The sequence below is a fragment of the Anabaena sp. UHCC 0253 genome, assembly GCF_009712085.1.
Classification (GTDB): domain Bacteria; phylum Cyanobacteriota; class Cyanobacteriia; order Cyanobacteriales; family Nostocaceae; genus Dolichospermum.
Map to the genome: position 1 here is coordinate 100225 of NZ_VILD01000006.1, position 43665 is coordinate 143889.

General features: G+C 36.8%; 35 protein-coding genes and 5 pseudogenes. 17 read left to right on the forward strand and 23 right to left on the reverse strand.

From position 1 onward, the window contains the following. Positions 1-76: 76 nt before the first annotated feature. The 4 genes and pseudogenes from FJR38_RS17155 to cobA form a co-directional block, all read right to left on the reverse strand. Positions 77-733, reverse strand: a complete 657-nt coding sequence (locus tag FJR38_RS17155) for an OmpA family protein (protein WP_168538379.1) — start codon at positions 731-733, stop codon at positions 77-79. A 44-nt stretch (positions 734-777) separates the two neighbouring features. Then, positions 778-2763, reverse strand: coding sequence for a hypothetical protein (locus FJR38_RS17160; protein WP_168538381.1), 1986 nt, complete (start codon positions 2761-2763; stop codon positions 778-780). Positions 2764-3219: 456 nt separating this feature from the next. Next, positions 3220-3810, reverse strand: coding sequence for a dephospho-CoA kinase (coaE, locus tag FJR38_RS17165; RefSeq protein WP_168538383.1), 591 nt, complete (start codon positions 3808-3810; stop codon positions 3220-3222). A 51-nt stretch (positions 3811-3861) separates the two neighbouring features. Continuing rightward, positions 3862-5438 (reverse strand): annotated as a pseudogene (gene cobA / locus FJR38_RS29360) (uroporphyrinogen-III C-methyltransferase). Positions 5439-5530: 92 nt separating this feature from the next. On the opposite strand from cobA, the gene FJR38_RS17180 reads away from it, so the two are divergent. The 3 genes from FJR38_RS17180 to FJR38_RS17190 all read left to right on the forward strand — a co-directional run bounded on the left by FJR38_RS17180 (position 5531) and on the right by FJR38_RS17190 (position 8428). Beyond that, complete coding sequence (locus FJR38_RS17180; protein WP_168538389.1) at positions 5531-5866, forward strand: XisI protein; 336 nt, start codon at positions 5531-5533, stop codon at positions 5864-5866. Between the two features lie 68 nt (positions 5867-5934). Next, positions 5935-7635: a bifunctional serine/threonine-protein kinase/formylglycine-generating enzyme family protein gene (locus FJR38_RS17185; RefSeq protein WP_168538393.1), complete on the forward strand. Its 1701-nt coding sequence runs from the start codon at positions 5935-5937 to the stop codon at positions 7633-7635. Positions 7636-8119: 484 nt separating this feature from the next. Further along, on the forward strand, positions 8120-8428 hold the full coding sequence (locus tag FJR38_RS17190) for a helix-turn-helix transcriptional regulator (protein WP_168491330.1): 309 nt from the start codon (positions 8120-8122) through the stop codon (positions 8426-8428). A gap of 209 nt (positions 8429-8637) precedes the next feature. Here FJR38_RS17190 and FJR38_RS17195 read toward each other — a convergent pair whose 3' ends face one another. Beyond that, positions 8638-9081 (reverse strand): hypothetical protein, encoded by a 444-nt coding sequence (locus tag FJR38_RS17195; RefSeq protein WP_254449493.1) that lies wholly within the window; start codon positions 9079-9081, stop codon positions 8638-8640. A gap of 196 nt (positions 9082-9277) precedes the next feature. Between FJR38_RS17195 and FJR38_RS17200 the strand changes: the two genes are divergently transcribed. Together FJR38_RS17200 and FJR38_RS29365 are read left to right on the forward strand one after the other, a co-directional pair. After that, on the forward strand, positions 9278-9784 hold the full coding sequence (locus FJR38_RS17200; RefSeq protein ID WP_168538395.1) for a DUF1993 family protein: 507 nt from the start codon (positions 9278-9280) through the stop codon (positions 9782-9784). 628 nt (positions 9785-10412) lie between these two features. Beyond that, the gene (locus FJR38_RS29365; protein WP_217360035.1) at positions 10413-10931 is read left to right on the forward strand and encodes a DUF2267 domain-containing protein; all 519 of its coding nucleotides are present in this window, start codon (positions 10413-10415) and stop codon (positions 10929-10931) included. 39 nt (positions 10932-10970) lie between these two features. On the opposite strand, the gene FJR38_RS17210 is transcribed toward FJR38_RS29365, so the two are convergent. The 4 genes and pseudogenes from FJR38_RS17210 to FJR38_RS17225 form a co-directional block, all read right to left on the reverse strand. After that, positions 10971-11828 carry an SDR family NAD(P)-dependent oxidoreductase gene (locus tag FJR38_RS17210; RefSeq protein WP_168538399.1) on the reverse strand — a complete coding sequence of 286 codons (858 nt, stop codon included), beginning with the start codon at positions 11826-11828 and terminating at the stop codon, positions 10971-10973. A 578-nt stretch (positions 11829-12406) separates the two neighbouring features. Next, positions 12407-12877: a tetratricopeptide repeat protein gene (locus FJR38_RS17215; protein WP_168538400.1), complete on the reverse strand. Its 471-nt coding sequence runs from the start codon at positions 12875-12877 to the stop codon at positions 12407-12409. A gap of 4 nt (positions 12878-12881) precedes the next feature. After that, positions 12882-13824 (reverse strand): annotated as a pseudogene (locus FJR38_RS17220) (homogentisate phytyltransferase). Positions 13825-14164: 340 nt separating this feature from the next. Next, positions 14165-15007 (reverse strand): methyltransferase domain-containing protein, encoded by an 843-nt coding sequence (locus tag FJR38_RS17225; protein WP_168538402.1) that lies wholly within the window; start codon positions 15005-15007, stop codon positions 14165-14167. Between the two features lie 205 nt (positions 15008-15212). Between FJR38_RS17225 and FJR38_RS17230 the strand changes: the two genes are divergently transcribed. Continuing rightward, the gene (locus FJR38_RS17230) at positions 15213-16547 is read left to right on the forward strand and encodes a TrkH family potassium uptake protein (protein WP_168538404.1); all 1335 of its coding nucleotides are present in this window, start codon (positions 15213-15215) and stop codon (positions 16545-16547) included. A gap of 36 nt (positions 16548-16583) precedes the next feature. Continuing rightward, positions 16584-17279 (forward strand): TrkA family potassium uptake protein, encoded by a 696-nt coding sequence (locus FJR38_RS17235; protein ID WP_168491340.1) that lies wholly within the window; start codon positions 16584-16586, stop codon positions 17277-17279. Between the two features lie 47 nt (positions 17280-17326). On the opposite strand, the gene FJR38_RS17240 is transcribed toward FJR38_RS17235, so the two are convergent. Together FJR38_RS17240 and queA are read right to left on the reverse strand one after the other, a co-directional pair. Further along, on the reverse strand, positions 17327-18439 hold the full coding sequence (locus FJR38_RS17240) for a tetratricopeptide repeat protein (protein WP_168491341.1): 1113 nt from the start codon (positions 18437-18439) through the stop codon (positions 17327-17329). Positions 18440-18524: 85 nt separating this feature from the next. Continuing rightward, positions 18525-19643 carry a tRNA preQ1(34) S-adenosylmethionine ribosyltransferase-isomerase QueA gene (gene queA, locus FJR38_RS17245; RefSeq protein WP_168538406.1) on the reverse strand — a complete coding sequence of 373 codons (1119 nt, stop codon included), beginning with the start codon at positions 19641-19643 and terminating at the stop codon, positions 18525-18527. 294 nt (positions 19644-19937) lie between these two features. Here queA and FJR38_RS17250 point away from each other — a divergent pair, with 294 nt between their 5' ends. Further along, the gene (locus FJR38_RS17250; RefSeq protein ID WP_168538666.1) at positions 19938-20327 is read left to right on the forward strand and encodes a hypothetical protein; all 390 of its coding nucleotides are present in this window, start codon (positions 19938-19940) and stop codon (positions 20325-20327) included. 91 nt (positions 20328-20418) lie between these two features. On the opposite strand, the gene FJR38_RS17255 is transcribed toward FJR38_RS17250, so the two are convergent. Beyond that, positions 20419-20874: a YraN family protein gene (locus FJR38_RS17255; protein ID WP_168538408.1), complete on the reverse strand. Its 456-nt coding sequence runs from the start codon at positions 20872-20874 to the stop codon at positions 20419-20421. A 14-nt stretch (positions 20875-20888) separates the two neighbouring features. Here FJR38_RS17255 and FJR38_RS17260 point away from each other — a divergent pair, with 14 nt between their 5' ends. The 4 genes from FJR38_RS17260 to FJR38_RS17275 all read left to right on the forward strand — a co-directional run bounded on the left by FJR38_RS17260 (position 20889) and on the right by FJR38_RS17275 (position 25661). Then, the gene (locus FJR38_RS17260; RefSeq protein WP_168538410.1) at positions 20889-21392 is read left to right on the forward strand and encodes a pentapeptide repeat-containing protein; all 504 of its coding nucleotides are present in this window, start codon (positions 20889-20891) and stop codon (positions 21390-21392) included. 85 nt (positions 21393-21477) lie between these two features. Next, positions 21478-22878: an adenylate/guanylate cyclase domain-containing protein gene (locus FJR38_RS17265; RefSeq protein ID WP_168538412.1), complete on the forward strand. Its 1401-nt coding sequence runs from the start codon at positions 21478-21480 to the stop codon at positions 22876-22878. Between the two features lie 191 nt (positions 22879-23069). Continuing rightward, a complete protein-coding gene (locus tag FJR38_RS17270; protein WP_168538414.1) occupies positions 23070-23960 on the forward strand; it encodes a DUF4922 domain-containing protein in 891 nt (296 codons plus the stop codon). 342 nt (positions 23961-24302) lie between these two features. Further along, positions 24303-25661 carry a cysteine desulfurase-like protein gene (locus tag FJR38_RS17275; protein ID WP_174764037.1) on the forward strand — a complete coding sequence of 453 codons (1359 nt, stop codon included), beginning with the start codon at positions 24303-24305 and terminating at the stop codon, positions 25659-25661. A gap of 105 nt (positions 25662-25766) precedes the next feature. On the opposite strand, the gene FJR38_RS17280 is transcribed toward FJR38_RS17275, so the two are convergent. Continuing rightward, positions 25767-28040, reverse strand: a complete 2274-nt coding sequence (locus FJR38_RS17280) for a bifunctional (p)ppGpp synthetase/guanosine-3',5'-bis(diphosphate) 3'-pyrophosphohydrolase (RefSeq protein ID WP_168538416.1) — start codon at positions 28038-28040, stop codon at positions 25767-25769. Between the two features lie 292 nt (positions 28041-28332). Here FJR38_RS17280 and patD point away from each other — a divergent pair, with 292 nt between their 5' ends. Beyond that, positions 28333-28686, forward strand: a complete 354-nt coding sequence (gene patD, locus FJR38_RS17285; protein ID WP_168538418.1) for a heterocyst frequency control protein PatD — start codon at positions 28333-28335, stop codon at positions 28684-28686. 139 nt (positions 28687-28825) lie between these two features. Here patD and FJR38_RS17290 read toward each other — a convergent pair whose 3' ends face one another. Together FJR38_RS17290 and FJR38_RS17295 are read right to left on the reverse strand one after the other, a co-directional pair. After that, positions 28826-29041 carry a hypothetical protein gene (locus tag FJR38_RS17290; protein ID WP_168538420.1) on the reverse strand — a complete coding sequence of 72 codons (216 nt, stop codon included), beginning with the start codon at positions 29039-29041 and terminating at the stop codon, positions 28826-28828. Further along, positions 29038-29772 carry a hypothetical protein gene (locus tag FJR38_RS17295; RefSeq protein WP_168538422.1) on the reverse strand — a complete coding sequence of 245 codons (735 nt, stop codon included), beginning with the start codon at positions 29770-29772 and terminating at the stop codon, positions 29038-29040. The genes FJR38_RS17290 and FJR38_RS17295 overlap by 4 nt, the downstream gene beginning before the upstream one ends. 207 nt (positions 29773-29979) lie before the next feature. Between FJR38_RS17295 and FJR38_RS17300 the strand changes: the two genes are divergently transcribed. After that, positions 29980-31221: a hypothetical protein gene (locus tag FJR38_RS17300; protein WP_168491353.1), complete on the forward strand. Its 1242-nt coding sequence runs from the start codon at positions 29980-29982 to the stop codon at positions 31219-31221. Positions 31222-31460: 239 nt separating this feature from the next. After that, a complete protein-coding gene (locus FJR38_RS17305) occupies positions 31461-32183 on the forward strand; it encodes a hypothetical protein (protein ID WP_168538427.1) in 723 nt (240 codons plus the stop codon). Between the two features lie 80 nt (positions 32184-32263). Here FJR38_RS17305 and FJR38_RS17310 read toward each other — a convergent pair whose 3' ends face one another. The 5 genes and pseudogenes from FJR38_RS17310 to FJR38_RS17330 all read right to left on the reverse strand — a co-directional run bounded on the left by FJR38_RS17310 (position 32264) and on the right by FJR38_RS17330 (position 39062). After that, the gene (locus FJR38_RS17310; RefSeq protein WP_168491657.1) at positions 32264-33553 is read right to left on the reverse strand and encodes an ABC transporter substrate-binding protein; all 1290 of its coding nucleotides are present in this window, start codon (positions 33551-33553) and stop codon (positions 32264-32266) included. Positions 33554-33702: 149 nt separating this feature from the next. After that, positions 33703-34480 (reverse strand): annotated as a pseudogene (locus FJR38_RS17315) (MBL fold metallo-hydrolase). Positions 34481-34543: 63 nt separating this feature from the next. Continuing rightward, positions 34544-35494: pseudogene (locus FJR38_RS28635) on the reverse strand (patatin-like phospholipase family protein); the annotation flags it as partial. Positions 35495-35631: 137 nt separating this feature from the next. Continuing rightward, positions 35632-36690 (reverse strand): diguanylate cyclase regulator RdcB family protein, encoded by a 1059-nt coding sequence (locus tag FJR38_RS17325; RefSeq protein WP_168491358.1) that lies wholly within the window; start codon positions 36688-36690, stop codon positions 35632-35634. Then, the gene (locus FJR38_RS17330) at positions 36687-39062 is read right to left on the reverse strand and encodes a dynamin family protein (RefSeq protein ID WP_168491360.1); all 2376 of its coding nucleotides are present in this window, start codon (positions 39060-39062) and stop codon (positions 36687-36689) included. Before FJR38_RS17330 ends, FJR38_RS17325 begins: the two co-directional genes overlap by 4 nt. Positions 39063-39276: 214 nt before the next feature. Between FJR38_RS17330 and FJR38_RS17335 the strand changes: the two are divergent. Beyond that, positions 39277-39417 (forward strand): annotated as a pseudogene (locus tag FJR38_RS17335) (DUF2887 domain-containing protein); the annotation flags it as partial. Positions 39418-39431: 14 nt separating this feature from the next. Here the strand turns inward: FJR38_RS17335 and FJR38_RS17340 are convergent. Both FJR38_RS17340 and FJR38_RS17345 read right to left on the reverse strand, forming a co-directional pair. Beyond that, positions 39432-40202 carry a circadian clock KaiB family protein gene (locus FJR38_RS17340; protein ID WP_168491362.1) on the reverse strand — a complete coding sequence of 257 codons (771 nt, stop codon included), beginning with the start codon at positions 40200-40202 and terminating at the stop codon, positions 39432-39434. Positions 40203-40273: 71 nt separating this feature from the next. Next, positions 40274-41545, reverse strand: coding sequence for a type IV pilus twitching motility protein PilT (locus tag FJR38_RS17345; RefSeq protein WP_168491364.1), 1272 nt, complete (start codon positions 41543-41545; stop codon positions 40274-40276). Between the two features lie 638 nt (positions 41546-42183). Here FJR38_RS17345 and FJR38_RS17350 point away from each other — a divergent pair. Next, entirely contained in the window at positions 42184-42558 is a 375-nt protein-coding gene (locus FJR38_RS17350; protein WP_168491365.1) for a hypothetical protein, read from the forward strand. 398 nt (positions 42559-42956) lie between these two features. Here the strand turns inward: FJR38_RS17350 and pyrR are convergent, their stop codons facing one another. Continuing rightward, positions 42957-43493: a bifunctional pyr operon transcriptional regulator/uracil phosphoribosyltransferase PyrR gene (gene pyrR, locus FJR38_RS17355; RefSeq protein WP_168491367.1), complete on the reverse strand. Its 537-nt coding sequence runs from the start codon at positions 43491-43493 to the stop codon at positions 42957-42959. Between the last annotated feature and the right edge of the window lie 172 nt (positions 43494-43665).

Consider the following 43665-nt stretch of genomic DNA (forward strand, 5'->3'; position numbering starts at 1 on the left):
CAGCAAGAGCAATTAACCTATGAGGTTTATAATCAGGTATAGTAATTTCACTGAGATTTCTATTAAGCATAACCTTTTACTTTTTTCCTGTATTTAACTGACCTAAATCTTGTCCTTTAAATTGAATCCGAAATACTACTTTTCTATCTGTTGATAAATCTCCTTGTTTTGCATCATTTTCACCTCTCCCTACTACCATGATTTTTTTCTCTAATTGTGATTTATGAGATTTATTAGAAAATGGCATTTTATATAAAGTATATTTAGAAACTTCCCATGCTCTCATCAAACTTAATTGCATATTAAAATCAGACTTACCATAAGCACTGGTATGACCTTCAATAATTACTCGTTCAACTTGATCTTTAACTCTCGGAGTTTCAAAAATTACTTTGCTATAAACTGGTATCAGTTTTTGTAATGTTTTTTCACCTTGAGGATTTAATTTAGCACTATTAGTTTCAAATAGTATGTTATCTCTCAAGCTGATATCACCAGTATTTGGGTCAATTGAGGCTTTAATATTATTCGCTTTTAGTTGACCTTCTAATTCACCTATTAAAATTCTGGTAATATCTTTTTGAGCTTCATTCAATTGAACTAAAGCAGTAATAAAAAGCAGAGCAAAAAACATTAGTAAGCCTGACATTAAATCACCAATAGAAAGATAAGTTGCAGAACTTTCTTCATCTTGATTATTGTGATTATTTTGAAATTCTAAAGGATTTAGCATGAGATAATTTACCTAAGTATATAATTTGATTACTGAAAAATTTATTATTCATTAATTCGACGATTATTTTCAATTGTGACTAAAACATTAGCAGTTTCTAGTAAACCATTACATACTTTTGACATTGATTCATCAGCTTCATTAAAGAATTTAGTTTGCCATTTTGTTGAAGTATCTATATAGTTATTAAGATGATTTTCCCAACCGTGAAGAAGAAGATTAAATTCTTGAGTTGCTGTACCAACATTCCGAGATAACTCTTGTAATTGAGTTAATCTTTCTCCTGAGTTTAACCCCATGGCGGCAGTTAATTGTTGTATATCTCTAATTCTGTTTTGCATAGCAATACTTACTTGATCAATTTCATTAATACCTCTTTGAACTTGATTCATAGTATTACTTAAATCCCTCATTAATGATTGTCTACGTTGGGTTTCTTCTGCAAAAGCATTGCGTAAATCATTAACAACTTCTGATAAAGCATCTCGTTGTGTTCCTAATGTACTTTCTAGTAATTGATTTTGATCATTAAAAAATTGAGTTAAACTGTCTTGATACTGGATTCTAAATGTTTGTAATTCATTTTGTACTGTTACACGGGTATTTTGCAAAGTTTCATCAATATTAGTTAATGTACTTTCTAAGTTATCCTTAGCATTATTCATTAATTGTGATGCTTCTCTACCAACAGTTTCTAGTGTTTGTGTCTGCACTGTGAAATTTTCATTGGCTTGATTTAGTATTCTTGAAAATACAGAATAAACTCTCTGTAACATTAATTTTTGTTGTTCAGATTGAGTTGTTAAAGATTGTTCTAAGTTTTCTCGAATACCTGTAAATGTATTTGCAGCTTGTTCTGCACTTTCTTCAAATGCTTGACGTTGCGATTCCATTCCTTCAATACTTTTTTCTACTGCATTACTAATTGCAATACCTGTTGTTTCTAAAACTCCTGTGGTATCTGTTTGAAAATCATGTAAAGTAGTTTTCAAACTATTAGCAAATTTATTTAATTCTCCTAATGTCTCTTGTTGAAACTGCTGAATTGTGACAATTGAATTAGCTAACTTTTCAGAAATTCCGCCTAACTCATCATTTAATTTAGTAACAGATTTTGATGCTTCTTGAGTTAAAGTTGCACTTTGATCTAATCTTTCAACTACTGGCATAATTAATTGATTTTTCATTTCACTAATCAAATTTTCCAGTACATCTCTTTGAACAGTGGTAATTTGATTTAGTGTTTCTTGAGAAGTAGCAATATTATTAAATACAGGTGTTAATCTGGTTTGAATTATCCTATCTAATTGACTACTAACAGCATTTCCTACTTCTGTGCCAATAATTTTGGCATCAAGGTTTTGAGCTACTTTTTGTAATGCTTGAGATCCTCTTAAATTAGCTTGGAAATCAAAATTTTTAAAGCTTTCAGCTATTTCTTTTAGACTATTAGCTGCATCATCACGTCCATTTTTTCCTGTAACAGTAATTCTATGTAAACCTCTGCTAATTTGATCATGTTGTGATTGTCTAATTGAGTCTGTTATAAATAGGAAAATAGTAAATAAACTTCCAGATCCTAATCCCATTAGAGAAGTAGAAAATGCAGTTTTCATTCCTTCTAATAACCCTGCAACTCCTGACATTAAAGACTGTGTATTATTAAGATCATTTAGGGGAATACCTCCTATTCCTGCTTGAATACCATAAAATGTTCCTAAGACACCAATAGATGTACACAACGTACCTACAAAACGTAAATTACTGCGAGTAGAATGAGTTAAAATTTCTGGATATTGCTTGAGTATATATTTGCCATTAATGGGTTTTGATGTTTCTAGATGTTCATTAATCCATGATTCTAAATCATTTTTATTTATCTTGCTTTTCTTTCCTGATAAATGTTTAATAGCTTTTTTATCACCATTAGATTGATTCCAGTGTTTTATAACTGTGAATGATTCCCAACATACCGCTACTATAAAAATTATAGTGATCGCAGCGTAAAAAACCATAGAAATTCCTTGCATATTTTCTTACACCCTGTAATTTTTGATAACAAAAAATAAATATATTTTACATAAGGTTTGATCAATTAAATGACGTGATCAAATCTTATAATCACCACAATATCCAGCCAACATAAATCAGTTAACTTCCGAGTTACTTGATTATTAAAAGCCAAAGCAATATCCTTTTTAGATATACCTTCCTTTAAAAACTATGTAGTTATTCCTTACGCTGTCTAATCTAGACTAATCTAATATGATCTAAATTTTATCACATTCTATACAAATGTTAACCGTAATTACTCTATTTATACAATAGAACATTTTATAAGTAAAAATACTTATACTGGATTTTATATGCAAAGACTCTTTTTAAAATATTAAACAATAAACCTATACATTTTGACAAGTCAAGATGCAAAAAGAATAAAATTACCCCACTTCTCCGCGGAGTCGAGTATTGAAGAAAGAGGGTTTCTAGACAAGATTTTTTACCACTATATCTATTTGTTGTAATAGTGATTCTAGGGTTGAGGAATTATCTAGAATTACGTCAGCACGGGCGATTTTTTCAGCTATAGGTAATTGGCTGTTAATTCTTGCTGCTGCTTGTTCTGGTGTTAAATTATTTCTTTCTATTAATCGTTGTTGTTGCTGTTGTGCTGAACAAGATACAACCCAAATTTGATTAACTAGGCTTTCTAAGTTAGCTTCAAATAATAGGGGAATTACTAAAATTAAGGTATTTGCTGATGATTCTTTAATAGCTTGATCAAAACAATTTCTCACATAAGGATGAATTACACTTTCTACCCAATCACGTTCTTCTGGTTGATTAAAAATGATTTCTCCTAATTTGGCTCTATTTAAATTACCATCATTTAATATGACTTCTGTACCATATTTTTCAGCAATTTTTGACAGAATAGGAGAACCGACAGATACCGCATCTCTCGCATAAATATCTGCATCTAAAATCGGCAAATTGTAAACAGTAGCTAAATAATTCGCAACGGTACTTTTACCAGTCGCAATCCCACCAGTTAAACCAATTAAATTTTTAGTCATTAGTGATTAAATACATTTCTTTCTCTGTGTTCTCTGTGCCTCTGTGGTTCGTTATTCCTTTATTAAATATTTAATTATAGCATTTGTTAAACCTTCCAAAGTATATTCTTCCGCTTCAATGTCCACCCTTCCAAAGACAGAACGACAAGTTTTTGAAGTTTGGGGACCAATAGAAGCGATACAAACTCTAGCTAAATTTTCCGCGTTATATGTAAATATATGCGCTGTTAATTGCGAGAAAAATTGCACTGTTTTAGAACTAGCAAAGGTAATGATATCTATGGTATTATTAACCAAGGCATATTCAGCCGCAGCAGGGATACTTTGAGGACAGCAAGATTCATAAGCAGGAACTTCAATTACTTCTGCACCTTTCGCGGTTAACTCTTTAACTAATACTTCTCTTCCACCAGTTTCAACTCTGGGAAATAATATCTTTTTACCTGTTAGTGATTCGGGAAAGTTTTCAACTAAAGAATCAGCAACAAAATTAGGAGGAATAAAATCCGGTTGAATATTTTGTTTTTGCAAACTTTGGGCTGTTTTTTCACCAACCACGGCAATTTTTACATTAGCTAAAGCACTTTTATTTTGACCAGATTTTTCTAATCTACTAAAAAAGTATTCTACACCATTACTAGAAGTGAGAATTAGCCAATTGAAAGATGATAAATCCGAAATCGCTTGATCTAAAGCTTCCCAACTGCTAGGGGGTCCAATTTCTAAAGCTGGCATTTCTATTACATTAGCACCTGCTGCCGTTAAGCGATCGCTCAATTGATTTGATTGTCCCACGGAACGGGTAACTAAGATGGTTTTACCAGCAAGGGGAGAAAGATTATAATTCACGGTTGTTGCATTAATAATTTTTGGTTTCGCGCAAAGACGCAAAGAAGAGATTTTTTAGATTACAGGTAATCGCGTAATCGCACAACTTCACCAATGACTATGACTGCGGGAGAGAGAGATAAACCAGCGGTTTGTTGGAGGATATTTCCCAGTTCTCCTGTCCAGATTTGTTGGTTTGGTGTTCCAGCCCAACGGATGATAGCAATGGGTGTAGAATAGGATTTTCTATATTTTATCAGTTGATGGATTATTTCTGGTAAATTTTTTCCTCCCATCAAAATTACTAAGGTTTCTAAGCTTGCTAATGCTTCCCAGTTTAAAGTTTCTGGTTCATGGGCTGTACAGACTGCAAAACAACGACTAAGAACGTTATCTGTGAGGGGAATTCCGGCTAATAATGGTGCGGCTAATGCGGAGGAAATTCCGGGAATGGTTTCAAATTCACACCCTGCTTTTTTTAAAGCTTCAATTTCTAAAATACAGCGACCAAATATAAAAGGATCTCCTGATTTTAGTCTAATAACTTGTTTTCCTTCTAAACAATATTTTACCAGTAAATCGTTAATTTCCATTTGGGAAGTGCTGGGTTTACCACCACGTTTACCAACATCTATTTTTAAACAATCAGCGGGGACACAATCTAATAATTGACTATCAACTAAAGCATCATACACCAATACTTGAGCAGTTCCTAAAAGACGATAGGCTTTAACTGTTAAATATTCCACATCTCCAGGACCAGCACCAACAAGATAAACTTTACCCATTTTTGTAATCATTTTCAGTAATTACTCCTCAATAAAGGTTGTTATATTATAATAAAGTTACTCAAACATGATATAATTCTTATGAAGTCTTTACAAGACTATACATGGATAAATTAGAAAGATATCAACATTATATTGAAAGTATTCTCCAAGAATATAGTCAATATAAACCATCCTATGGAGATGTAGAATTACAGGTAATTCTTGATAAAGAACATAATCATTATCAATTAATGACTGTGGGATGGAATGGAGAAAAACGCATTTATGGAATCATGCTACATATTGATATCAAAGATGGTAAAATTTGGATACAACATAATGGAACTGAAAGAAGAATTGCTCAAGATTTATTAGAATTAGGAGTACCAAAACAAGATATTGTTTTAGCATTTCATTCACCAACTAGAAGAAAATATAGTGATTTTGCGGTGAGTTAATTAGGTTTGGGGTAAAAATAGACAATATTGTATAATTATACTGAGATAATTAACCCCAACGAGCATTTATGAGTCAGTGTCTTAACCCCGACTGTCTACAGCAAAATCCACCGAAGACGATATTTTGTCAACGTTGTGGGAGTAAACTGGTATTGCAAGAACGGTATCGTGGTGTACGGGTTATTGGTGAAGGTGGCTTTGGGAGAACCTTTTTAGCAGTAGACGAACAAAGATTAGATACTCCCTGTGTAATTAAGCAATTTTTACCCCAACAGTCGGGAAGTGCGGCTTTAGAAAAAGCGACGGAGTTATTTAAACAACAAGCTTTTCGACTGCGAGATTTAGGGAAACATTCACATATTCCTGATTTACTGGCTTTCTTTCCCCAAGAAGGAAGATTATATTTAATTCAGGAATTTATTGAAGGTAAAAATCTCTTAGATGAATTAGAACAAAAAGGAAAATTCAGCGAATCGGAAGTTAAACAGATATTAGTTGAATTATTACCTATTTTACAATTTGTCCATGATAACAAGGTCATTCATAGAGATATTAAACCAGAAAATATTATTAGAAGTTCTCAAAATGGCGCTTTATTCCTAATTGATTTTGGAGTTTCTAAGGAAGTTGGGGGAAGAGTTCTGACTAGAGTTGGGACGATTACAGGAACGCCGGGATATGCACCACCGGAACAATTTCGCGGGATGGTTTTTCCGAATAGTGATCTTTATAGTTTAGCTGTTACTTGTATTCGGTTATTAACGGGATGTTTCCAAAACGCTGATGATTCTGATGCACTTTTTGATTCTATGAGAATGCAGTGGATATGGAAACAATATGTTTCTGTGAGTCAGGAGTTAGAAATAGTTTTTGATAAGATGTTGCAAGACATTCCAGTTAATCGGTTTCAGTCTGCAAATGAGGTTTTAGGAGTATTGGAAAAACAGGAAGTTTCAATACCAGCGCAAACACAAAATTCTTCTATTTCTTTGCAGAGGTTTATCCGAAATACTATTTCCTCAAAATTGAACCCAGCAATTTCTTCTACACAAAACGAAAATTTAGGATATGGAGTAATTTTAGAAATGGTAGCAATACCTGGGGGAAAATTCCTCATGGGTTCTCCAGAAGGAGAAGGAGATTATTATGAAAAACCCCAACATCAAGTTACAATTTCACCATTTTACATGGGAAAATACCCTGTTACTCAAGCACAATGGGAAAGGGTAGCATTTTTACCAAAAGTCAATATTAATTTACATCCTAAACCTTCATGCTTCAAAGGAGCAAATCTTCCAGTTGAAAGAGTATCATGGCATGACGCAAAGGAATTTTGCGCTAGACTCAGTAAAGTCACAGGTAAAGTATATCGTTTACCCAGTGAATCTGAATGGGAATATGGTTGTAGGGCTGGAACAAAAACTACCTATTTCTTCGGTGATACTATTACTAATGTTTTAGTGAATTATAATGGCAAGTACAGACAAACTACAGATGTAGGAAAATTTCCTCCTAACACCTTTGGTTTGTATGATATGCACGGAAATGTATGGGAGTGGTGTGAAGATGGTTGGTATGAATATAAAAATAACCCGCCTATAAATGGTAGCCCTTGGATTACTCGTGGTAATATAAAAATGATTCGTGGTGGTGCTTGGTTGAGTAATACTGAAAATTGCTCTTGTGCTTATCGCAATAAAGACTTTTTCGACAAAAATAGTAGTGATGTTGGATTTCGAGTTGTTTGTACGGGTATGGTGGTTAGTTAATAGCTTTTTATATTTTTGCTTTTTTGTCAGAATCAGGATATCCAGGATTTGAGGATTAACAGGATTTTGTGTGAAGTTTGATTTTTTGGAATGTGAGGATTTTTGGATGTTACCTGAATTATGATGTAGGAAAGATATGATTTTTAAATGAATCTGAAAATATATGATAGTTAATCAAATAAAAATCCTGAAAATCCTTTAATCCTGAGTATCCTGATTCTGACAGTGGAGATATTAATTAAAAAATAAACAACTCTGGCTGCTGTATTATAGCAATATTGGGCGTTGCTGATTAAGGGTATGAATTTTAGTCTCACGCAAAGGCGCAAAGACGCAAAGGTAAGAGTTTTAAAGATTCAATTTAGGAATTTCATACCTCAATATGGCTATCGCCACGCAGGCTATCAGCAACGCCGAAAAAGCTATAGAAAGAGTTTATTTGCATAGAACCCAGAAAGTCACACCTATATAGAGGAAGTTGAAAATGACCAAGAGTAATAATGCAATTAAAATCCTTGACAAAATGACTGGTAACGATATTGAATTAGAAGCAATGATAGCCGAAGAATCTATCAATGCAGAAGTCGCACAACTAATTTATGCAGCTAGAACCAAAGCAGGTTTAACCCAGAAACAACTAGCAGAACTTATGGGAACAAAACAGCCTGTAATTGCTAGATTAGAAGATGCTAATTATGAGGGACATTCATTATCAATGTTGCAAAAAATAGCTCATGTCCTTAATCAAAAAGTGATAATTGATATGATACCCATAACTGCTAGTAGTAGGTAAAATTGATGAATGTGTGAATCAGGATATCCAGGATTTGATTTTTTGCTAAACCCCTACAATGGGTTAAAAAGAAAAACTCTTCGTTTGCGTATTTTTGATATCAAAGATGGTAAAATTTGGATACAACATAATGGAACAATTTCGCGGTATGGTTTATTATAATAGCGATATTTACTGCCTCTATATTTAGTGATAGAGGCTAGTTTTATCTAATCAGTTTTAACTTCCAATTTCTCACTACCTGAAAATTTTAACTCATCAATTCTTCTTAAAGCAGACTCTTTAATTAAAGCTGCTTTTGCACGAGTTTTTAGGATTTCTTGATAATATTCTTCAGGTGATAATCCATAATCTCTCTTCACGCAGGCAATTTTATCTTTAATGCAGTCTTCAATCATTAATTTGACATCAACAAGATAGTAATCTTCATTGAATGATTTAATATGTATTTTATGAGTTATTGAAGGAACTGCAAGTCTTTTGAGACCTCTTGCTTCTTTTAATACTCGACTACCTATTAAATTGTCATCAACATCCGAAAAAGTAAAAATTGTTTTGCCTTTTGTATTTCTTTTTAAAGCTGGTTTCAAGCCTACAAAAATATCAACTGATGGGAATACACTGGTCAAGAACAAAAAATTATCCATTGTCATTTACTGTTGGTTTCTTTAATTATCTAATATTTTGTCTCCAAATGTTTGGAGGGATTACTATTAGTGATTGATTGATATCTGCTAACTGAATTAATTTATTGAAAAAACCCTAAACCAGATTTTACTCAGATATTAACTTTTTTGTCCCTTATCAACAGAGAATAGTCTTGGAGACCTGCTTTTAGGAGAGATTCTTATGACTATTTCCATGTATCAAGCCTTAGTTCCATCAATCATTCGCTCTCTCAATAATCTCATAGCAATTCTGGAAAAGGGTGCTGCACACGCAGAAGCTAGGAAAATAGATCCATCAATACTGATCACTAGCCGACTCTATCCTGATATGTTGCCGTTAGCGCGACAAATTCAAATCGCTTCTGATGTTGCTAGAAAAGGTGCTGCTAGACTGGCCGGATTGGAAGCCCCCCAGATGGAAGACACTGAAACCACCTTTCCTGAGCTTATTGCGCGTCTTCAAAAAACCATCGCTTATCTGGAAACATTAACACCTGAGCAAATTGATGGCTCAGAGGAAAAGTCAATTTCCCTACCAGTAGGTAAAGAAACCATGAATTTTGAGGGATTGCCCTATCTACTTTACTTTATTCTACCTAACGTCTATTTTCATGTCACTACTGCTTATGACATTCTCAGACATTGTGGTGTAGAACTGGGTAAGCGAGATTTCCTTGGTAATCCTTAACTATCAATAGTTTCAGAAAGGGGTACGGTCGGGATGCTTGCAAGTGCAATTAATATTTGCTTGCAAGCATATTGTACTATTTTTTTCTGAAGTTTTTACTTGCTAAATAACTCTTGAGAATTAATTATTGATTTTATATTTGTTTCTTGTGATAGATGAAGACCAATATATTAATTGATTACTTTACAAGTAGTGGAAACTAAAATAAATATCACATCTAGGTTAGGTTACTACAATTAATTTAGATGTTGAGATTTGAATTGGAGGAAAGCGACTTATGCCAATTACTATCAGAGACAATATTACCTACACCTTACTCAAGAAAATTAACGAAACTGGGAAAGGAATGCATGAAGTTCACTTTAATCAAGCTGATTTTCCCAGTCATCAAATAACAATAGCCGAATTTTTGGGACATTTAGATTACCTAAATCAAAAGCATTATATCAATGCTGAATTTACAGGTAATGCTTATGCCAATCAAGAAGACGTTCCTGATTTTATTCATCCCCAGGAATTTGACTTGCGAATTGCTAATACTCTGGGCGCATCGGATGGACCATTACCGCATTTGATTACCTTTAAAAAAGCAGAAATGACGGAAAAAGGACAGCAGCTATTAAACAAGATGGAAGCTAATCCTCCACAAATATCAGCAGAAAAACCATCAGTGGCTATTGCTGATCAAAATTTGCCTTTTTTAGAGAAAGTCATGGCAAAAAGTGGCTTACCAGATATTTTTGATGCCAGAGATATAACTGAAGTAGTCTTCCGGGTGATGCGCGATTTAATGACAACAGAAGCAGCGGACAGAGTAGAAGCAGAACTGCATGAACCAGCCGAAGTAACTAAAGATAAATCCCTGCAATTAGAAGTTGCAGATTTATGGCATGATACCAACCCAATTGTCGCCTTTTTAAGTCGAGTCCGTCCACCTTTACAACCGGCAGGTATCTTTAGAGGAATTGATAGCGATCGCTTTTTATTTCGAGTTGAAAATGAAGGGGGAATGCCACCAAATGTAGACACAAAAGAAGTAGTTAAAGCCGTATTTTCAGCCACTAAAGACGAATTGTCACCAGAACGAATTCAAGAAATTGCTACCTGGCTACCTGATAAAATTCGCCAAGTCTGGGAAGAAGCATAAGAGATAATGTCACAATGATCCCTATCTGTACCAAGTGATCTACAAACCCATTGAGTATAAAATTAACCGATCATGCAGATGATCCGGCAAAATATGCTTCAGTATCGCTCCGATTTTGGCATCTTTGCCAACGAGATAGCGTGTCTTTGGCTGTTTTTCAGTCAGCGCATGGACAACAGCCTGAGCGACAATATCCGCAGAAATTCCCCCAGATGCGAGAATCTGCATTTTCTTACGGACAATATTCATGGACTGACCATAGAGATTTTGTGCCGATTGCGGGAGATTATCCTGTGCTATTTCCGATTGACTTAGGGACTTTTCCCAGATGGGAGTAGCGATCGCACCAGGTTCAATAATGGAAACCGAGATTCCCCAAGGTCGTAATTCCATCCGCATCACATCAGTGAGTGCAACAAGGGCAAATTTTGACGCATTGTAAGCTCCTAAGTACGGAGTCGGGCTTCTACCAGCAATAGAACCCATATTGACAATTCGACCGCGACTTTGGCGTAATAGACCCAGGAATGCTTGTGTTACAGCTAATTGACCAGTGACATTAACCAGCATTTGTTGTTGAAATTCAGCAATTTCTAATAATTCCAAAGGTCCAGGGACGGCAATTCCGGCATTATTCACTAAACCTAAAATCCCAGCACCACCCACTGCATTTGTGACTGTATCAACCGCAGATGCAATTGACTCTGCATCAGTCACATCTAAAAAAATCGGCATCAGTCTTTGAGACCCTTTCTGTTTAAGTGTTTGAGCATCCACTTCTTGACGCACACCAGCAAAAACAGAGAAGCCCAACTGGTCTAAAAGCAAAGCACAGGCCTGACCGATTCCTGTTGAAGCTCCTGTAACCACTACTGTATTTTGATTTTCTGCAACCATGAATTTTCTGTGATGACTATTGATTTCACTCTTTTTAGGTTAGACATTGCCGATAAGATGGCTGACTCCTAAGTTATGCAAATGAAAGCTCGAAAAACAGGACAGAAAAGCGACAGAATCTTTAACAATATTTATAGCAATTGACAGAATGGTTAGCACATCAATTGATATTTTTGATACTTTTTTCAGGAGCATTTTACTCAAGCAGCAATCTCCAAATATGCCTGATCACTAGACATCTACAAGGGTTCTCGGTGACGCATATTTAATTTATAAGGGAAATGCTGAAAACCCCTGAGAAACAGCAACGCAGTTGCGTATTTCGTACTTTAGGCAGGGGATGAAAGCTAGATGAGTCCTAAAGGACTCAGCCATGTTAAAATATTCTAATCAGTACAAGATTTAAAAACCTACCCCTGGACTGGGGGAAAGTCTACGCCCAAAACACTCTTGAGGAGATATGATTACGCCCTACAAGGCAAACGTGGTCAGCCTGGGAATCTGTGTAAACAGAATATTAAGACTGTGAGGTCTTAAGAATCTCCGCACCTTTAGGTCGGAGAGTGTCAAGGAGATATCTATTGTAATTTAGCAGTCATTTTATCTAACAAAAGAGAGACTTTTTTCGCTCTTTCTGGTTGACGCTGTTTTTGCAATAACTCTTTTGCTTGAACTAAATTAGCTTTGGCTTCTACTTCTTGTTCTTGCTGCATGAGAATATTTGCTAAACGTAAATAAGCATCAGGATTTTTGGGACTACTATCAATTACTTCACAAAATAACGCTTTTGCTTCGGCAACTTGTCCCTTTTGATTTAAAATATCTCCTAATAACAACCGTACCATATCATTAGTAGAGTTGATAGCAATAACTTTTCTAAAAGCTATTTCGGCATTTTCAAAATCTTTGGCTTGATATAAATTGATTCCTTTCTGAAATAAATTAGAGGTAATCAATGTTTTGATACTTAAATAACCAAGAATAGCAAGACCAACAATGACTACAGAAATGGCTATAATATCAGACGAGTTGGAAAATGTTTCTAACATGAATTTAAGCTAATAAACAGGAGATGGGAAAAAATTAGATATTCAATAAAAAACAATTTCCAGATAAATTGGTAGAAATTAGTAATTGCTTTTTTGTCTTGTAAATCTACACCATTACCTTGCCACCACATGACAATTAAAGCTACTGTATGGGTGATTAAGATAAAAATAGTGTTAACTTCCGCAAGACGGAATAACGCTACTAAAATCATGCCTACATAACAAATTGTTAATACCCAAAGTGCGAGACTAAATACTTTTTGTTGTCCGAGTTGGAGGGTAAAAGTTGTGATATTGTAAACTCTATCGCCTTCCATATCAGGAATATCTTTGAAAATAGCGATCGCAAATGTAAATACCAAGATAAACACTGTTAAAGCCCAGACTGCACCCGGAATCCCTTGGCTTCCCTGCAACAACCAATTAAAATGCAGAAATAACCCTAAATTAACAACTGTTCCCCGCACTGAAAAAATACATAAAGCAGCCCAAAAAGGAAACTGTTTTAAACGAATTGGTGGTAAAGAATAAGCTGTACCAATTGCTAAACTTATCACTACCATTCCTAACAAAAATGGACCAGTTAGCCATGCTACAGCTAAAGCGACAATACCAGTAATAATAACAATTAACTGTCCTTGTCCTCTGGTAAATGCTCCTGACGCTAAAGGTAAATCAGGTTTATTGATCTTATCAATATCAATATCTTCTAATTGATTCAACCCCACAATATAAATATTGCCACATATACAAGCAATCCATGTTGCTAAAATTTGACTAATATGCAAACTAGAAAATTTTGTAGAAGTGACACCAAGGGTAATTAAATATAAACCCAAAACACTTAAACTTGTCCCCATAATCGTATGAGGACGGGAAAATTTCCAAAAAGCTGAAAACCAACTTCCTGGAAAAATAGCAGAACTTTGTTTATAAAATTGATTCATCTTTTGCTCTTTTTTGTTTTCTGCACCTGACGGTTTTTGACTTATAAGGTTGTTAGTTAGGGCTTGCTGAATAAAGCTGTAACCGTCTATTAATAGGGGTTTCGCGGATTTCAAGAACAAGCAAGTGCAAGGTTTTAGCTTATGGTGTCTCAAAACAGTTGCATTTTTCCTTGTCGGATATGGGAAATTGAGGATATCCAGATAGTTGAAACTGTTCCCTGTTCCCTGTTCCCTGTTCCCTCCCCTCACAGATAACTTTTTCAGCAAACCCTAGTTAGATGAGAACATCCAGTTATAATCAAACTGAAATACCCTCATTACTTTCAACCTGGACTTTTACTTATTTTGTCCCACGCAATAACCCAAACCGAACTAATCCAGTTTCATAACCTCGACGCATTAACCCTAGAGATAATGCCCCTTGAATTGTACTCCAACCAGCCATTAATAAACCTATAAAGGCTTGGGGTGTAAATGCCGAATCAATTACCACATTCCAAAAAGGAGCAACAGCGGTTGACCAATCAGCCGTGCGAATATGATTTAATGGTAGTTGCCGAGCGATCGCTTCATACTCAGGTAAAGAAATTACATAAGGTAAACAATAGACTCGGTAAATATCCTCCAAGTGCTTTTGTTCATCCGCTGTCAGTGGTGATTTATCCGTCGGCCGATGACACCAAGTTACCATAATCAAAGTCCCACCCGGCTTTAACACGCGGTAACACTCTTGCAAAAACTTAGTTTTATCTGGCATATGTTCACCGCTTTCCAGTGACCACACCAAATCAAAAGAATTATCCTCAAAGGGCATTTCCTGAGCATTGGCAACCATGAATCTAGTTTTTTGACTCAAATTCATGGCTAAAGACCTTTCGGTAGCTCTAGCGGCTTGTACAGGACTTAATGTAATTCCCGTGGCATTGCCCCCAAACTTTTCAGCCAAGTATAAAGAACTACCACCGATGCCACAGCCGACATCAAGGATATTTTCAGCACCTTTAACATCTGCCCACTTTAGCAACTCTTCAATTAAATCAATTTGTGCCTGACGACGTTCTTTTAGCTGTTTACCATCTGCACCATAATAACCGTGGTGCATATGTTCGCCCCAAATTTGTTCCCATAAACCGGAGGAAGCGTCGTAAAATTGCTGAATTTGCTTGTAAAGTATTTGACTCATTAATTTATCAATAAAAAGATGACAGGAAATTCAAAAAAAACTTATTTGTAGGCTACCATCTATGTTTCTAATTAGATAGGGATATTTTTTTGCCTGGGAATAACTCACTAATTCTACCTTGTGAAGATACCAAACCCTGGGGAAAATTCAAAATAGCCTGATGATAAGGCTTGCATATACAACGTTTATTCATTCTTTATTACTTATGACTGTTGCTAGGACAATCTGTTTGGGATTTGTAGCTGTCATTGTATTGGGAGCAATTCTCTTGACAATGCCTTTCTCTACCAGTAGTGGTGATTGGAATGATCCCATTGTGGCACTATTTACGGCAACTTCGGCGGTTTGTGTCACAGGTTTAGCGGTAGTGGATACTGGTAGTGATTTTTCTTTTTTAGGTCAATTGTTTATTTTACTATTGGCACAAATTGGTGGTTTAGGTTATATGACAACTACCACATTTTTGATTTTGTTAATTGGCAGAAGATTTGATCTTCGCCAAAAAGTAGCAATTCAACAAGCTTTAGACCGCCCAGGTATGAGTGGGAGTACGCAAATTATCCGTTCTATTATTGCGACTACCTTATTTTTTGAAATCACGGGAATATTTTTATTAATGGCAGCCTTTGTGCCTGAGAAAGGTTGGCAAGAAGGAATTTGGTTGGCAGTTTTTCATAGTATCAGTGCTTGGAATAATGCTGGATTTAGCTTATTTAAAGATAGCTTAATTGGTTATCAGTCTTCTCCTTTGGTAACACTAACTATCAGCGGTTTAATTATCTTTGGAGGTATTGGTTATCAGGTGATTTTAGATATGTATCTATGGTTGCGCGATCGCCTTATTAAAAAAACCAGTTGTTTAGTATTTTCTCTTGATTTTAAAGTTGCTACTAGTACAACTTTAATATTATTAGTTTTAGGAACAATTGCCATATTTTTTATAGAAGTTAGAAACGATAGTACCTTTGGGCAATTAAATTTACTCGAAAAATTATTAGTAGCGTGGTTTCAGTCAGTAACTACCAGAACGGCTGGTTTTAATAGCATTGATATTGGTCAAATGACTAATGCTGGATTATTCATTATCATTGCCCTCATGTTTATTGGTGCAAGTCCTGGAGGTACGGGAGGAGGAATCAAAACAACTACTTTACGAGTTCTTACCAGTTGTACACAATCAATTCTTCAAGGCAAAGAAGACGTGTTATTATATGAGCGTAAAATTGCCATTTCATTAATTTTAAAAGCTGTTGGTGTGGTGTTCGGTTCACTCGCTACAGTGATTATTGCCACGATTTTAATTAGTATTACTGATCCCAACTTAGCTTTCATTCAAATTCTTTTTGAAGTAGTATCAGCTTTTGCTACAGTAGGTCTTTCCACAGGGATTACAGCTACTGTTTCTACCGCAGCCAAAGTAATATTAATTTTCACAATGTATGTTGGTCGAGTTGGTATTTTATTATTAATGTCATCCATACTAGGCGATCCTCGTCCTACGAGAATTCACTACCCCGAAGAAAATCTACTTGTTGGATAAAATGGTTTAGTAACTAACAACTGACAAACTATGAATATGAATCTTTCATCATTAAAATTTCTTCGCAGTTTACGTAAAGATAACCACCAATTTGCCGTAATTGGCTTAGGGCGTTTTGGTCGCTCTGTCTGTTCAACACTCCATAATTTAGGATATCAAGTTTTAGCTACAGATATTGACGAAAAACGGGTTTCTGAAGCTTTAAATGAAGAAATTGTTGGTCATGCTTTACAACTAGATTCAACCGAACCAGCAGCCCTAAAGGAAGCGGGAATTTTTGAATTTGATACTGTGATTGTTGCTATTGGTAACTACGTTCAGGAAAGTATTATCACTACCTTAAATGCAAAAGAAGGTGGTGTACCTCACGTAGTTGCAAAAGCTTCAAGTGAAGTTCACCAGAAATTATTAAAAAGAGTGGGAGCAGATCATGTCGTGTTTCCTGAATATGAAGCTGGTTGTGCTTTAGCACGTACACTTACTAAACCCGGCATTTTAGACAGATTTGATCTTGACACAGATCATAGTATTGTTGAGTTGATTGTTCCTGATGAATTTAATGGGAAAACCATTGCTGAACTTCAACTTCGTAACCGTTATGGTTTAAATATGTTGGCGGTAAGTCATGATGGTAAATTTATCATTAATCCCGAACCAACTAAACGGTTAGAAAAAGGTTCTGCAATGGTAGTAATTGGTTGCAATAAAGATATTAATCGTTTACCAATTTGAGGCAATAATTAACAATTGACAATTGACAATTATTAGAGATTTTTTATCTATTTCTTTGGTGTCAAATCAGGTAATGTAGATTCTCCAAATGTTGGTGTATTCGCAGGTGCTTCTTCCATGGGGGGAAGATTTGCGGGTGCTTGTTCAACAGGTGGAGTAGTAATTGCTGTTTCGCTACTTGGTTGATTGACTGGCGATGGTTTTGGTGCTAAAACTTGGGCAATTTGCTCTATTAATTGCTCAGTTTTGGCAATTTGCTCAGTATTTCCTTCAGTTGTATATTGTTGTCGAGCGCGTCTAAATGCTTGAGCAGATTCCTTGAAAGCACCTTGATTATATAAAGTTACTCCTAAGTTATAGTAAGCTGAAGCATTATTGGGATTTTGGCGGATTGCTTGTTGATAAATATTAATTGCTTCGGCAGTTTTGCCTTGAATTACTAAAAGACTACCTAAATTATTGTAAGCTACAGTATTTTCAGGTGCTATTTTTAGGACTTGACGATAAGCAGAAATTGCTGATTCTATTTCACCTTCTTGTTGTTGAACAATGGCTAAATTAAAGTAAGCATTTGCATGATTTCTATCTAAATTAATCGCTTGTTCATACGCAGCGATCGCATCTTGGCGCTGTTCTTGTTCATACAACAAAACTCCTAAATTATAATGGGCATTAGCCAGTGTGGGAGTGACAACTAAAGATTGACGGTAAGCGGTAATAGCGGCTTCTTTTTGTCCTTGTTTTTGTAAAGCCACCCCCAAATTATAATAAGCTTCTCCCAAATTGGGATTCAATCTAATCGCTTCTCCATATTCTTGAATTGCTAAATCTAACCGATTTTGCTGTAAAAGAATATTACCTAAATAATTCCGCGCTTCTCCAATATTAGGATCTCGCTGTAAGGCTTTCCGAAAAGCCATTTCTGAACCCTGAAAATTTTGACGATTATAAAAAGTTACTCCCTGTTGAAAAGACATTGCTGCATCTAAATCTTGAGAAATAACTGTTTCTGCTAACAGCTTGCTGCTGGAAGAATTAATAATTGCTGGTAAAGTCAAGATTAAAAATGCTGACGAAGCACAGACAACTCCCACTAATGCCTGTCTATATGCAGATTTAGTTCCGTCTAAATGCGGATGCTTATGATATTTTTGATACATGGTTTGCAACCTTTTAGTTATATTGATCTAATACAAATTAGATTATCTATAACTACATCAAAAATTCATAATTGACAATTGAAAACTATAATTTTATAGTTTTCCCTTCTGGTAAGATCACCATTGCATCACCGAAGGAATAAAAGCGGTATTTAGAGGCGATCGCTTCTTGGTAAATATCTAGTAATCTAGTCCTACCAATCAAAGCACTAACCAGCATCAATAAACTAGAACGGGGTAAATGAAAATTGGTGATTAAACCCTGCACAACGCGCCATTCATAGCCGGGATAAATAAATAAATTTGTTTTCCCCACAAAGGGCTGTAAATCTCCCAATTGCGCCGCACCTTCCAAAGCTCTTACCGCTGTAGTCCCCACCGCAATAATTCGCCCTCCAGCCGACTGAGTAGCCCGAATTTGCTCCACAGTATCAGCAGGGACTTCAATCCATTCTTCGTGCATAGCGTGGGTAGTAACATCTTCTACTTCCACCGGACGGAAAGTACCGACACCAACATGGAGCGTAATAAAAGCTTGATTAATGCCACAACTACGCAACTTCTCCAGTAATTCTGGTGTGAAATGTAACCCTGCCGTTGGTGCAGCGATCGCTCCTTGTTCCTGAGCATACACAGTTTGATACTGTTCATCAGCCGCACTCGAAGCCGTAATATAAGGCGGTAGAGGAATTTGTCCAAATTTCCCTAACACCTGTACCAAAGGAACTTCTGGCGGTAAATCAAACTGTAATAACCGCCCCCCTGTTTCCGGATCTGATTCAACCACCGTCGCTTTTAATATTTGTTTTTTCCCCTCTTCCTCCGCTGTAAAAATAATCTCACTGCCCACCTTAAACCGTTTACCCGGTTTTACCAAAGCCAACCAGCAATTATGCCGTCGTTCCTCCAACAACAACACCTCCACCTCTGCACCCGTAGACTTACAGCCATACAAACGAGCGGGAATTACTTTTGTATTATTCATTACCAACAAATCCCCCGGTTTGAGCAATCCCGGCAAATCATGGAAAATGTGATGTAGAGGTGGTATGGTTTTACCAGCTTCAGGAGAATTGACAACTAATAACCGGGAACTATCTCTAGGAACAACAGGGTTTTGGGCAATTAGTCCTGGTGGAAGTTGGTAGTCATAACCAGATAATGAACAATCTAAATTCACAGCTTGTAGTATTTTTTGCTCCATATTAATTTGGTAATTGGTGATTGGTAATTGTCAGTAGTCAGTAGTCAGTAGTCAGTAGTCAGTAGTCAGTAGAAAAAATATTCTCCCTGCTCCTCTGCTCCTCTGCTCCCCTGCTCCCCCTGCTCCCCCTGCTCCCCTGCTCCCCTGCTCCCCTGCTCCCCTGCTCCCCTGCTCCCCTGCTCCCCAGATTGGGTAAACCTCCCCATAGCAAGACGGGTGCTTTTACCCTACCGGGATCACTACTTTATTCAGGAAGATAGAGAGGTAGAACTAGCCTTGATCCGAAATATTATGATGGAATACCTATACTATCTAGCAAATGCCAGTCTCACCTTGAGAATTGTTCAACATTTACACGGTAAACCTGAGTTTCCTGTTTCCTTTGTGACTGTAATTCATCAAATTGATGGTTGGGTAGTCAGAATTAAATTTACACAACCAGTTTCAGAACAACAAGATGGCGATTTTCGGGCTTTTCTGAATGAACTAGGAATTAGCTATCAACCACCAACGAGAGTGCAAATGGCACTTTGGAGTTTAGAAGCAGGACAAGCTCCTGTAGACGTAATGCGTCGTTATCAAGTAGCAATTGTTTCTCATGGTAGCCCAGAAAGGGAAGAAATTGAAGCATTTCGCCAACAGTTTGTTAGAGGTTTAGGATATTGTCCCGAAACACTGGCTTAAAGAATTCCAGAGAGTGCTTACATTAAGCTATCAGCAACAAAATTATTTGCGTAGTGTCATGAAGTGAAAAATAATTCTTTCTTAACCGTTGTTATTGTCCAAAAGCTGCCTCAATGTATTGTCGCAGCTTAAAATTATATACAGATGTAGATAAACTATCTAAAAATCCTTCCTCAATAATTTTCCTATTGTCTAGCTCTTTTGATATGCGTTCATAGTGAACCAAGGCGACATCAAAGCGACATGGATAGTCAGCCTTTTCCGGATATTCAGCTAAAAATATTTCCGCTGTCCGCCACAGTTTAGCCTGTTTTTGGAGAGTAATAGCATTAATCCCCCCTTCATCCCAATTACCGACACTGCGGGTTTTCACTTCTATAAATGCCACCATTGTGTCTTGGTATTGAGCAATAATATCAATTTCTCCCCAACGACAGCAAAAGCGACGGTGCAGAATTTTCCAACCTGTAGATTTTAGCCACTTAGCTACTAGCTCTTCACCTATGTTGCCAATCTCTGCATAATTAGATGGAGAAGGATTAACCATTTATCAAAAATATCATGAATACTAAGAATCGAAATTGGGCAAGTATACTCAGTTTATTACTTTGGGCAATCATTTCTACCATAACAGCAATAGGTAGCGTACCTACAGCGTTAGCACTGGAATATAACAAAGAAATTCTTGTTCAAGCAGATTTTTCTGGACGTGATTTAACAGATTCCAGCTTTACTAAAGCAAATCTTCGCTACAGCAATTTTAGTAATGCTAATGTAAGTGGTGTTAGTTTCTTTGCAGCCAATCTAGAATCAGCAAATTTGCGGGGAGCTAATTTAACTAATGCTACATTAGATGCAGCGCGTTTGATTAAAACCGATTTAACCAACGCCATTTTAGAAGGTGCATTTGCCGCTAACGCCAAATTTGATGGTGCTATAGTTGAGGGAACAGATTTTACCGATGTATTACTGCGTACAGACGAACAGAAGAAACTATGTAAACTGGCTAAAGGCACTAATCCTGTAACAGGTAGGGATACCAGAGAAACTTTAGATTGTCCTTAGATGATTTGATATCTAGATTCTCGACTTCTTTAAAAAGTCGAGAGTCTCTTTTCCTCAAATTCAATCATACTGGAGAAAATAGCGGATGCTCAAACCGGTAAAAATTTGCCTAAAACTCTTTCAAGCAAAGCTATCAAGGTATATAGTTGGCTGGGTATTTACTAGTATTGTTGTTGTCGAAATCGCAATTTTAATACCTTCTTACTTTCGTCGGGAACAGGAATTACTTACCAATTTAGAGAACGTTTCTAGTGAGGTTCTTTCTTCCATTGTTGTCAGTATTCAAAAGGGAGAAGATTCTCAGAAAATTCTTCAGATGATCAGTCAAAAACTCAAACCTAGTTCTGTGATTTTAGGTGGAGCATTGTATCAAGCTAATGGAGATTTAGTAGGAACATTTGGCGAAAAACCGACTACTTCATGCAATGATCTTGGTCAAGCACATATGATTCGGGTACAAAGTCAAAATGGGACAAGGTATGATGTAGCTTGGTCTGCATCCATGTTTGAGGGAAAATATATATTAATTATTCGTCATAATTCTGCACCAGTGAAAGAGGAATTATTTGCTTTCTCCTTGAGGGTAGCAGGGTTGGTATTTATCATCTCAGTTTTTGTGACTTTAACCACTGTATTAATTTTGGGAATAACAGTAATTAGACCAATTTTACAATTGCGAGATGATTTGATCATTGCTGGAGAAGCCATTAGTCAAGATGGTGATGATCCCGTTTTTTTAACTATGTCCAAGAAACGCGAAGATGAAATGGGAGAGGTAATATTAGCATTTTACCAAATGTTTACCAGAGTTAGACAAGAAATACGCGATCGCCAACAAGTAGAAATTTCCTTACGCAATGAACAGGAAAAATCTGAACGCTTGCTATTAAACATTCTTCCCGCAGAAATAGCTCAACAATTAAAACAACAACAAAGCGCAATTGCTAATCGGTTTGATGAAGTGACAATCCTTTTTGCTGATCTTGTCAACTTTACAGAATTAGCGGCTCAAATCTCACCTATTGAATTAGTCAATTCTTTAAATCAGATTTTTTCCAGTTTTGACTGTTTAGCAGAAACTTACGGTTTGGAAAAAATCAAAACTATTGGTGATGCTTATATGGTAGTTGGTGGTTTACCAAATCCCCACCCAGATCATGCTGTAGCCGTCGCTAAAATGGCATTAGATATGCAGCAGGAAATTACTAAATTTCAAACCCCTACAGGTCAATCTTTTCAACTCAGAATTGGCATTAATACAGGTTCTGTAGTGGCTGGTGTGATTGGCTTAAAAAAGTTCAGTTATGATTTATGGGGAGATGCAGTAAACCTAGCTAGTCGCATGGAATCTCATGGTATTCCCGGCAAAATCCAAGTTTCCGAAACTACTTATTTTTTAATTAAAGATGAGTTTAAATTAGAGGAACGAGGCATGATTAAGGTTAAGGGGAGAGGAGAATTAATTACTTATTTTCTAATTGCTTGATTTTATATTTTAACTAATATAGGACTTACGCAAAATATCTCTGAAACCCTCTTTCCTTCGTGTCCTTCGTTCCTATCCCTTCGGGACGCTCCGCGAACGTGGTTCGTTCTTTCGTGACTTGTGCGTAAGTCCTGTGATATACTGACTAGTAAAATCAAATTATATTTTTAATCAAGTAAAATTTAAAAGAGATGAATCAGCAAAAAATCCTACTTGAACCAGGTACTTTATGGACAAAGATTAAAAAAACAACAGAACTGGCTTTAAAATCTGGGGCTTTAAAATCTATTCCTACAGAGTTAGAAATTGTTGAAGAAGCAGGAGTGAAATTTGTTGTCAGAATTTTAGAAAATATAAATCGCAAAAAAGCTGATAAAGAAAAAAAAGATCAACAAGCTGCTCAAACTGGTAAAGAATTTAATCCCTTTTTACCTTACGAAGAAGATTTATTTGTCACAGATATTTCTCATACCCATGTTTGTATTTTAAATAAATTTAATGTGGTTGATCATCACTTACTAATTATCACCCGTGCTTTTGCAGAACAAGAAAGCTTACTTACCCTAGAAGACTTTACAGCTATGTGGGCTTGTTTAGAAGAATTTGAGGGTTTAGTATTTTATAATGGTGGTAAACTTGCAGGTGCAAGTCAACGTCATAAACATTTACAAATTGTCCCGTTTGCAGAAACAGATATACCGATTTCACCACTTATCAAATCTACAAAATTAGCAAATTCTCTGGGAACTATTCCCGAATTTCCCTTTTTACACACATTTACTACTTTTGATAGTGGAGAAAGTGCCGAAGTAACCTTAAAAAAATATCATACCTTACTAGAAAATGTAGGAATTAAACCTCTAGAAAATAATATCCAATCAGGAGCGTATAATCTTTTAATTACACGAAAATGGATGTTAATTGTCCCTCGAAAATGTGAAGAATTTGAGGCGATTTCTGTCAATTCGCTAGGATTTGCAGGAGCATTATTAGTAAAAAATCAACAACAAATGCAATTACTCAAAGATATTAAACCAATAAACATTTTAAGCAAAGTTGCTTTTCCTAAACAACAAAATTAAAATGAAGCTGCATAGAATAAGATGTTAAGAATAATTGACCGCAGATAAACGCAGATAAACGCGGATGAATTAATTGATTTCATGATTTTGTGCAGTCTCACATAAAATTGGTATTAGATTACAATCTAAGTTAATAAGTAATTGGACAAAAATATTTACAGTCATTGCGAGCGAAGCGAAGCAATCCCAACCCTTGCGATTGCTTCATTCCACTTCTTTCCATATGGCTAACGCCACGCTCCGCGAACGCAATGACATTGTGTAATTAATTCTGTCTCACTACTTATATTTCTTCCTTTGCGCCTTTGCGTGAAACCTTCATCAAAAAAAAGAAGAAAAATCATGGAATCTCTAGACATAAAATGGATTCGTTCTCAGTTTCCCGCATTGACACAAACAATCAACGGAAAACCAGCAATTTTCTTTGACGGACCAGGTGGAACACAAGTACCCGGTGGAGTATTAGACGCAATTAGTGATTATTTAGTCAGGTCAAATGCTAACGCTCACGGTGCTTTTGCTACCAGTATGAGAACCGATGCCTTAATTACTTCCGCAAGAGCAGCGATCGCCGACTTCTTAGGATGCGATAATGATGAAGTAGTATTTGGCGCAAACATGACTACTCTCACCTTCTCTATGAGTCGCGCTATCGGTAGAGAATTACAACCAGGTGATGAAATTATCGTCACAAACCTAGATCATGCAGCCAATATTTCCCCCTGGTATGCTTTAGAAGAAAAAGGTGTAATTATTCGGGTTGTTGATATCAACATTACCGACTGTACATTAGATTTAAATGATTTAGAACAAAAACTTAATTCCCGGACAAAATTAGTAGCAGTCACCTATGCTTCCAACGCCGTCGGCACAATTAATGATATTACTAAAATAGTCAACCTCGCCCATAAAGTCGGGGCTTTAGTATATGTAGATGCCGTCCATTATGCCCCCCATGCACCCATTAACGTCCATCATTTAGACTGTGACTTTTTAGCCTGTTCCGCTTATAAATTCTTCGCGCCTCATGTAGGAATTCTCTACGGAAAAAGAGAACATTTAACCAAATTTTCCCCTTATAAAGTTAAAGCCGCATCTGATGAAATTCCCTCAAAATGGGAAACAGGAACATTAAATCATGAAGGTTTAGCCGGATTAGTAGCAGCAATTAATTATTTAGCAAAACTAGGTTGTCATGTTTCCCCAACCTTAGATAATGAATTACTTTCCTCCTTAATAGAAGCCGATAAAGAAGGCTTAAACACCTTCCATTGTCCTCGCTTTCTGACAGAAATAGAACAACCAAACCATGAATTAGCATCAGCTTATCATAGCCGTCGAGCCGCATTAGTCGCAGCCATGTCAGCCATTCAACAATATGAAAGAGAACTAAGCAAAAAACTCATTTCCGGACTACTAAAAATCCCTAATTTAACCTTATATGGAATTACCGAACCCAGCCAATTTACATGGCGCACACCAACAGTATCTATCCGAATAGAAGGAAAAACACCAGCAACCATAGCCCAAATATTAGGAGAACAGGGAATATTTGCTTGGTACGGTAACTTCTATGCAATCAACCTCACCGAAAAACTAGACCTAGAAACATCAGGAGGATTCTTGCGAATAGGAATAGCCCATTACAACACAGCCGCAGAAATAGATCAACTTCTGCAAACCTTAAATGAAATTATGTAAAACTTCTAAATTACAGCCATTTTCATGAATCTTTCTGTATCTCTTTCTCTGTGCCTCTGCGCCTCTGCGTGAGATAAAAAATATGAAAATAGCTGTAACACCCCACTAACCGCAATCCTCAGCCTCACAAAGACGACGAACATTCAGAATATCACTCATTTTTTTAAGTTGAGCAAATAAATGTTCCAATTGAGAACAATCGCGGACATCAATACCCAAATCCATCAAAGCAGGTTGTCCCAGAGAAGTTTTCACTTGAGCATGACGGACATTAATACCTTGGTCACTCAACCGTGATAAAACATCCTTTAATACCCCCACACGGTCAAGCGCCTCAATTTGTAAATTAATAGGATAAGTATGAGGACGACCGCGATTTTCCATAGCTGAGTTCCAACGCACGGGAACTAACCGCTCATACTCAACATGATCTACATTATGACAGCCTTGGCGATGGATTGATATTCCTCTACCGCGTGTGACAACACCCACAATTGGTTCACCGGGAATAGGGGTACAACAGCCAGCAATATGATGAACCAAACCCTCCACTCCAATAATGGGAGAATCACTAGCACGAGAACTAATTGGTGGTGTATCCCGTGAAGTTTTTGCTGTTGATTCTTTGGGAATAAATGTAATGACATCAGTAACAGGTTGTCTCGCTTTAACGACTTCCCGCCAACGGTTCAGCACTAAGTTTGAGGTAATTTCCCCATATCCCAAACCCGCAAGTAAATCTTCCACACTGTGATAATTACATTTTTCCGCCACAGTGTGCATAGCATCAGATTTGAGCAAACTTTCAAAACCAGTTTTACCCAATTCCTTTTCTAATAAATCTCTGCCTCTAGCGATATTTTCTTCTCGGCGCGATCGCTTGTACCATTGTTTAATCCGATACTTAGCCGCTGAAGTGCTAACAAAATTTAACCAATCTAAACTAGGATGACTATTCTTTTGGGTAATAATGTCAACAATATCGCCATTATGCAGTCGCGTTGACAAAGGTACAATGCGCCCATTTACTCGCGCCCCAGCACAGTGATTTCCAACTTCTGTATGAATCCGATAGGCAAAATCTATACTTGTAGAACCAGGACTTAAGGGGACAACATCCCCCTTAGGGGTGAAGACATAAACATCATCTTCAAATAGATTGTCTTTAACACTATCTAAGTATTCCTGAGCATCTTTTAAATCACTTTGCCAATCTAGCAACTGGCGTAACCAAGTAAACTTTTCCTCAGAGCTTGTTAAATGAGCATTATCAGAACCACCGGTTTCTTTATATTTCCAATGGGCAGCAATTCCATACTCCGCGATATGGTGCATTTCCAAGGTGCGAATTTGCACTTCTAAAGGGCGGCCAGTCAAGCCAATTACCCCAGTATGGAGGGACTGATAATGGTTTGGTTTAGGCAATCCAATGTAGTCTTTAAATCTACCAGGAATGGGACGAAAAGAATCATGAACCACTGCCAAAGCCCGATAGCATTCTTCATTCGTTTGGACAATAATTCGCAGCGCCGCCAAATCATAAATTTCATGAAATTCCTTTTGCTGCCGTTGCATTTTTTGATAAATGCTATAAAGGTGTTTGGGACGACCGCTAATTTCCAGACAATTAACACCAGCTTTGAGTAACCGACGGCGCAAAGTATCCGTAGCCTTGAGTAATTTTTCTTCCCGTGCCGTGCGTTTTTCAGCTACACTTTGCTGAGTTTCTCGATAGGCTTCTGGTTCTAAATATTTAAATGCTAAATCTTCTAATTCCCATTTAATTTGCCAAATTCCCAAGCGATTCGCCAAAGGAGCAAAAATATCTCGTGTTTCTTGGGCGCTGCGTTGACGACTAGCTGCTGACATATATTGGAGAGTTCGCATATTATGCAAACGGTCCGCCAGTTTCACCACAATTACCCGAATATCTTGCGCCATGGCCAAAAACATTCGCCGGAAGTTTTCCGCTTGACTTTCGGTTTTGCTAGTAAAGTTGATTTTCGATAGCTTAGTCACGCCTTCTACTAAAAGCCGTACTTCTGGACCAAAACGTGCTTCTATATCTTCAACTGTAATTTCTGTATCTTCAACTACATCATGGAGTAAACCGGCTGCTATCATAGCAGGACTACCACCTAATTCACGGAGTATTTCAGCTACAGCAACAGGATGGGCAATATACGGTTCTCCCGATTTACGAGTTTGACCCCCATGTAGTTGATAGGCAAACTGAAATGCCCGACAAATTAAGGCGTTACCGTTATACGTTCGGTCTTCTTCCTCAGTAAGTATCGGTGCTGGTGGTTCAATTAAACATTTGTTAAGCCAGTCTGGGAGAACGACATCAATGGGGGATTTGATAGCTACACTACTCATAAAATCAAAAAGGTGATATGTGGATAGGTTAGGAGATAAGTCAAATTGACAGCACCTCTATAAATAGATGCTGTCGTCTAGTGGTCTAGAAACAAAGTTGGAGATGATGATGTCCTAATTGCCTGTGGTCATCATCCATAGTCGGTTTCCTTCAAACATAATCAAAAAAACTATTGACGACAAACCAAGCCTCAAACTAAAATTTGAGACTTGTGGTTTTGATAAGAAACAAAAGAAAGTTGGTTGTATAAGAAAATTTTCTTGACATTAATACTATCTTAACTAGCAACAGATGTCTTTTAATTGTGATAAATATCAGGAATTGGCAACATTTCTAGATGAGTTACGGGCTAATGTAACAGTAGGTAAACTTAATTTACACGAATTAAAGCAGAATTTAGCCCAATTACAGGAATTTTTTGTGCAGCAAATTGTCCCTTTGGTTGATGCTAACTACCTAGAACAGTCCTATAAAACGGAGATAAATAAGCAATTGCGGCTGTTGGAAGTGGATGTCATGTTTCTCCAAGGTGCAAAGCAATTAGCAACATTACAATCGAGGCTGAAAACCATTGAAGAACGTATTGACACTTTAAGCAAATATTGTCAAGCTATTACCCAGCCAATAAAACAGGAAGAAAAATAAATTTTTACATATCGCTTTTATTACCTTACCTTTATGGGATGTGAAGTTGGCGGTTTGAGTTAGATTAGATAAGAGTTTTTTCTCGCAGAGACGCAGAGGCGCAAAGAAGAACGCGGAAGGCAGTAATTTATTTGAATTTTTAGTTAATATTTTGACTATTAACTGCTTTTTGAGCGTAATTTATATATTTCTGATAATCAATTATCTTTTGCTGTGCTGCTTCATAATTAGGATCAGAAATTGGTACTTTTTTCATCATTTCTATAACTTTTTGCCATGCAATACTTGATTGATACCACTCGGCTTTACTTTTAGCAATGCGAGTTATTTGTGCTGCTCTTTTAGCTAAATTCATAGCTTCTTCAAATTTATTTTTTGTTGTGAAATTGAAGATATTGGGGAAGTTATTGATGATTTTTTTGATTCTTTCATTTGAGTGAAATCATTATCTCCCTTTAGGTTATTTGGTTCTACTTCTACATGATCAATTTGAGATTCTTGGTTAGGAATAGTATTTGTTAATGAGATTGACAATAAACGTCTTTTAAATAAAAAATCAACTTGATAAATTAATGCCCCAGTAGTTATCCAAGTTAATCCCAATATCGTTAATATAGTTTCTTGATAACTTTCATAATCTCTATAAAACTTGGTGGTTTCATAAAAATTTATATCCGAAATAGGACTTAAAAATATAGTGAGAAGAGATGCTATTAGTAAAGATAAACAAATAACTAACCAACCATATAAACCTTCCCAAATACTCACTATTGTTGGTATATATCCTTGAACATTTTGCATCTCTGGAGATTGAATTTTAGGGAATAATTTTTTGATAAATATATGAAATATATGGTGAGTAAAAGTAATTATAAAAATTGGCAAGATAATTACCAAGATTGTAACTATCATGAATAATTCTGGACTATTGGCAAAATTAGCCATTTTGTAGCCAATATTACCAGTAAATGATATTATTCTAATAATAATTCCTAAAAATAAGGCTAAAATAAAGGCTTTTAACCAGGAACTAGGATATGGAAACCACTCTGGCCAAGTAGATTTGTTCGGCTTCGGCTTAGTCATAACTGCTACAAAGTAAATTATACGTATAGTATCACTATAGTGTCATTTTAAACTTAATATTTATACCACACTCTTGATTTCTCTCTGTGACTCTGCGCCTCTGCGTGAGATAAAAAAAGTGAAGCCAACTAAAAATTCTCTAAAATAAACAAGTAACCAGAAAATGGTAAATTAATTTCAGTTGTAACTATTCTAAATCCTGTTTATATGTTTACTCGAATCCGTCGTCTTTTAAGTCGTTTTTTTAATAACTCTCGGACAGTTAACAATGAACCACTAAATAAAGTAAGTTTAATTGTAATTATCTTAGTTGATATTTTCATTCTCATCAACGTTTTTACAGGTTTAAATAATATTAGTGAATGGCATCTTAGCCCATACCAAGCTTATCCATGTTATACCGAATGGGATAATTACAAAACACAAACTACCAAAAATAAAGATTATGAAATCCTGAGAAATTCATTACCTTACGGTAGCAATGAGCAAAGAGTTCGGCAAAGATATCAAGATGTAGAAGTTGGACATTTAGGTAAAGTTTCCGAAATATGTTTGAACTATGGCGAGTCTAAAGATAAACTGAATAATCCGCAAAATCAGAAAATTCTCACAACAATAAATCAGACACAAGATAAAATTAATAGTCTTGAACAAGCAAATGCTACTATTCGTCAGCAATATGATTCTACGCTATTAGAAAAAATTGCTGGACAATCTTCAGCAAATTCGATTAATCAAGTGCGTGCAGAAAAAGCTAAACAGGAATTAGCACAAAATAGCCAGAAAATTTCTACTTTAAAACAGGAAATTAATAATCTACAGAATCAACTGCTGACAAAACCTGAAAGTATCGCTTTTCTGTCTTTTCTCAAAGATGAAACTAAATTTAATCAAGTTAAAAAAGGCTATGAAGACGCTTCATTTTGGTATCCTAGCATCCAACTATTTTTTCAATCTATCTTTTTAGTTCCATTAATTTTGATTGCATTATTAGTTAACAACTTTAGCCAAAACAAAGGATATGGATTAATAGCATTAATTAGCTGGCATTTGCTAGTTATATTTTTAATTCCGTTAATTCTGAAAATATTCCAATTTCTACAAATTGGTATTATCTTTCAATTTTTATTTGATGTCATTAGTTCCCTGTTTGGGGGGTTAATTTTCCTAATTAGTTACGCTTATATTTTGCTAATTCCCTTAATTGGCTTTGGCATGATTAAATTCTTCCAAACAGTTGTATTTAATCCTAAAGTTCAAGCAGTTAGCCGAATTCAAAAATCCCGCTGTATTCGGTGTGGAAAGAAAATCCGTCCTCAAGATAACCACTGTCCACACTGCGGTTATTATCAATATGTAGAATGCCACAATTGTCATAATTTGACCTACAAAGAATTACCTTATTGTCATCATTGTGGTGCTGATCAACATTCCCATACCAGTGCTTAAAAACCGAGAGGACTATATATTTTATTACAAACACCCTGAAAGAATGCGTCTTGGAGATGATCCGGAAGAGTAAACCACAGTTATCAAGTCCCCAGCCTCTATCTTTTGTTTATTGCCTTTTCAGCCTCTAGTCTCTATCTTTCCGTTGGATATTCGTGTTAAATGGTGAGTATTAACGAAATTTGTTAACTTAAGATGATATCTACAAGGTGTCAATCTTAACCTATTGAGGACTGAACATGAGAAATATTATTCTTCGTAAAAGTTTTTTAGCCTTACCAAGTCTGGCCGTACTGACAGTTTTAGGTAGCGGATTATCTGTAAATGCTCAGACAGCCGCACCAGAAACAATAGACTTATCCACAAACCAAGAATTAATATCCACCGTTGCTACCGAAGAAATAGCCAACCGGACAATGACACCTCAACCAGGAACAGTGGAAACTTCATCAGCCATGCTCAATCCTGGTTTTACAGAACCTAGCGCACAAACAGAACCATCGAATCAAGTAGCACAAGCTGACATTGAAATAGGAAGAGGAACTCGTGGTGGTAGTAGCTATATTGGCGTTGGTGGAAACATTGGTATCTCTGGAGGCTCTTCCGACTTGGGTGATGGTAACTTCAGCGTTATTAGTAAAATTGGTATCACCAGAACTCTATCAGCTAGACCATCCGTCCTCCTGGGAGACAATACAACAATTCTGATTCCTGTCACCTATGACTTTTCCTTTCAAACAGCAGATCCATTTGCTGAACCTTTAGCGATCGCTCCTTATGTAGGAGTAGGTGCAGTCATTAAAACTGGTGATCAATCAGAAACTGCTTTTCTAGTAACTGGTGGTGTAGACGTACCTCTAAATAATAGATTTACAGCCACGGCTGCTGTAAACGCTGGCTTTTTTAATGAAACTGATATTGGACTTTTATTAGGAGTTGGTTATAACTTCAGTGGATTTTAAAAGATAGGAGTTCCGTAGGGGCGCAGGGTCTGCGCCCAGCATATCAGAGGAAAAAAGAAAATTCCTCCCCTGCTTCCAATCTACTTAGGACTAACCTTATCAATCACCTTAATTTTACCGTCATCTCCGACAGTCCAGACATCGTAAGTACCAATGACATCGCCGTTAGCATCAACATCCACATCACCGCTTGCGCCTTGGTAATTGATCTGTTTCCCTTCTTTGAGTAGCTTCAATCCTGCACAGACATCACTTACAGGTGTACCATCGCCAGTGGATACTTCCCGAATTTTACTAGCAATACCCACCCCTGTATTATCCTTAGCAGCTTGGGCTGCTAATACCAATAACGCCGCAGCGTCCCAAGCTTGAGGTGCGTATTCTCCTGGTGAACCACCTTTTTTCTCTTGCCAAAGTTTATTAAAATTTTCTAACCCTTTACCGCTAGAACCAGGGACTGTCCCAATAGCCCCAGATAAAATATACTTGCCGTCACTACTTTTACCTACTTGTTCGGGGAAACTAGCGGATTTTACACCGTCTGTGAGTAAAATCTGTACTCCTTTAGTCACACCTTGCTGGTAAGCAGCTTTGAGAAATAAACTCCCAGTTTCCGCATATAACACACCTAAAACTGCATCTGGTTTTCCAGCAAAGGCAGCATTTGCTTCTGTATCAAAAGTTTGAGCTTTGGGATCGTAGCGAACAGGTTTATCCTTATTAACTACTGTTCCTCCTAATTTTTCAAAAGTTTCCACAAATGCTTTTTCAAAACCCACACCATAGTCATTGTTAATCACTACTGTGGAAACTCGTTTAAAACCTTTTTGTTTAGCAAGTTGGGCTAAAGCTAATGCTTGGTAAGTATCAGGAGGCGCAGTCCGCGCCCAATATCCCTGAAAGTCGCCTTTTTTAGCTTTGTCGGTAAATACGGGGCTAGTGCTTCCAGGAGAAATTAGCATCACCTTATTCGGAACAGCCACAGAAACCGCCGCAGTCGAAACGCTACTAGCAAAAGAACCGACTACACCAGCTACCTTATCTAAAGTTGCTAATTTCGTCATCCCCGCAGCGCCCGCTTTGGGGTCGGTTTGGTCGTCTACTTCGACTAAACTGACTTTTTCACCATTCACACCCCCACAAGCATTTACTGTCTCTACAAGTAAGGGAACTGAACCTACCATTTGTTGGCCAATGGAAGCCAAGTCACCTGTTGTTGGTAATAAACTACCAATTTTTAATCCTTTAGCATTACTGGTAGTATTACTTCCGGTAGGTGATGAAGGATTAGGATTTTCGCAAGCGGCTAGAAACAACCCACTGGCTAGGGTAGCTATACTTAAAGCTAGGGAAACACGAGGTCTTAACATAGAGAGATTAACTTCTGATATATTCACAAAACTTAATACAGATACATCTGCATTAACTCTTTAAATCGTAAATGATAACATTCTTGTGACCTATCCAGAAATCATTGTCAACTCTCATTTTTCCGTAATCTCTGTGGTTAGTTTTGAGCTTACTTTTGGGTAAGTGTTTTTAATTGAAGATTGACTTTTTCACCAGGGTTAGGGGCGATTACCTTGGTTGTTAAATTGTTTTTCTCTAATAATGTCTGAAATTCTTCCACTGTTCCCCTAGCTTGGAGAAATTTGATCAGCAGTCCCTCAAACAAAATATCCCCTCCTGCTGCGGTAGGGAGTATAAATTGAGGTTTTACTAATTTTGCCACTTCTAAGGCGCTATTCATGCCTTTGATAATCGGACCGAGTACAGGTAATCCCAAATCAATAATTGGTGTAATTACTACGTCAATGGGTGCTACCTCTTTGAGTTGGGGGGGAATGATAGCCATGAGGTTCATAATACAATGTGGAATTACTTGCTAAATCTTTGAGCAAATAGCCATTTTCTAACAAGGTTGGTCCAATGGGAGAACCGGGAAAAGCTTTGATTTCTACTTGATTATTTAAGGTGAAAGTTTCACCATGATTGAGGCTGATTATTTGTTGATAACCCAGTTGTTCTACTACTTTGGCTGCATTGGGAGAAGCAACAACAGGAATATTTTTATCAAGTTGCTTTAAAGTGGGTGGATGTGCGTGATCTTCTAAGCCTTGAGAAAGTAGAATTAAATTTATATGATCTGGTATTGATCGATCCTGAGAACGAGAACCTTTAAATAACCAATCTAAATTATTAAAGGTTAAATTACCAATTAACCAAGGGTCAATTAGTATCCGCTGTTCACCAATTTCAATCAACCAACTATTGCTATCTAACCAAGTAAAGTTCATAATTAAGAGTTGCTAAAAAAGTTTTTTGATGATAATTAGAAGTTTGTACAGGAGTCAAAAGGATTATAAATGAAAATCATTGAGTAAATGCTCTGTTGAATTAATCAATTGATTATGAATTTGACGTTGCTCTTTAATTGTACTAAAAATTTGAATAATGGGAGTTAAACAACGTTTTGCATCTTCATATCCAAATTGTTTAAGTTCGGTAATACGTTCATAACTGAAGTCTAACCAACTATCAACTAAACCTATAACTGGTATATCTGATTTATTAATTGGTTGTTCTGGTCTAATTTCAATGATGGTTTGTTCGGGAAAATCATGACGATTCCAAGTTACTCCATTATTAAGATGAATAATAATTGCATGAGTACAACCACGCGCAGCTAAAGCTTTTAAGGGAACGTTATCAGCTAAACCACCATCAACATAGGATTTTCCATTTACTTCTCGACTAGGAAATGCTAAAGGAAGAGCAGCACTAGCTAAAAGCAAATTGTATAAGGTTTCATCATCTTTAAAATCTTGTACACAAAGCCAGTGAGCATCTGTTCCTGTACGGGAGCGAACAAAATCTATTAACCAATCATAACCTAAACCGGGAATTTTTAAAGAAGGAAATACTGTAACCCATAATTCAATTCCATTTCTCAAATTGTTGCTATGGATTTTTTCTCTTAACAATTTTTCAATAGGTGCAGGATCAAAAATAGCAGTAGTATCTTTTAATAATCCTTGTTCTATTAAAAAATGAAGCATCCATTTCTGAAATGTGGGAATAAAAGTTTGAGCAGTGTAACTCAATGTGCGGAGAATTGTCCCCGTGTTGGGGCGTAAAATCTTCGCGTCGGCTAATTCTTCCCAAAATTGATTTAGGTGCTGTACTGCTTGAGGAAAGGGGCGATAGGATGATAAAACAGCACCATTAAGAGCGCCTATGCTAGTTCCTGCAATGATGTGAGGAACTAAACCAAGTTCAGCAATATATTTTAATGCACCGGCTTGATATGCTCCTTTTGCACCAAACTTTAGCGATCGCTCAAATCAACATAAGATATACTATTTTAATGCACCGGCTTGATATGCTCCTTTTGCACCTCCACCGGTGAGTACGAGTCCAAATGTAGGGTTAGCGGTTTTCATATTTATTAATTAGAGATATTACTAATTATTGCTAAACAATCATTTGCGGTTTCTTCCACAATAGTGGTGATAAATTCCCGTGCGTCGGTGGTGCGGGAAATACTATCAATTTGATGACGACAGAGATGAATAGCACTTTGAGCAGGTTTATTTGGTCTAACTTCTTCAGGAAGTATTGCTAGTTCTAAAGTTGTACCAATGACAAATAAATGGGGTATATTTGTTAATCTCTGTTGGGGAATTGAACGAATTTCTAATAAGCCAGCAGTTAATTCTCTGTCATCATTTGTCATTGTCGCCCAAGATTGATCTAATAAATCACCAAGTCCGAAAAAACTGCTAGGTAATTGCTTATGATGAGCGAGAATTTTATTTACTAATAATTGCCGAAAACGATCTTTATCTCCTGTTTCTAATTCATACATAATTACAGAACTGCTGAATACTTCCCGCGCTAATAATGCAATTTGTATAGCCCAAGGTAGTTTTGTATAAGTTTGTCCAGCAGCCCAAGCAGTGACAATATGATCTAAATCTTCGTTAGCAGCAACTCTCACTTCTAATTTACGCACTCGTGACTCAAGATTATTCAGTCTTGTACCCACTTGTTGAGCTAATTGATTAAATTGTTCACTCAGTTGAATGATTGCGTTTTCTTGGGTTTGCAATCTTTGTTTTTGATTGCGAATAGCATCACGAGCTTCTAATAATGAGTTTTGAGTAATTTCTAGGGCAATTTGACTAATTTTTAAGGAGTCTGTAAGTTCTAAAACCCAGTTTGATAGTGCTTCTTGTCCTGCTATTAAGTTACCATCTAACAAAAGTTGGCGTTTATGATCACTTCCATCTAGTTGAGAAATTAGGTTTCCAAACCATCCTCTATTTTTGCGATAACGGATGATATCTTTATTAATTTGGATGCCGTTTATTAGGTCAATTATGGCTTTATCTCCCACTACAGGAACTCGTTTTTGGAGTTGTTCTAGTGTTTGAGTTGATGGATTTGTAAAACCTGCATTTTGTTTTAAACTACTTGAATTTTGAGGATAGAAAAGATTACTCATTGCTTATTCCTTATTAAATCACTTGCAAATTCTAAACGAGCAGCAGCATTTTTATTTTTTTCTTTTGCTTCTGCAAATAAATAATCAAGTTCAGTCACTAATTTTTCTTTTTCCTCAACTTGTAATTTTTGGTCTTGCTGTGATTGAATCAAACTTTCACGGTAGTTACTCAAGTAAATATCAAGATCATTAAAAAAGATAGAAACTCGCTGTTTAAAGTCTTCATCTAAATATTGATTAATGCCTTGTTTGATATTTCTGACACTTTGATCAATGGATTCACTAGATTGATCAATTATCTCTTGGAGAGAAACAGTATAATAATCCTCCTTTTTATCAGGACGTTTAACTCTAATTGTTTCTTTTTTGGGAACTAAAAACAACCAATGTGTAAATTTTCTTTTTTCAACTACTTTATTTTCATATCCCTGATCTAACCATCGAGTATTACTGTTGACTCTCACTTTACCAAAATCAATATCCTCAGAATCAATAGTTAATGTTGGTAATGATAAATTTATCTCAAAAGCTTCATTTAATCGTTGACGCGCTCGGTCAATAATAGGCTGAGTTTCTTGTATCAAAAAATTTGTTAATTTAAGTCGTGATTTTTCAGTTATCTTTCTTACTTGTTCACGCACATCATCTAGTAGCATATCTATTCTCTGTTTAGGATAAGCTATAGCTTGTTCTGCAAAATCTTCCGCTTCTCTCAAACTATTAAATTCAATTACACCACTACCTGTTGGCTTGATCTGAGAATTGAATCGTTTAGAAATCAAATTAAAAAAATTGGTCGCTACCATACCCCCTTTTTTTACTAAATCTGCCCGTTGATATTCTTCTTCAATAAAAGAACTTTCAAGACTGACAGTAGCCTTTTGCTTCAGAGTTTCCAATATTTTATTAAGTTGTTGATAGAGGTTAGTTTTAATGTTATCTACCTCCTGTAATCGTTGACGACAATCTTCTAGTGATTGCAAATCTGTTTCTAGTGCTGTAACTTCAAATTTAACTTTCTCTTCATCTTGTGCCATAGCACTTCTGCGAAGTTGTACATCATCTTGTAGTTCTGCAAGTCGAGCAAGAGAAATTTTGAGCGCAGATTCTATACAACGTGGTGCGGCTTCCGCCATTAAAGCATTAATTGCACCATTTAAAAAAGGATCAAATCCTGATTTTTTCCACAATTTTTCAGCTTTCTTTATTAACTCTTCTACTGCTGCTTCTTTTAGATCTTCTTCCCAATCAATACCAAATACTTCTTGAGCAAGAGAACTTGATGTTTCCAATTTACTAACTTCAACATCTGGACGTTGTTGTAATTCCATTAAAAAATTAGCAGAAGTAAAAGCACGTCTAGCTGATATTTCAAATACTCGATTTATATCACCAACGTTACCAATCCCAAATTCAGCAGCAACAAACTGTTGTACCTGTTCTGGTTTCATGTCACCATCTCGACGCTGATCTACTTTATTAATTAAGACATATAAACTTTCTTTACCTCGTAAGTCTATGACTCTTTCAACATCTTTTTTTACTTTCTCTGCGGCTTCATTTTTCAACTGTGTGAAATCTAAAACTATCAACACCATTGAACTTTTACGGAGTTGTTCAGCAACTACAGCTTGAAGTCGCAGATTTTCTCCTGCTTCATTTGGTCCAGGAGTATCTACAATTACTAATTTACCTAAAGTTTCTGATTGCTGATTTGTTTGAGAAAGCCAAAAAGGAGTACGAATCCGGGGAACTTCTGTTAAAGATTGAAGTGGATCTACACTGGGGCAAATAATACTGCATAACCGGACAATATCATTTAAACTTGTTAAGGTGAGAGCAATATTTTTGCGTCCTTCCGATTTGTGGGGAACTGATTCTACTAAAGCTTTTTGAATCAATTTTGGCATTATTTGTAAATGAGGATATTGAGCCAGCTTTTCTTGTGCTTTTTCAAGTCCCATCTCATTAATTTGCTTCCGCAAAGCCAATAAAGTCTCTTGAAAAACTGTTACTATTTCGCGACTTAAAGTTAAAATTGGTTCTTGCAACCCAGCATCAAAAATAATTTCTGTGGGCAGCGTCGTCATGGCAGAATTACGACTTGGTAAAATATCCTGTCCGATAATGGCATTTGTGATCGTTGACTTACCCGCTTTCATCGGTGCTACAATTGCCATTCTTAACTCAAGGTTTTTGACTTTCTCAACTTCTTGTTTTACTTGCTGCTCAAATTCAGCATATTTTTGACTAGCAACATCAGAACTCAGTGCTGTACTAGCACGATTCATCAGCAAACTGATTTGCTCTAATAGGTCAATAACATCACTTTGCAAATCTTGGACATTCGGCTTCAGCGTTTGAGAATCCATTGGCTTTTACTCCGCACCTGATTAAATCCACTACCGTAGATTTTCTCTTGACACAAAGGATTATACAAACAGTGAAAATACGGAAGCCACGCTTTTACATATTTCTTATTGTTTCTTGTTTTTACGGGTAAATTATGCTAATAAAACGCAAATTGTCTCAAAAAGTTAACTCATTACGGATATAATCTTTCTTAAGTAATACATAAAATTCTTTATGCGTCGAGATTCAATCTTTTACAAACTATTCCAACAATATCCATCTTTGCTATTTCAACTATTGACAAATCCACCCACAAATGCTGATGCTTACAGATTTGATTCTGTAGCAGTCACAGAACCCAAATGTGAATTTGACAGCTACAGATTTATTCACTGTCCTGCTAACATTTGCAATAGTTTATCCATATTATCTAAATTACCAACCATGCGCCGAATTGGATGAGGCCATACTTTAACTAAAGTTGGAGTAGCCGAAACTTGATCAATTTCCGCCTGTTCTGGATTGGTGAGAACATCAATAACTTTCAGAGTATAAGGATATCCTAGCGATCGCTCTAATGATTCATGCAAGTTTTGTAAAATTTTTTCTGTAGTCGCACTATGGCCAGCCACAAATAAGCGCAGAACATAGCCTGGCGGACCTTGGATATTTTGTGGTGTTGGTTGTGTATTGATCACTGGTTGTTGGTACTGTGAGGGAGAATCAGCTAAATCCAGACGCACAATTAAATCATGATCTTCCCAAAGCTGAGGAAATGTAGTTCGATAAGTTGATAATACCAAGCGATCGCACAATCCATCCTGCCAAGGTGCTGATTGCCACACTAAATCCCCTGTCCCAAAAATCGCATTCAACACAGCTTGATGACGAACCACCGCTGGATAAGCTTCCGCAAAAATTTGTACTTGTTGAGTCCGAGGATTTAACCAATGATCAATAGTTGCAGTATAACAAGGAACTAAAAAATGTGGCGGCTCTGGTAAATCCAGAATTTCCTGTAAAGCCGCACACAAATGTAAATGCCATCGTCCTTGTTTACTAGGATCAATACAATAAATTAAATCCCCTCCAGGCGTAAACAAGGCAATACCTTTGAACAACTGGGGTTTAGATAGTTTGTCTAAATTCAACTTAGTCACAGGAGCAGGGAACAATTGACAATTGACAATTGACAATTGACAACTATCAATTATCAATTACCTATTATCCATTAAACACGACCTCTGAGGAATTGCGCCATTTCATTCGGAGTTGGGGACATTTCCAAAGCCGTTTCTTCGGTAATTCGGCCTTCTTGGTAGAGATTCAGTAATGACTGATTCATTGTTACCATGCCATCAAAACCGGCTTGTTTCATTAACTCACCAATTTCATCATACTTACCATCTTTTACCCATTCTTTCACAGCTTCAGTATTAATAAGAACGTCATGGAAAGCCGCCCGTTTACCATCTGTAGTCCGACACAAACCTTGAGCAATTACCGCTACTAAAGATTCTGCCAGTGCGACGCGCATAGCATCTTGTTCTTCGCCTGAATACAAATTGAGAATCCGTTCAATAGTTTTTACCGCACTATTGGTGTGCAGAGTTCCCATCACCAAGTGACCTGTTTGCGCTGCTTTGAGAGCCGTATTCACGGTTTCTTTATCCCGCATTTCCCCCACCAGAATCAAATCTGGATCTTCCCGCAAAGCTGCTTTTAAGGCGTTATCAAATTTGCGGGTGTGCATTCCCACTTCCCGTTGTTTGACTAGAGACTTACGGCTTTGGTGAACAAATTCTACTGGATCTTCAATTGTAATAATATGTTTAGCCATCTCCCGATTGATATAATCAACCATCGCCGCCATTGTTGTTGATTTACCTGAACCAGTTGGACCTGTCACCAAAATTAAACCTTTGTGATGATGACAAATATCTCGAAATATCGGTGGTAAACGCAACTGCTCCATAGACAGAATTTTCAGGGGAATTAACCGGAGTACCATTGCATAACCACGCAAGGAATCAAACACATTAATCCGTACCCGTGCAAATTCGTACTGAGTCGCACCATCAAATTCTAGCTGTTCTTGAAACCTTTGGATTTCCGCATCAGTGAGAATCTCCCGCAACCAACTCATAAAAGTCACTTTATCAGTTTCGGGATAAGTTGTAGTTTGAATCTCCCCCCGACTACGAAAGCGGGGGATTTCGCCTACTCCCACGTGAACGTCAGAATAACCCTGATCAAATGCTTCTTGGACAAGGTTCGCCAAAGTCAGGGCTGAAGGCTTGTTTCTAGAAACAGAGGGACTAGATGGTGGTGGTGCTGGTGGCGCTCCAAGTGGACTCATTCCTACAGGTAGAGTCATTGTTGCGGCTGGAGCATTCTCTTCTAAATTTTTTGCCCCTTGACGCTGTGCAGTTGGTAACTGTGATGTTGATGTCGGTAGCGGTGGCGGTGGTGGCGGCATTCTGCGTGTTTGTGGTTCTGTCATATATTTTCACTGTTGGTAGATGGAAAATTTAATTGGTAATTTAAGTTATTGCTAATTTGGGAAAAATCTGATGAAAACAGCATAAAACTATGAAAAACAGCCAAAATTGAGGATCAATTTACATGGTAGTGTGTAATTCCTAGTATTTATACAGTGTTTTTAGTCATTTATTGACCAATATATCTTGTTTAACACACATATACTATCCTTAGTCTTCCGTGCAGGATCTACAAAATCTCTGTAATTAATTATATAAGTAATTGAATCTATATGGATAAGGAAATGCAGAAAATTAGCAATTACTGATTACCTCTCCAGGAATTATGAGAATCAATCCAGTTTTTTATAAGAAATGTTAAGCATCTGGGAAGTCAAGATGTGCAAATAAGATTTTGAGTCTCTTCTATCATTAGTCTATATTCCTAAAGACATATACCAAAACTCAGTTCCATGCCTGTGGGTATATGTGGGTTCTCATTCATAAGGACAAAAAATTAACTGTAAAGTTTAGTTAAGAAATGCTCATTTTGGCGCTAGAGTTTTATATACTGAATTTCACTGAAACAAAATCAGTTAATTCGCTTGCGAGCGATAAACAACTGAAAATTTAAACTTGCTGTGTATTGGGAGGAAAAGTCATGGTTTCGGCTCAAAGCTCTAATCTCGCTAAGACGCACTCCTTATTAATAATGAGAAGCTTTTTAATTTGGACATTTACATTGGCAGTGTGCCTGTTAGTTGTCGGCTTTCCATTGGTTGTTCTAATGGCTACGGTTGGATGTCTGTTATCAATTGTGTTGCAATCTGTTATGCCTGCTAGTGCAGTGCTAGTTGTGGCAGGTGGTTTAATAATGTTTAATGTTATGGCAGTATTAATTGCTGCTGGCGTGCTTACCGCTAAAGGTATTCATCCTAAACAGGTAAAATGGTTAAGCTGGCTACATGGTGAGGCAGAAAAATCACAAACAACTGTTTATGCAGCTTGTCCTTTAACTTGTGAAATAAACCAATAATTATCATTAGTTAACAACACTCGAAAAACAGTACATCTGCCCGGTAAAGCCGGGTTTTTTCATGTCTGGGAATATCTGCCCGTGAGGAGGCATTCGGTGTAGGGGACTTCCAATAAATAAATTATACAGATTAACGTATGGCTAACGCCACGCTTCGCGTTAACCATACCGCAGAGGCGCAGAGGACACAGAGGAATCAGTGTTTGAGTGTTTTTTTATTTGGAAGTTCCTAAGGGCGAAGCATTCGGAAAATGAACTTGAGGAAAAACTGAGAATTTGTCGCCCGAATGCTTCGCCCCTACAGGAGTCAGGAGTCAGTAGGAAGAAAAATAGTCTTGAACCTGGGTTATTAAGCGTTCTTAGTTGTCAATTGTCAATTGTCAATTGTCAATTGTTAATTAGGTGCTAATCAACTCAACTGCATCTCTTCCGTCGCTATTTTGTAGATATACTTTGACAATCTCTTCTTTGGCTGTAGGTAATTTTTTACCGACAAAATCAGGGTGAATTGGTAACTCTCGATGACCCCTATCTACTAATACAGCTAAACGAATGACTTCTGGCCTACCATACTCATTCACTGCATTTAGAGCAGCACGAATTGTTCTTCCTTTAAAAATGACATCATCTACCAATACAACAGTTTTCCCTGTCAGATCAAAAGGAATCTCAGTTTTTGCTGGAGTTCTTAAACCTATTTTGTCAAGATCATCACGATAAAATGTAATATCCAACGCGCCTACAGAAACCCTGACATCTTCAAGAATTTCTATTTGACGTGCCAATGAATTAGCTAAAGGTACTCCTCTAGTATGAATACCCAGCAGCAACAACTGAGATAAATCTCGCGTTCTTTCGATAATCTGAGAAGCTATACGAGTCAAGGTTCGACGCAGTTCTTCTGATGAAAGAATTTCAACTACTTTGGTAGACATAAGGTTAGGGAATAGGGAGCAGGGAGCGGGGAGCAGGGAGCAGGGGAGCAGGGGGAGCAGGGGAGCAGGGGAGCAGAGGAGCAGAGGAGCAGAGGAGAAAAATCTTCTTTGCAACTGACAACTGACAACTGACAACTGACAACTGACAACTGACAACTGACAACTGACAACT

Coding starts and splice junctions, on each gene's coding strand:
- FJR38_RS17345 (WP_168491364.1), bottom strand. CDS start 41,545: ATGACAGAACCACAAACACGCAGAATGCCGCCACCACCGCCACCGCTA.
- FJR38_RS17200 (WP_168538395.1), top strand. CDS start 9,278: ATGACTATTTCCATGTATCAAGCCTTAGTTCCATCAATCATTCGCTCT.
- queA (WP_168538406.1), bottom strand. CDS start 19,643: ATGGAGCAAAAAATACTACAAGCTGTGAATTTAGATTGTTCATTATCT.
- FJR38_RS17250 (WP_168538666.1), top strand. CDS start 19,938: ATGGAATACCTATACTATCTAGCAAATGCCAGTCTCACCTTGAGAATT.
- FJR38_RS17190 (WP_168491330.1), top strand. CDS start 8,120: ATGACCAAGAGTAATAATGCAATTAAAATCCTTGACAAAATGACTGGT.
- FJR38_RS29365 (WP_217360035.1), top strand. CDS start 10,413: ATGGAAGCTAATCCTCCACAAATATCAGCAGAAAAACCATCAGTGGCT.
- FJR38_RS17240 (WP_168491341.1), bottom strand. CDS start 18,439: ATGTATCAAAAATATCATAAGCATCCGCATTTAGACGGAACTAAATCT.
- FJR38_RS17180 (WP_168538389.1), top strand. CDS start 5,531: ATGGATAAATTAGAAAGATATCAACATTATATTGAAAGTATTCTCCAA.
- FJR38_RS17275 (WP_174764037.1), top strand. CDS start 24,303: ATGGAATCTCTAGACATAAAATGGATTCGTTCTCAGTTTCCCGCATTG.
- FJR38_RS17215 (WP_168538400.1), bottom strand. CDS start 12,877: ATGTTAGAAACATTTTCCAACTCGTCTGATATTATAGCCATTTCTGTA.
- FJR38_RS17270 (WP_168538414.1), top strand. CDS start 23,070: ATGAATCAGCAAAAAATCCTACTTGAACCAGGTACTTTATGGACAAAG.
- FJR38_RS17280 (WP_168538416.1), bottom strand. CDS start 28,040: ATGAGTAGTGTAGCTATCAAATCCCCCATTGATGTCGTTCTCCCAGAC.
- FJR38_RS17305 (WP_168538427.1), top strand. CDS start 31,461: ATGAGAAATATTATTCTTCGTAAAAGTTTTTTAGCCTTACCAAGTCTG.
- FJR38_RS17255 (WP_168538408.1), bottom strand. CDS start 20,874: ATGGTTAATCCTTCTCCATCTAATTATGCAGAGATTGGCAACATAGGT.
- patD (WP_168538418.1), top strand. CDS start 28,333: ATGTCTTTTAATTGTGATAAATATCAGGAATTGGCAACATTTCTAGAT.
- FJR38_RS17310 (WP_168491657.1), bottom strand. CDS start 33,553: ATGTTAAGACCTCGTGTTTCCCTAGCTTTAAGTATAGCTACCCTAGCC.
- FJR38_RS17210 (WP_168538399.1), bottom strand. CDS start 11,828: ATGGTTGCAGAAAATCAAAATACAGTAGTGGTTACAGGAGCTTCAACA.
- FJR38_RS17330 (WP_168491360.1), bottom strand. CDS start 39,062: ATGGATTCTCAAACGCTGAAGCCGAATGTCCAAGATTTGCAAAGTGAT.
- pyrR (WP_168491367.1), bottom strand. CDS start 43,493: ATGTCTACCAAAGTAGTTGAAATTCTTTCATCAGAAGAACTGCGTCGA.
- FJR38_RS17230 (WP_168538404.1), top strand. CDS start 15,213: ATGACTGTTGCTAGGACAATCTGTTTGGGATTTGTAGCTGTCATTGTA.
- FJR38_RS17195 (WP_254449493.1), bottom strand. CDS start 9,081: ATGACAATGGATAATTTTTTGTTCTTGACCAGTGTATTCCCATCAGTT.
- FJR38_RS17325 (WP_168491358.1), bottom strand. CDS start 36,690: ATGAGTAATCTTTTCTATCCTCAAAATTCAAGTAGTTTAAAACAAAAT.
- FJR38_RS17300 (WP_168491353.1), top strand. CDS start 29,980: ATGTTTACTCGAATCCGTCGTCTTTTAAGTCGTTTTTTTAATAACTCT.
- FJR38_RS17235 (WP_168491340.1), top strand. CDS start 16,584: ATGAATCTTTCATCATTAAAATTTCTTCGCAGTTTACGTAAAGATAAC.
- FJR38_RS17295 (WP_168538422.1), bottom strand. CDS start 29,772: ATGACTAAGCCGAAGCCGAACAAATCTACTTGGCCAGAGTGGTTTCCA.
- FJR38_RS17260 (WP_168538410.1), top strand. CDS start 20,889: ATGAATACTAAGAATCGAAATTGGGCAAGTATACTCAGTTTATTACTT.
- FJR38_RS17225 (WP_168538402.1), bottom strand. CDS start 15,007: ATGAGTCAAATACTTTACAAGCAAATTCAGCAATTTTACGACGCTTCC.
- coaE (WP_168538383.1), bottom strand. CDS start 3,810: ATGACTAAAAATTTAATTGGTTTAACTGGTGGGATTGCGACTGGTAAA.
- FJR38_RS17185 (WP_168538393.1), top strand. CDS start 5,935: ATGAGTCAGTGTCTTAACCCCGACTGTCTACAGCAAAATCCACCGAAG.
- FJR38_RS17350 (WP_168491365.1), top strand. CDS start 42,184: ATGGTTTCGGCTCAAAGCTCTAATCTCGCTAAGACGCACTCCTTATTA.
- FJR38_RS17265 (WP_168538412.1), top strand. CDS start 21,478: ATGCTCAAACCGGTAAAAATTTGCCTAAAACTCTTTCAAGCAAAGCTA.
- FJR38_RS17290 (WP_168538420.1), bottom strand. CDS start 29,041: ATGAATTTAGCTAAAAGAGCAGCACAAATAACTCGCATTGCTAAAAGT.
- FJR38_RS17155 (WP_168538379.1), bottom strand. CDS start 733: ATGCTAAATCCTTTAGAATTTCAAAATAATCACAATAATCAAGATGAA.
- FJR38_RS17160 (WP_168538381.1), bottom strand. CDS start 2,763: ATGCAAGGAATTTCTATGGTTTTTTACGCTGCGATCACTATAATTTTT.